The 57671-nt window shown below is 42.3% G+C and carries 52 protein-coding genes (1 of these 52 running past the window's edge); 24 read left to right on the top strand and 28 right to left on the bottom strand.

The features are described from left to right. From ACSX1H_RS14325 to glsA, 3 genes are all read right to left on the bottom strand, one after another. On the bottom strand, nucleotides 1–798 hold the 5' portion of the coding sequence (locus tag ACSX1H_RS14325; protein WP_439184909.1) for a dihydrolipoyl dehydrogenase family protein. The gene continues 693 nt to the left of window position 1, outside the view; 798 of the gene's 1491 nt are visible here — the first part of the coding sequence; its start codon is at nucleotides 796–798; its stop codon lies beyond the left edge, outside the window. A gap of 91 nt (nucleotides 799–889) precedes the next feature. After that, complete coding sequence (glsB, locus tag ACSX1H_RS14320; protein WP_439184908.1) at nucleotides 890–1837, bottom strand: glycine N(alpha)-acyltransferase GlsB; 948 nt, start codon at nucleotides 1835–1837, stop codon at nucleotides 890–892. A 25-nt stretch (nucleotides 1838–1862) separates the two neighbouring features. Further along, complete coding sequence (glsA, locus tag ACSX1H_RS14315; protein WP_439184907.1) at nucleotides 1863–2699, bottom strand: lyso-glycine lipid O-acyltransferase GlsA; 837 nt, start codon at nucleotides 2697–2699, stop codon at nucleotides 1863–1865. A gap of 536 nt (nucleotides 2700–3235) precedes the next feature. Here glsA and ACSX1H_RS14310 point away from each other — a divergent pair. The 14 genes from ACSX1H_RS14310 (at nucleotide 3236) to ACSX1H_RS14245 (ending at nucleotide 19010) form a co-directional block, all read left to right on the top strand. Next, nucleotides 3236–3706: a division/cell wall cluster transcriptional repressor MraZ gene (locus ACSX1H_RS14310; protein WP_439184906.1), complete on the top strand. Its 471-nt coding sequence runs from the start codon at nucleotides 3236–3238 to the stop codon at nucleotides 3704–3706. A 5-nt stretch (nucleotides 3707–3711) separates the two neighbouring features. After that, the gene (rsmH, locus tag ACSX1H_RS14305) at nucleotides 3712–4620 is read left to right on the top strand and encodes a 16S rRNA (cytosine(1402)-N(4))-methyltransferase RsmH (protein ID WP_439184905.1); all 909 of its coding nucleotides are present in this window, start codon (nucleotides 3712–3714) and stop codon (nucleotides 4618–4620) included. A gap of 8 nt (nucleotides 4621–4628) precedes the next feature. Next, entirely contained in the window at nucleotides 4629–4997 is a 369-nt protein-coding gene (locus ACSX1H_RS14300) for an FtsL-like putative cell division protein (RefSeq protein ID WP_439184904.1), read from the top strand. Next, nucleotides 4998–7109, top strand: coding sequence for a PASTA domain-containing penicillin-binding protein (locus ACSX1H_RS14295; RefSeq protein WP_439184903.1), 2112 nt, complete (start codon nucleotides 4998–5000; stop codon nucleotides 7107–7109). Next, entirely contained in the window at nucleotides 7110–8570 is a 1461-nt protein-coding gene (locus tag ACSX1H_RS14290) for a UDP-N-acetylmuramoyl-L-alanyl-D-glutamate--2,6-diaminopimelate ligase (protein ID WP_439184902.1), read from the top strand. A 10-nt stretch (nucleotides 8571–8580) separates the two neighbouring features. Next, on the top strand, nucleotides 8581–9813 hold the full coding sequence (gene mraY, locus ACSX1H_RS14285) for a phospho-N-acetylmuramoyl-pentapeptide-transferase (RefSeq protein WP_439184901.1): 1233 nt from the start codon (nucleotides 8581–8583) through the stop codon (nucleotides 9811–9813). Nucleotides 9814–9817: 4 nt separating this feature from the next. Then, nucleotides 9818–11155 carry a UDP-N-acetylmuramoyl-L-alanine--D-glutamate ligase gene (gene murD / locus ACSX1H_RS14280; RefSeq protein WP_439184900.1) on the top strand — a complete coding sequence of 446 codons (1338 nt, stop codon included), beginning with the start codon at nucleotides 9818–9820 and terminating at the stop codon, nucleotides 11153–11155. 9 nt (nucleotides 11156–11164) lie between these two features. Beyond that, nucleotides 11165–12352 carry an FtsW/RodA/SpoVE family cell cycle protein gene (locus ACSX1H_RS14275; RefSeq protein ID WP_439184899.1) on the top strand — a complete coding sequence of 396 codons (1188 nt, stop codon included), beginning with the start codon at nucleotides 11165–11167 and terminating at the stop codon, nucleotides 12350–12352. A gap of 3 nt (nucleotides 12353–12355) precedes the next feature. Continuing rightward, nucleotides 12356–13453, top strand: a complete 1098-nt coding sequence (gene murG, locus ACSX1H_RS14270) for an undecaprenyldiphospho-muramoylpentapeptide beta-N-acetylglucosaminyltransferase (RefSeq protein WP_439184898.1) — start codon at nucleotides 12356–12358, stop codon at nucleotides 13451–13453. Nucleotide 13454: 1 nt separating this feature from the next. Beyond that, nucleotides 13455–14843 (top strand): UDP-N-acetylmuramate--L-alanine ligase, encoded by a 1389-nt coding sequence (murC, locus tag ACSX1H_RS14265; RefSeq protein ID WP_439184897.1) that lies wholly within the window; start codon nucleotides 13455–13457, stop codon nucleotides 14841–14843. Nucleotides 14844–14937: 94 nt separating this feature from the next. Continuing rightward, on the top strand, nucleotides 14938–15666 hold the full coding sequence (locus tag ACSX1H_RS14260) for a cell division protein FtsQ/DivIB (RefSeq protein ID WP_439184896.1): 729 nt from the start codon (nucleotides 14938–14940) through the stop codon (nucleotides 15664–15666). 5 nt (nucleotides 15667–15671) lie between these two features. Then, nucleotides 15672–17009, top strand: coding sequence for a cell division protein FtsA (gene ftsA, locus ACSX1H_RS14255; RefSeq protein WP_439184895.1), 1338 nt, complete (start codon nucleotides 15672–15674; stop codon nucleotides 17007–17009). A 19-nt stretch (nucleotides 17010–17028) separates the two neighbouring features. After that, on the top strand, nucleotides 17029–18519 hold the full coding sequence (gene ftsZ, locus ACSX1H_RS14250; protein WP_439184894.1) for a cell division protein FtsZ: 1491 nt from the start codon (nucleotides 17029–17031) through the stop codon (nucleotides 18517–18519). A gap of 41 nt (nucleotides 18520–18560) precedes the next feature. Beyond that, nucleotides 18561–19010: a GatB/YqeY domain-containing protein gene (locus ACSX1H_RS14245; RefSeq protein WP_439184893.1), complete on the top strand. Its 450-nt coding sequence runs from the start codon at nucleotides 18561–18563 to the stop codon at nucleotides 19008–19010. A 75-nt stretch (nucleotides 19011–19085) separates the two neighbouring features. Here the strand turns inward: ACSX1H_RS14245 and ACSX1H_RS14240 are convergent, their stop codons facing one another. From ACSX1H_RS14240 to ACSX1H_RS14210, 7 genes are all read right to left on the bottom strand, one after another. Continuing rightward, nucleotides 19086–19949 carry a protoheme IX farnesyltransferase gene (locus ACSX1H_RS14240; RefSeq protein ID WP_439184891.1) on the bottom strand — a complete coding sequence of 288 codons (864 nt, stop codon included), beginning with the start codon at nucleotides 19947–19949 and terminating at the stop codon, nucleotides 19086–19088. Then, complete coding sequence (gene coxB / locus ACSX1H_RS14235; protein WP_439184890.1) at nucleotides 19946–20899, bottom strand: cytochrome c oxidase subunit II; 954 nt, start codon at nucleotides 20897–20899, stop codon at nucleotides 19946–19948. Before coxB ends, ACSX1H_RS14240 begins: the two co-directional genes overlap by 4 nt. Nucleotides 20900–20901: 2 nt before the next feature. After that, the gene (locus ACSX1H_RS14230; RefSeq protein WP_439184889.1) at nucleotides 20902–21189 is read right to left on the bottom strand and encodes a cytochrome C oxidase subunit IV family protein; all 288 of its coding nucleotides are present in this window, start codon (nucleotides 21187–21189) and stop codon (nucleotides 20902–20904) included. A gap of 10 nt (nucleotides 21190–21199) precedes the next feature. Continuing rightward, nucleotides 21200–21805, bottom strand: a complete 606-nt coding sequence (locus ACSX1H_RS14225) for a cytochrome c oxidase subunit 3 family protein (protein WP_439184887.1) — start codon at nucleotides 21803–21805, stop codon at nucleotides 21200–21202. Further along, complete coding sequence (locus tag ACSX1H_RS14220) at nucleotides 21802–23415, bottom strand: cytochrome c oxidase subunit I (protein ID WP_439184885.1); 1614 nt, start codon at nucleotides 23413–23415, stop codon at nucleotides 21802–21804. Before ACSX1H_RS14220 ends, ACSX1H_RS14225 begins: the two co-directional genes overlap by 4 nt. Before the next feature lie 11 nt (nucleotides 23416–23426). Further along, on the bottom strand, nucleotides 23427–24191 hold the full coding sequence (locus ACSX1H_RS14215) for an SCO family protein (protein ID WP_439184883.1): 765 nt from the start codon (nucleotides 24189–24191) through the stop codon (nucleotides 23427–23429). A 160-nt stretch (nucleotides 24192–24351) separates the two neighbouring features. Next, on the bottom strand, nucleotides 24352–24624 hold the full coding sequence (locus ACSX1H_RS14210; protein ID WP_439184881.1) for a DUF493 family protein: 273 nt from the start codon (nucleotides 24622–24624) through the stop codon (nucleotides 24352–24354). 109 nt (nucleotides 24625–24733) lie between these two features. Between ACSX1H_RS14210 and ACSX1H_RS14205 the strand changes: the two genes are divergently transcribed. Next, nucleotides 24734–25189, top strand: coding sequence for a nuclear transport factor 2 family protein (locus ACSX1H_RS14205; protein WP_439184880.1), 456 nt, complete (start codon nucleotides 24734–24736; stop codon nucleotides 25187–25189). Here ACSX1H_RS14205 and ACSX1H_RS14200 read toward each other — a convergent pair. The 6 genes from ACSX1H_RS14200 to ACSX1H_RS14175 all read right to left on the bottom strand — a co-directional run bounded on the left by ACSX1H_RS14200 (nucleotide 25186) and on the right by ACSX1H_RS14175 (nucleotide 31112). Next, a complete protein-coding gene (locus ACSX1H_RS14200) occupies nucleotides 25186–25575 on the bottom strand; it encodes a YchJ family protein (protein WP_439184878.1) in 390 nt (129 codons plus the stop codon). The two genes, ACSX1H_RS14205 and ACSX1H_RS14200, sit on opposite strands and share 4 nt — an antisense overlap. Next, nucleotides 25565–26194 (bottom strand): DEAD/DEAH box helicase, encoded by a 630-nt coding sequence (locus ACSX1H_RS14195; RefSeq protein WP_439184876.1) that lies wholly within the window; start codon nucleotides 26192–26194, stop codon nucleotides 25565–25567. The genes ACSX1H_RS14200 and ACSX1H_RS14195 overlap by 11 nt, the downstream gene beginning before the upstream one ends. Before the next feature lie 123 nt (nucleotides 26195–26317). Next, complete coding sequence (locus ACSX1H_RS14190; protein ID WP_439184875.1) at nucleotides 26318–26545, bottom strand: hypothetical protein; 228 nt, start codon at nucleotides 26543–26545, stop codon at nucleotides 26318–26320. 246 nt (nucleotides 26546–26791) lie between these two features. After that, nucleotides 26792–28417: a phosphoenolpyruvate carboxykinase (ATP) gene (gene pckA / locus ACSX1H_RS14185; protein WP_439184873.1), complete on the bottom strand. Its 1626-nt coding sequence runs from the start codon at nucleotides 28415–28417 to the stop codon at nucleotides 26792–26794. A gap of 439 nt (nucleotides 28418–28856) precedes the next feature. After that, complete coding sequence (locus tag ACSX1H_RS14180; RefSeq protein ID WP_439184871.1) at nucleotides 28857–29402, bottom strand: methylated-DNA--[protein]-cysteine S-methyltransferase; 546 nt, start codon at nucleotides 29400–29402, stop codon at nucleotides 28857–28859. Nucleotides 29403–29507: 105 nt separating this feature from the next. Next, nucleotides 29508–31112 carry a fumarate hydratase gene (locus ACSX1H_RS14175; RefSeq protein ID WP_439184869.1) on the bottom strand — a complete coding sequence of 535 codons (1605 nt, stop codon included), beginning with the start codon at nucleotides 31110–31112 and terminating at the stop codon, nucleotides 29508–29510. Between the two features lie 260 nt (nucleotides 31113–31372). Between ACSX1H_RS14175 and ACSX1H_RS14170 the strand changes: the two genes are divergently transcribed. The 4 genes from ACSX1H_RS14170 (at nucleotide 31373) to ACSX1H_RS14155 (ending at nucleotide 37546) form a co-directional block, all read left to right on the top strand. Continuing rightward, nucleotides 31373–32746: an alanine/glycine:cation symporter family protein gene (locus ACSX1H_RS14170; protein ID WP_439184867.1), complete on the top strand. Its 1374-nt coding sequence runs from the start codon at nucleotides 31373–31375 to the stop codon at nucleotides 32744–32746. A 61-nt stretch (nucleotides 32747–32807) separates the two neighbouring features. Further along, the gene (locus ACSX1H_RS14165; protein WP_439184865.1) at nucleotides 32808–33494 is read left to right on the top strand and encodes a head GIN domain-containing protein; all 687 of its coding nucleotides are present in this window, start codon (nucleotides 32808–32810) and stop codon (nucleotides 33492–33494) included. A 123-nt stretch (nucleotides 33495–33617) separates the two neighbouring features. Continuing rightward, nucleotides 33618–35462 carry a DUF3857 domain-containing protein gene (locus tag ACSX1H_RS14160; RefSeq protein WP_439184863.1) on the top strand — a complete coding sequence of 615 codons (1845 nt, stop codon included), beginning with the start codon at nucleotides 33618–33620 and terminating at the stop codon, nucleotides 35460–35462. 113 nt (nucleotides 35463–35575) lie between these two features. Continuing rightward, nucleotides 35576–37546 (top strand): DUF3858 domain-containing protein, encoded by a 1971-nt coding sequence (locus ACSX1H_RS14155; protein ID WP_439184861.1) that lies wholly within the window; start codon nucleotides 35576–35578, stop codon nucleotides 37544–37546. Nucleotides 37547–37566: 20 nt separating this feature from the next. Here ACSX1H_RS14155 and recG read toward each other — a convergent pair whose 3' ends face one another. Then, nucleotides 37567–39666 (bottom strand): ATP-dependent DNA helicase RecG, encoded by a 2100-nt coding sequence (gene recG, locus ACSX1H_RS14150; protein ID WP_439184859.1) that lies wholly within the window; start codon nucleotides 39664–39666, stop codon nucleotides 37567–37569. A 563-nt stretch (nucleotides 39667–40229) separates the two neighbouring features. Here recG and ACSX1H_RS14145 point away from each other — a divergent pair. Continuing rightward, complete coding sequence (locus ACSX1H_RS14145; RefSeq protein ID WP_439184857.1) at nucleotides 40230–40952, top strand: hypothetical protein; 723 nt, start codon at nucleotides 40230–40232, stop codon at nucleotides 40950–40952. 78 nt (nucleotides 40953–41030) lie between these two features. On the opposite strand, the gene ACSX1H_RS14140 is transcribed toward ACSX1H_RS14145, so the two are convergent. The 8 genes from ACSX1H_RS14140 to ACSX1H_RS14105 form a co-directional block, all read right to left on the bottom strand. Beyond that, on the bottom strand, nucleotides 41031–42323 hold the full coding sequence (locus ACSX1H_RS14140; RefSeq protein ID WP_439184855.1) for a BatD family protein: 1293 nt from the start codon (nucleotides 42321–42323) through the stop codon (nucleotides 41031–41033). Nucleotides 42324–42341: 18 nt separating this feature from the next. Then, nucleotides 42342–44081 carry a VWA domain-containing protein gene (locus tag ACSX1H_RS14135; protein WP_439184853.1) on the bottom strand — a complete coding sequence of 580 codons (1740 nt, stop codon included), beginning with the start codon at nucleotides 44079–44081 and terminating at the stop codon, nucleotides 42342–42344. After that, a complete protein-coding gene (locus ACSX1H_RS14130; RefSeq protein WP_439184851.1) occupies nucleotides 44074–45066 on the bottom strand; it encodes a VWA domain-containing protein in 993 nt (330 codons plus the stop codon). Before ACSX1H_RS14130 ends, ACSX1H_RS14135 begins: the two co-directional genes overlap by 8 nt. After that, the gene (locus ACSX1H_RS14125) at nucleotides 45056–45520 is read right to left on the bottom strand and encodes a DUF4381 domain-containing protein (RefSeq protein WP_439184849.1); all 465 of its coding nucleotides are present in this window, start codon (nucleotides 45518–45520) and stop codon (nucleotides 45056–45058) included. Before ACSX1H_RS14125 ends, ACSX1H_RS14130 begins: the two co-directional genes overlap by 11 nt. Before the next feature lies 1 nt (nucleotide 45521). Continuing rightward, nucleotides 45522–46433 (bottom strand): DUF58 domain-containing protein, encoded by a 912-nt coding sequence (locus ACSX1H_RS14120; protein ID WP_439184847.1) that lies wholly within the window; start codon nucleotides 46431–46433, stop codon nucleotides 45522–45524. Between the two features lie 21 nt (nucleotides 46434–46454). Beyond that, entirely contained in the window at nucleotides 46455–47411 is a 957-nt protein-coding gene (locus tag ACSX1H_RS14115; RefSeq protein ID WP_439184845.1) for an AAA family ATPase, read from the bottom strand. Nucleotides 47412–47438: 27 nt separating this feature from the next. After that, nucleotides 47439–48416 (bottom strand): HAD family hydrolase, encoded by a 978-nt coding sequence (locus tag ACSX1H_RS14110; RefSeq protein ID WP_439184843.1) that lies wholly within the window; start codon nucleotides 48414–48416, stop codon nucleotides 47439–47441. Between the two features lie 79 nt (nucleotides 48417–48495). Beyond that, nucleotides 48496–50034 (bottom strand): arylsulfatase, encoded by a 1539-nt coding sequence (locus tag ACSX1H_RS14105; protein WP_439184841.1) that lies wholly within the window; start codon nucleotides 50032–50034, stop codon nucleotides 48496–48498. A gap of 337 nt (nucleotides 50035–50371) precedes the next feature. On the opposite strand from ACSX1H_RS14105, the gene ACSX1H_RS14100 reads away from it, so the two are divergent. After that, complete coding sequence (locus tag ACSX1H_RS14100; RefSeq protein ID WP_439184840.1) at nucleotides 50372–51568, top strand: tetratricopeptide repeat protein; 1197 nt, start codon at nucleotides 50372–50374, stop codon at nucleotides 51566–51568. Between the two features lie 267 nt (nucleotides 51569–51835). Here ACSX1H_RS14100 and ACSX1H_RS14095 read toward each other — a convergent pair whose 3' ends face one another. Next, entirely contained in the window at nucleotides 51836–53080 is a 1245-nt protein-coding gene (locus ACSX1H_RS14095; RefSeq protein WP_439184838.1) for a hypothetical protein, read from the bottom strand. A 437-nt stretch (nucleotides 53081–53517) separates the two neighbouring features. Here ACSX1H_RS14095 and ACSX1H_RS14090 point away from each other — a divergent pair, with 437 nt between their 5' ends. The 3 genes from ACSX1H_RS14090 (at nucleotide 53518) to ACSX1H_RS14080 (ending at nucleotide 55585) form a co-directional block, all read left to right on the top strand. After that, on the top strand, nucleotides 53518–54306 hold the full coding sequence (locus ACSX1H_RS14090) for an O-methyltransferase (protein ID WP_439184837.1): 789 nt from the start codon (nucleotides 53518–53520) through the stop codon (nucleotides 54304–54306). Nucleotides 54307–54434: 128 nt separating this feature from the next. After that, nucleotides 54435–55139 (top strand): ABC transporter ATP-binding protein, encoded by a 705-nt coding sequence (locus ACSX1H_RS14085; RefSeq protein WP_439184836.1) that lies wholly within the window; start codon nucleotides 54435–54437, stop codon nucleotides 55137–55139. 224 nt (nucleotides 55140–55363) lie between these two features. Then, nucleotides 55364–55585 carry a DUF2795 domain-containing protein gene (locus tag ACSX1H_RS14080; RefSeq protein WP_143304314.1) on the top strand — a complete coding sequence of 74 codons (222 nt, stop codon included), beginning with the start codon at nucleotides 55364–55366 and terminating at the stop codon, nucleotides 55583–55585. Between the two features lie 42 nt (nucleotides 55586–55627). Here the strand turns inward: ACSX1H_RS14080 and ACSX1H_RS14075 are convergent, their stop codons facing one another. Beyond that, nucleotides 55628–57223 (bottom strand): OstA-like protein, encoded by a 1596-nt coding sequence (locus ACSX1H_RS14075; protein ID WP_439184834.1) that lies wholly within the window; start codon nucleotides 57221–57223, stop codon nucleotides 55628–55630. A 215-nt stretch (nucleotides 57224–57438) separates the two neighbouring features. Further along, nucleotides 57439–57671 (bottom strand): hypothetical protein (locus tag ACSX1H_RS14070; RefSeq protein ID WP_439184832.1); only part of this gene is annotated, 233 nt, incomplete at its 5' end.

The following is a 57671-nucleotide window of genomic DNA, read 5'->3' as shown; positions in this document are numbered from 1 at the left end:
TTTGCTGTGTCCAGCCTGATAGTCCAGTACCACTTCGAGGTGCTCGGGATGTTTACGGATGTGGCGCAGGGTGGCTGTGTGGTGGATGATAACGCCGTTGTTTTCAAGATTTTTCGACACAAAGCTGCTTACATCATCGTCTTCATAAGGTAATACTCTGTTGGAGCGGTCGAGGAGGTGTACTTCTGTTTGACCAAAATTAGAGAAGATGGTGGCAAATTCACATCCAATAATACCAGACCCAATTATCAGCATGCGTTCGGGAAATGCTTTTAAGTCCAGTATGCCGTCGGAGGTGATGATGCGCTCACCATCAATCTGAAGACCGTCGTACAGTCGTGGACGAGAACCTGTTGCGATAACAAAATTTTTGCCCTTTATGCGTTTGGTTTCTCTTTGTCCTTTAACTTCTATATGATCGTAATCCACAAAACTTGCCCAGCCATATTCAATGGTGAGTGAACCTTTTTTATTCTGAGCCGGCGAAAAAGTCTCAATTTGACTGAGCATTTGGTACTGCTTTTCTTTGGCTGCCTGGATGACTGTTTTTTTTACTTTTTCAAAATTAACGCTCAACGACCCTACCCGGTAACCTCTATCGATGCGGGCAGCAATGGCATAGTCCATTGATAACTCGTACATGGTTTTGGAGGTGAGGGCACCGTTCATTATGCCGGTTCCACCCAAATGTTTGCCTTCAACAATGCACACGTTTAAGCCATAATCTAATGCACGGATGGCTGAAGAGAAGCCTGCCGGGCCACTGCCAATTACTACGAGGTCGTATGAGTTTGTCATCGATTAAAAAAGTTATAACCATATAAAAAAAAAGAGTCGCAATTGTTTATTTGCAACTCTTCTTTTATTATCCAATTATTTTCATTGTGTCTTATTCGTGGGGTTCGTTGGGGGTAAATGTATCAACGTGGCGGTTAATTTTTTGTTTGTACAGCTCGTTGATTGTTAGTATAATACCCGTTTCTTCCACATCACCAAAGCGATCGTTAATGGCTGTGCCAAAGGTTTTCATCGATGGAGATAAGTTCATGTAGGCATTGATCAGTGGTGGAATGTTCTCACCAAATTCGCGCACTCGCTTGGTTAGAATTTTGTAGTCCTCCTGGTAGTTTTGTCCACAAAAAATTTCTTTCAGGTCCTGGGGTGTGAGATCAATCTCAACCGGTACGTGCGGAAACACGAGCTTATCAGGATCGTTAAAGTACTTTTGCATAAACCCAAGAATCAAATCGCGGGCGTAGCGGTTAAAATGTGTGTACATGGTCACTTTCCCAAAGAAATATTTCATTTCCGGATGACTCACAATTAAAGAGCCTAAACCGTCCCACAAGTTATCGAGGGCAAACAGGCTTTTGGTTCCGGCTTTTGATGATTGGTAGGCTGGTTGTACAAAGGAACGACCTAATTCAATCATGTAGGGTAAGTACTCTTTGATAAATTTATCGGAGAAGTGAAACATGCGTGATGTGGCCAGCTTAACATTTCCCAGTTGATCAACCGGAATGTCACAGCCCAGCAAATATCTGTAGCCACCTAAGATTTCCTTTTGTTGTGGATCCCATACGATTAACTGACGATAGGGGACTTCGGCTGTGTCGTAATCGTCAATATCAGTGGCATTGCCTGTACCACCGCCAGCCATTCGGAAAGTGATTTCCCGCAATCGTCCTACCTCACGCATCAAAGCTGGTGCCTGATGAGCCGTGAAGTCATATATTCTATTGTCGCCTTTGTTGGTGTTACGCACGAAGGTTTCCTGGTTCAGCTCAGCTTCCAGTTCTTCTCGCGGTACAGGAGGTATTATTTCTTTTACTCTCATTCGGTGAATTCTTAAGACTACAAAATTAATTTATTTTTGCTAAGGCATAGACTTCCTCTTTGATTTTTTGAGCCCATTCCCGGTTTGCTCTCCCTGTTGGAGCATCTGACACATTAATTGGCTTTCCAAAAGTAATCGTAACCGTTTTGTTGCGTTGCAGATAAAGCTCATCTACTAAGTAAAGCATTTCTATATTGGCCTTAATGCCCAGTTTCTTGCGCCAGTTGGCAAGGTTGTAAAACCGATTGGTGTTTCGTCCTGAAATATGCACAGGGATAATGGTTCGCTTATGGGTCTTGGCCTTTTTAATAAAGTTGGGCTTCCATTCCAAATCTTTGATGACTCCGTTTTTTCCTTTTCTGGAGACTAATCCGGCCGGAAACATCAGAATTTGGTGGTCGCTTGCATAGGCTTCGTCAATAGCTTGAGCAGCATCGCGACTGTGGCCTCCGTGTTTGTTGATTGGTAAAAAGATGTCGCGCAGATTGGTGAGGTTCATCAGTATGTCGTTCACCGGAAACTTAAGCTGCCTAAAGTACTTACCAACGGCAGCAACGAAAACCATGCCGTCCAGTCCGCCGAGCGGATGATTAGCTACAAATACAAAGCGTCCTTCTTTTGGAATGTTTTCTTCGCCTTTAATTTGATAGCGCGATTGAAAATTGGCAATAATGGCTTCGGCGTATTCAATGCCGTAAATATCTTTGTGATCGGCAATAAATTTATTGATTTCATCCTGATGGGTAATGCGTTTTAAATAGTTAATCAGAAACTTAGGTATAAAACGCTTTAATCCCGGGTTTTTGTCATGAAATACTTTATCTATATCTATGAATTTATCTTCTTTTTGTTTCTGTTCCATGCTTGCAATAACTAATCGGGTTCAATGTTAGGAATTATTTTATAAACATGGGATAATTAAAAGCTTATTTCTGCTGAGAGGGTGTGGGAGTGAGAGGTGAAAAGGATTGATGGCTAGTTTAATTAGGCCTGGCTGTGCGCTTAATTTCAAATGCGTGGCTTTAAAAAATGCTGCGATGTTCCGCTGACAGGCTTTTTGTGTCTTGATAGTGGTAACTCACGCTGTTATTGCGTATTTGGAGTGGTTTGTGTGTTAATTGCCTTGGCAGCATAATGCATCGGGTAATTCATGAAAGTTAATAGCTTTGTTGCCGCAATTATTTGATACGTATCTTACCAAATCCTTTGTATTTAAAATTGCCCTCGTAAGCTTATTTTTTGGCTTTGATTGTATTGTTTTCTTGCTTGCAGCGGCTTGCGTGGTTTTGTACAATTTCCCCAAAAAAAAAGTTATCAACAGGTGGTTTAAAGTGGTTTAAAGTGGTTGCATGTGGTGTTAAAGTTTTATACTTTTACAAGTGAAATACGTATTTGGTAATGATCACATTTATAGGCGATTTTGTATGTAAGCCCGATGCTAAAGGGCGTGTTGTATTGCCTTCGCTCTTCAAAAAAGTGATGAGTGAAGCCAATCAATCGTCGTTTGTGGTCAGAAAGGATCTCTTTGATAACTGTCTCGTTCTAATTCCCCAGGATGAATGGCAGAAAGAAGTGCAACTTTTGGAAAGTAAATTAAGCAGTTTTCGACAAAAAGATAAGCGGCTGAAGCGGGCTTTGTATCGCTCTACTGCCGAAGTAAGCCTCGATGGGAACGGGCGGTTTCTTGTGCCTAAGCGCCTGATGGAGATGATAGGGGTAGATAGTGAAGTAGTGTTGCTGGGCGTAGGAAGTAATATTGAGTTGTGGAGTAGGCAGCAACTGGAGGATGATGGGTTAAGTGGAGATGAATTAGGAGAGTTGGCAGAAGAGTTGCTAGGTGGTAACTTTGCGGCCGAAGAAGAAAAGTAATTGTTATGGAACAAGAATATCATATACCAGTTTTACTCAAGGAATCGGTAGACGGATTAAATATTCAACCGGATGGCGTTTATGTGGACTTAACATTCGGTGGTGGGGGGCATTCGCGCGAAATTTTATCGCGTTTAGGCCCTGATGGAATCTTGGTGGTGTTTGATCAGGATGAGGACGCTTATAATAACCGGCCAGATGATGAACGTTTGCGGTTTGTACGTCATAATTTTCAGTATCTATCTCATTTTCTGCGCTACCTGGGCATTGATAAGGTGGATGGTATCCTTGGCGATCTTGGGGTGTCATCACATCATTTTGATGCGGCAGAGAGAGGTTTCTCTTTTCGCTTTGAGGGAAAACTGGATATGCGGATGGGGCAGGGCTTGCAGATGACTGCAGCTGATTTGGTGAATACCTATGATTTGGATGATTTAAAACGTATTTTTTGGCAGTATGGGGAGATTAAATCCTCCTATAAGCTCGCCTCTGAAATTATAAAAGCACGTACTTCACATCCTTTTGAAACGACCACCGATTTAAAGCTGGTGGCCGAAAAAATAGGGCCCAAAAAAGAGCAGTCGAAGTTTTTAGCCCAGGTTTTTCAGGCCTTGCGCATCGAAGTAAATAAGGAAATGGATGTACTAAAGTCTGTGTTGATGCAATCGGCCCATGCCATAAAGCCGGGCGGTCGCTTATCGGTTATTTCCTATCATAGTCTGGAAGATAGATTGGTGAAGAATTTTATACGTTCGGGTGATTGTGATAAGAATCAACCGGATAAAGATATTTATGGGCATGCTGATGTGCCGTTTAAAGCGGTTAATAGAAAGTTGATAATACCAGGTGTCGATGAAATTGCCCTTAATAACCGGGCGCGAAGTGCTAAACTGAGAATTGCTGAGCGGGTATGAAATGGCGAATGAGTAAAATACCGGAGTTTATTCTTTCCAAAGAGGAGGTTGATGAGCTGAAGAATATTTCGGTAAGAGAGGTGATTAATGGGCGACTGTTTACGCGGTCGTTGGTGGCCAAGCAGCTGCCATTCGCCTTGTTTTTAGCTTTTTTTGCGTTTCTGTACATTGGCAACCATTATCGCATGGAAGAGCAAATGCGAGAAATTGCTGATTTGAATAAAGAATTAAAATCGCTTCGTTATGAGGCGATTACGACTTCTTCGGAACTGATGTTCATGAGTAAGCAAAGTGAAGTGCTGAAGAAGATTCGATCGAAAGATTTAGAACTGGAGGAGTTAACAGAGCCGCCCAGGCGTTTAAAAGTTAATCGATAAATGCAGATTAAGAAAAGTATCATATTACGATTTGGATTGCTCTATATAGGCATAGCTGCTTTGGCTGTGGTTATTTTGGGAAAGGCATTGTATCTGCGTATTGTTCAGGGGGATGAGTTTGAGGAGTTTGTTGAAGAGCATACCAATAAAGATATTGTAATAGACGCTAACCGGGGCGATATACTGGCCACTGACTTTCGCAAACTGGCCTGTTCAGTCCCTACCTATCGGATTCATATGGATATGCGGGCACACGGCTTAACCGATGAGGTGTTCAATGGGCAGGTCGATAGCCTGGCCTATCATTTGTCACATTTTTTTGGCGATCGTTCGCAGGCTGCCTTTAGGTCCGCGCTAAAAAAAGCCCGGGCTGAAGGAAAACGTTATTATATGATTCACCCACGTCGCATCTCGTTTACCGAATTGAAGCGTGTGAAGGAATTTCCTTTATTTAGACTGGGAGCAAATAAAGGCGGTTTTATTCCACGCAAATACGAGAATCGGAAACTGCCCTTTGGTGAGTTGGCGGCTCGTACGGTTGGTAGTTTGTATGCTGAGAAAGATCTTGGTGGGCGCTTTGGCTTAGAAATGGCCTATAACAACATACTAAAAGGTGTTGCTGGGGTGAGTACCCGCACGCGTGTGAGTGGCAACTGGGTGGTAGAGGAGCAAGTAAAGCCCATTGATGGTCATGATGTGGTGACGACGATTGATATTGGACTGCAGGATGTGGCTGAGACAGCGCTTCTTCAGCAGCTGCAAATGCACCAGGCCGACCATGGATGCGCGGTGTTGATGGAGGTCTCAACCGGAAAAATTAGGGCCATTGCCAACCTCGGACAAACGTCCACGGGCAGGTATATTGAAGATTATAACTATGCCATTGGTGAAGCTACGGAGCCGGGTTCTACCTTTAAGCTGGCTTCTATGATTGTAGCCCTGGAAGATGGGGTTGTGAGATTGACCGACAGCATAGAAACCGGTAAAGGCTACTGTTACTTTTATGATCGTAAGATGACCGACAGTCATTATGGAGGATATGGTACGCTTTCCGTTCGCGAGGTGTTCGAGAAATCATCCAATGTTGGTATTTCAAAAATAATATTTAATAATTACCGCGATAATCCGCGCCGCTTTGTTGATCGTTTGTATTCTATGAATCTGAAGGAACCTTTAGGCATTGAAATTAAGGGAGAGGGCATTCCGATGATTAAGTATCCGGGCGAGAAAACCTGGTCGGGAGTGACGCTCCCGTGGATGTCCATCGGATATGAGATTCAACAAACGCCTTTGCAGGTGCTGAGCTTTTACAATGCAGTGGCTAACAATGGACGGATGATGAAGCCAATGTTTGTAGAGTCTGTTCAGCATCATGGGGAGGTCATTATGGAGATGGAACCTCAGGTGCTTAATCCGTCGATTTGTTCTTTAGAAACCATTGAGAAGGTGCATGACCTGCTGGTTGGAGCGGTTGAACGCGGAACGGCGCGTAACATTAAAAATGAACGTTACAAGATAGCCGGTAAGACAGGAACGGCGCAAATAGCTAAAGGATCTTCAGGTTATAAGGGTGAAGGAGGAAAAAAGCATCAGGCTTCTTTTGTAGGGTATTTTCCGGCTGACCGCCCTTTGTATAGCTGTATAGTAGTGGTGAATGCGCCCTCTAACAATGTTTATTATGCCAACGTGGTGGCTGGTTCGGTTTTTAAAGAAATTGCAGATCGCGTTTATGCGCAAAGCTATCACCATTCAGATGTTGAAACGGAGCATGAAGTGCAGTTGGCTTATCATCAGCCCTACTCCAAAGGAGGAAAAAAAGAGGAACTGCTAACCGTGTTCAACGAAATTGGGGTGATGGTTGATGGACAAGAAATTAACTCAGACTGGATCTCAGCATCGGCCCGGGAGCATGAGATTGATCTTAAAGCAAAGCGGTTTCCCGAGGGCATAGTGCCTAATGTGAAAGGTTTAGGTGCCAAGGATGCTGTAATGCTGCTCGAGAATCTTGGGCTAAGGGTGGTTATGAGAGGAGTTGGTGCTGTGCGGGAGCAATCAATCGCCGCCGGACAAAGTTTTAAGAAAGGTGCAACAATTTATTTGAGGTTAGGATAGATGAAGCAGAAATTATCAGATATTATTAAGGAGATTAAGGTTGTTGAACGATTCAATGAAGCAGATTGTGATATCAGGCAGCTGGTTTTTGATTCCAGAAAAGCAGATGCCGATTCGCTGTTTGTCGCTATAAAAGGAACGGCAACGGATGGGCACCATTTTATACCGCAGGTTTTCGAAAGCGGGTGTCGGTGCATTGTGTGTGAAGAAATGCCGGAAGATTATCCCAATGATGCTGTTGTGATTAAGGTTGCAGATAGTTCATTGGCCTTGGGCTGTTTAGCTTCAGCTTTTTATGAACATCCATCTGAGCAGTTAAAATTGGTTGGAGTAACGGGAACCAATGGAAAAACCACAACGGCTACATTGCTGTATCACCTGGTTATGAGTATGGGGTATCAGGCTGGCTTATTTTCAACAGTGGCCAACTTCATTGGCTCCAAAAAGGTGGAGGCAACCCACACAACACCTGATGCGGTTACTCTTAATAAAATTATGGCTGACATGGTGGAAGCCGGCTGTGAATACTGTTTTATGGAAGTCAGTTCGCATGCGCTCGTGCAAGGTCGGGTAGCAGGTCTTACCTTTGCAGGAGGGTTGTTTACTAATATCTCGCACGACCACCTGGATTACCATCATACTTTTAAAGCTTATATAGAAGCCAAGAAGTTATTTTTTGATGGCTTGAATAAGCAGGCCTTTGCTATCACCAATGCTGATGATAAAAATGGTCAGGTGATGTTGCAAAATACCAAAGCACCAACCTATACCTATTCGCTCCGGGGAATGGGAACTTTTAAAGGCCGTATTATCGAAAGCATGTTTGAAGGAATGCAGCTTGAGATAGATGGTCAGGAGGTGTGGACGCAATTTGTGGGGCACTTTAATGCGCAAAACCTATTGTTGGTTTATGGAGCTGCCTGCCTGCTTGGCTTTGAAAGGTCGGAAGTATTGGTGGCTTTAAGTCAGTTAAAACCCGTTGATGGCCGCTTTGAAACGATACGGTCTAAATCGGGCAAAACAGCGATTGTGGATTATGCGCATACGCCCGATGCGTTAAAAAATGTGATTGAAACCATTAACCTGGTTCGTCAGCCCCAGCAACAGCTTATTACCGTTGTAGGAGCGGGGGGCGACCGCGATCCTTTAAAACGCCCCGAAATGGCTAAAGAGGCTGTAGGCGGCAGTTCAAAGGTGATTTTCACATCAGATAATCCGCGCAGTGAAGACCCGGAGTTGATTATTGAGCAGATGATGGAAGGCGTTAGTTTTAAAGAGCGCGTCAAGGTCTTGTCTATTGTCAATCGTCGTGAGGCGATAAGGACTGCCTGCATGGTGGCTGGAGAAGGTGATATTGTATTGGTGGCCGGTAAAGGACATGAGACTTATCAGGAGGTGAAAGGAGTGCGTAGCCATTTCGACGACAGAGAAATTATAAAAGAACTATTTAACGAAGAATAAAACCAAAAGCATGCTGTATTATCTTTTTGAATACCTGGAAAAAATGAATGTACCTGGAGCTGGCGTATTTCAGTATATTTCATTCCGTGCCGGGATGGCCATAATTGTGGCCTTATTAACGGGAACCATTTTCGGAAAAATGGCCATTAAATTGCTTCAGAGGCAGCAAATTGGTGAAGTTGTTCGTGATTTGGGACTGGAAGGACAGTACGCCAAAAAAGGAACCCCAACCATGGGTGGAATTATCATCATTGGTTCTATTCTCATTCCTGTATTATTGTTTAATAAGCTGGATAATATCTACATAATCCTTATGATCATAACCACCCTTTGGCTGGGAGCTATCGGGTTTATCGATGATTATATTAAAGTATTTAAAAAGGACAAAGAAGGTCTGGCGGGCCGCTTTAAAATTGCTGGTCAGATAGGTATTGGCCTGATTGTGGCCATTACACTTTTTTCCAGCAGCGATGTGGTGGTGCGCGAGAAAATACCTGGCGAAACCATTACCGTAGAGCTCGAAACAGGACAACAGGTGGAAAGGGCTGCAACACGTGAAGTGAAGTCTACTGTAACGAATGTTCCGTTTCTAAAAAACCATCAGTTTGATTATTCTTCAGTTCTTTGGTTCCTGGGTGATCAGGCTAAAAAGTGGGGCTGGCTGATATTTGCAGCAGCTGTTATCTTTATTATTACCGCCGTTTCAAATGGGGCTAATATTACCGATGGCCTCGATGGGCTGGCTACCGGAACGTCGGCGATCATTGGCATCACATTAGGTATTTTTGCCTACTTATCCAGTAATGTGATATATGCCGATTATCTGGATATACTCTATATTCCTCATTCGGAAGAACTGGTTGTGTTTATGGCTGCCTTTATAGGGGCTACTGTTGGATTTTTGTGGTACAACTCTTTCCCGGCGCAGGTTTTTATGGGCGATACAGGAAGTTTAACGTTGGGCGGTATCATTGCGGTATTTGCCATTTTGCTGCGCATTGAACTGTTAATTCCTATTCTGTGTGGTATCTTTTTGGTTGAAAATCTTTCGGTCATGATACAGGTATCCTGGTTTAAATACACGAAGAAAAAGTATGGTGTTGGTCGTCGGGTATTTAAAATGGCGCCTCTTCATCATCACTATCAAAAAATAGGCTATACCGAGTCAAAAATTGTGACTCGCTTCTGGATCATCGGAATTATTTTGGCAGTATTAACAATTGTAACTTTAAAAGTACGATAACAGTATGCAAAAACTGGTTGTATTAGGGGCTGGCGAAAGCGGTGTAGGTGCCGCACTATTAGCAAAGCAGCAAGGGTGGGATGTGTTTGTGTCTGATAGCGGCTCAATTGCATTACATTACCAGCGTGAGTTGGATGCAGCCGGCATCGATTGGGAAGAAGGCACCCATACGCTGGAGCTCATTTTTGCAGCCAGGGAAGTGGTGAAAAGCCCGGGGATACCCGACTCTATACCAATGATACAACAGTTACATACCCGGCAGATACCAGTTATCTCTGAAATAGAATTTGCATCACGTTATACAGAGTCCAAAACCATATGTATTACCGGAAGTAATGGAAAAACCACTACTACAATGTTGATTCATCACCTGCTTACACAAGCCGGGGTGAGTGTTGAAATGGCTGGTAATGTGGGCACAAGCTGGGCACGGCAGTTGGCCGAAGGGAAATGTCCCGAATGGTTTGTGCTTGAGTTAAGCAGCTTCCAGCTGGATGGCATGTTTCAGTTCCGGGCAGACATTGCGGTTCTGTTAAATATAACGCCCGATCATCTGGATCGTTACGATTATAAAATGCAGAATTACATCGATAGTAAGTTTCGGATAATTCAAAACCAAACAGAACAGGATGTGTTCGTCTATTGTCAGGACGATGAGGTGATTGTTAGTGAGTTGCAGAAACGCATTGTGCGTTCCGAACTGTTGCCTTTTACGCAAAAAGGTATCCTAAAACAAGGAGCTTACTCTACCATCGACGAATTAATTATTAACTATAACGATGAAACTATGAGCATCTTTTCTCAGGAATTATCGTTACATGGGCGCCATAATTTATACAATTCAATGGCAGCCGGAATTGTAGCCAAAGTATTACAAATCAGGAAGAAGTTAATTCGGGAAAGCCTTTCCAGCTTTAAGGGTGCAGCGCATCGCTTGGAGCGGGTGGCTGCAGTGAGGGGGATTGAGTTTATTAACGATTCGAAAGCAACCAATATTAATTCGGCCTGGTATGCGCTGGAGTGCATGACTAAACCGGTTATTTGGATAGCCGGTGGGGTGGATAAAGGAAACGATTATAATGAACTCATGCCGCTGGTTGAAGAAAAGGTAAAGGCTTTAATTTGTTTGGGAACAGATAATGATAAACTTCTGGCTGCCTTTAAAGAACGGGTTAAAATTATTAAAGAAACCCAATCGATGGAAGAGGCGGTTAAGCTGGCCTACAAACTCGGAAGAAAGAATGATGTGGTATTACTATCACCCGCGTGTGCCAGTTTTGATTTGTTTGATAACTATATACAAAGGGGCGATTTGTTTAAGGACAGTGTGCGCAACTTATAATACGTGAACATGAACGAGTTGTTGAAAAAATATATTAAAGGTGACCGGATAATCTGGTATGTCATCCTGCTCTTGTCGGTTTTTTCATGTTTGGTTGTCTATAGTGCTACTGGCAATCTGGCATTCAAACATCAGGATGGGAATTCGGTCTACTACCTGTTTCGCCATGCTAAATTCTTAATATTAGGTATTGGGATAATTGTAATGGTGCACCATATCGACTATAAGTGGTTTGCTCGCTTTGCCACTGTATTTTTATATTTCTCCATTGTATTGCTGGTCATTACGGCTATTTCAGGGGTTAGCTTAAATCAGGCAAGTCGCTGGCTTACAGTACCAGTGGTGGGGATATCCTTTCAGCCATCGGAGCTGGCAAAGCTTGCATTGATGATGTACATAGCTAAAGTGCTGGCACAATACCAGGCTAATGATCGAACGGCTGACGAAGCCTTCAAGCCTATCATGCTTCATGTGGCCATCGTATGCGGGCTTATTTTTAAAGATGACTTTTCAACAGCCGCTTTAATTGGACTAACCAGCTGGTTGGTGATGATGATTGGTCGGGTATCGTTCAGGTACTTATTCAGTACTGTTGCAGCAGTTGTGCTATTTGTAATGGTGGTTTTATGGCTGTCTGATTATGTTCCTTTTTTGCACCGGGCGAGCACCTGGAAAGGGCGAATCGAAAGATTCGTTGGCGATGAAGAGAAGGGAGGACAAGAGCTCGATTCAAGTGCCGATTATCAGTCGCAACGATCACAGATTGCCATTGCCACTGGTGGTGTATTTATGGGACGTGGACCAGGTAATAGTCAGCAACGATACTTTCTGCCTCACCCATACAGTGATTTTGTGTATGCAATTATCATCGAAGAATGGGGGATTCTCATCGGCGGGTTTTTAATCATGTTCGCCTATTTAATCTTGCTGTTTCGAGCAGGGGTTATTGTCAGGGCCAGCAGTCGCACATTTCCGGCTTTTCTGGTTATTGGATTGTCCACATTACTGGTGGTACAGGCCTTTATTAATATGGGTGTTGCTGTTGGTGTTTTGCCTGTAACAGGACAGCCCCTGCCCCTGGTTAGTATGGGAGGTACATCTACTTTGTTTACCTGCCTTGCCTTTGGAGCCATATTGAGTGTGAGTCGAAATAATTTGGAAGAAAAAGAGTTAGCTGTACAGCCCGAAAAAGAATAGATTATGAGCACATTAAAAGTGATAATTAGTGGCGGGGGAACCGGAGGGCATATTTTTCCTGCAATTGCTATTGCCAATTCAGTAAAAGAATTGCAGCCTGATGCCAAAATATTATTTGTAGGAGCATTGGGTAAGATGGAGATGGAAAAGGTGCCGGCGGCCGGGTATGCGATTGTTGGGTTACCAGTAGCTGGTTTTCACCGAAAGCTCACTTTACGTAACCTGGCCTTCCCATTTAAATTGCTTAACAGTCTGCTAAAGGCGCGTAAAGTTATTCGGCAGTTTAAGCCCGATGTGGCGGTAGGCGTAGGCGGTTATGCCAGTGGACCCGTTTTGCGGGTGGCTTCTCAAACTGGTGTTCCCAGCTTATTGCAGGAACAAAATTCCTTTCCAGGGGTGACCAATCGCTTATTGGCAAAAAAAGCAGCACGTATTTGTGTGGCCTATCAGGGCATGGAACGTTTTTTTACAAAGGAGAAAATTTTGATTACCGGCAATCCGGTTCGTAATGATCTCCTTAATTCCATTGACCGGGATACAGCTATTAACTTTTGGAATTTAGATCCGCAAAAAAAAGTGATACTTGTTATTGGGGGCAGTCTTGGGGCCCGATCAATCAATAACGGAATAATAGCAACCATTGACCATTTGCCTGCTGATGTGCAGATGATATGGCAAACGGGGCGCTTGTATTTTGACGAGATGAAGAACCGGTTGCCACAAGCAGTTGCCGAACGAGTGCTGGTAACTGATTTCATTGGACGGATGGACATGGCATTTGCAGCTGCTGATTTGGTGGTTTCGCGGGCCGGGGCAAGCTCAATTTCAGAATTGGCAATTTTGGGTAAGCCCACCATTTTTGTTCCTTCACCCAATGTATCGGAAGACCATCAAACGAAGAATGCAAAAGCGCTGGTCGATAAGGATGCTGCTGTGTTGTTGCCCGACGCTAGAGTAAATGAGTTGCTTGGAGAGGCTTCAGCTTTACTGGGTGAGTCAGCTAAGCTTCAGAATCTTTCTGAAAATATAAAGTTATTTGCCAAGCCAGATGCGGCAAGAACGATTGCGAATGAAGTTATAAAATTGGCACAAAAGAAGTAAGATGTTGCAATTGAAAGATATAAAGAGTGTTTATTTTGTAGGTGTTGGCGGCATCGGCATGAGTGCCTTGGCCCGTTTTTTCAAGTATGAAGGCTTGCACGTTGCCGGATACGACCGGGTAGCTACTGTTTTAACCAGGGAACTTGAGCACGAAGGTATTGATATTCATTATGAAGATGATATCACGCAGGTGGCCTTAAATTATCACGACAGGGAGTCGACACTGGTGGTTTATACACCGGCAATCCCCGAAACACATAAGGAGTTGACCTATTTCAGGGCTAAAAATTTCGATGTGAGAAAACGCGCGGCTGTGCTTGGGCTTATCTCCAAAGGGATGAATGGGGTATGTGTAGCTGGTACGCATGGTAAAACAACTATCTCATCGATGACTGCTCACCTGTATAAGCAATCGTCAGTAGGGTGTAGTGCCTTTTTAGGAGGGATTGTGAATAACTACAAGACTAATTTTCTGCATGATAAGCAGTCCAGATACGTCGTGCTTGAAGCCGATGAGTTTGACCGTTCATTTTTGCATCTGCACCCTCATCTTGCTCTCATATCGGCCATGGATGCCGATCATTTGGACATTTATGGGGATGCCGAACAAGTGAATGAGGCCTTTCTGGAATTTATTGAGAGGATAGAGTCGGGTGGCGTGCTGCTTTACAAGGCCGGATTACCAATTGAAGATGTTAATGACGAGATTGAACTGTTCTCCTATTCAATTGAGGAGGCTGCCGATTTTAGTGCGTTTAATATTAGGCTCGTCAATGGTCTGTATCATTTTGATATGAAGTCGCCATTTGGGACAATAAAAGGCTTTAAAATGGGTGTGCCGGGACTGGTGAATGTTGAAAATGCAGTCGGTGCTATTGGCTTGGCTTTGCTTGGTGGTGTAGAAGCCCATGAAATTAAAGCGGCCTTACCCACATTTGAAGGTATTCGTCGTCGCTTTCAGTACCGCATCAAGTCTGATAATTTGGTGTTTATTGATGATTATGCACACCATCCGGAAGAAATTAGAGCGACTCTAAAATCTGTAAAAGCGATGTATCCGGATAAAAAAATAACGACTATTTTTCAGCCGCATTTGTACACCCGAACGCGCGATTTCGCCACCGGGTTTGCTGAAGCTTTAGATGCCTGTGAACGGGTACTGTTAATGGATATTTATCCGGCACGTGAGGTGCCAATTGAAGGGGTAGATGCTGAGTTGATAAAAAAGTATATTAAGCAGGCAGAGGTGCAAGTGGTAAAGCGAGATGAGCTGTTTGAGACACTCATTAAGGGGAAATGTGAAGTGATTCTGACCCTTGGAGCTGGTGATATAGATAAGGAGGTGCCGCTTTTAGAAGAAAAATTAAGAGAGTTTATCAGCAATTATTAAACGTTTAGCAAATTGTTAATAAATATTAATCAATACTCGACTGATACTAGTCTGAAAAAGTTATATTTAAACAGGTCAAAAGCCTAGGTTACAAATGAAAGCTTGGAAAAATATATTGTTTGCAATAGTCATAGGAATTTACTTCCCTGTGACGCTCTCGTTTGTAGCTATCGATAAAAGTAGTGTGGTGTGTGGAGAAATCCTTCCCACTATTTGCGACAGTGTGGATAATAAGTTTATTTCGCCCGACGAAATCAAGGAAATTGTGCTGGAAAAGTATACCGGTGTGTTAGGGCGACCTATTAACGAAGTAAATTGCAATGAGATGGAGCTGTTTTTCAGCAAGCATCCGGCAATTGAAAGTTGCGAAGTATACCTCACCTATGGAGGAGCCCTGCACATTGATGTGACACAGCGCAAGCCTCTGGTGAGAGTTTTTGATGGGGATGACACTTATTATCTTGATTCAAATGGGAGACAGATGCCCTTGTTTAAAAGCCATACTGCCCACGTTTTGGTAGCAGGAGGGTTTATAAAGCGGTTGGAGTCCAAGGACGATCTGTTGTATTTGGCACGCACCATTAATGCGGATCCGTTTTGGAAAGCCCAAATTGAGCAGGTGTATGTGGAGCAGAATGGGGAAGTAACCATGGTGCCGCGAGTTGGAGATCATTTGATAGAGTTTGGTAGAGTGGATGATGTAGAAACGAAGTTTCGAAATCTAAAGGCACTCTACAAAAACGGGTGGGATTCGCGTGAATGGAATTTGTATAAAAAAGTAAGTTTAAAATATAAAGGACAAGTCGTTTGTACAAAAGGATAAGTGTTATGAACAACGAACCCAATATAATTGCCGCTATTGATATTGGAACCACAAAAATTGTGGCCATTGTAGGTCGTAAATTGGACAATGGTAAACTTCAGTTGCTCGGAATGGAACAAGTGCCATCAACCGGCGTGAAGAGAGGCGTTGTTCTGAATATAGACGAAACCGTAGCTTCAATAAAAAAGGCTATAGCAAGGGTTGAAGAAAAACTTGATATCCAACTGACGGATGTATACGTCGGTATTGCCGGTCAGCATATCAAAAGCCTGCGTAACCGCGGCTACCGCTTCATCGAGAGTGGTTTGGAAATCACACAGGAAGATGTGGATCACCTGTTTGATGATAATTATAAAATCCCGGTTGAGGCTGGTGAAAAAATTATGCACGTTATTCCGCAGGATTACATTGTGGATAATGAGATGGGGGTGAAAAATCCGGTGGGTATGTCAGGACGGCGACTCGAAGGGAATTTTCATATTGTCCTGGGGCGCATTGCCTCAGTTAAAAACATCGAAAAGTGCATGCGACGAGTGGCACTGCAATTGAACGACTTGATTCTGGAGCCCCTGGCTTCGTCCAAAAGTGTACTTACTGAAGAAGAAAAGGAAGCAGGTGTTGTATTGGTTGACATAGGTGGCGGAACAACTGATGTGGCTGTGTTCTATGATGGAATTATCCGGCATACTGCTGTTATTCCGTTCGGTGGCAATGTGATTACATCTGATATAAAAGAGGGATGTTCCGTACTTTACAAGCAGGCCGAAGCACTTAAAGTGCAGTTTGGATCTGCCATGGGGGATATCGCTCGTGAAGATATGGTGGTAACCATTCCGGGTATGTCAGGATGGGAGCCCAAAGAGATTTCTTTTAGAAGTCTGGCTTATATTATTCAGGCCAGAATGGAAGAAATTATCGATTACGTCATGTTTCAAATAGAAAATTCAGGCTGTTACGATAAGGTAGGTTCAGGAATCGTACTAACAGGAGGTGGTGCTTTACTGAAAAACCTGCCTCAGTTAATCAAATTCCGAACAGGCCTGGATGTGCGTATCGGATTACCCAACCAATGTCTGGAGGGCGAATTGCCGGCTGAGGCCAAGCAACCTAACTTCGCTACGAGTATAGGCTTGGTATTAAGTGCTATGGAGCGTCCTAAAAGAGCCCTGGTTGAACCCGAGCTTTTTGGCGATGTGGAACCTAACTGGGACGAGCAGCGCAAAGGGTCTGGTAAGCGCGAAAAGCCTAAAAAGGAAAAATCAAGCTACAAAACAGGCAACCTGTTTAGTGGCATTAAAAATGGATTAGTTAACATCTTCGATGAGAAGGATGTTGAAATGTAGAAGGTAAAACAGGACGGAAATGAGTGAAGAGTTGATGAGTTTTGAGATCCCACAATCCGAATCTTCCATTATTAAAGTGATTGGTGTCGGAGGTGGTGGAAGTAATGCCGTCAATTATATGTATGGCCTTGGTATTAAGGACGTAAACTTTGTAGTGTGTAATACCGATGCACAAGCTTTGGAAAGTAGTCCTGTACCTGTAAAAATACAACTTGGCGAGTCGTTAACCGAAGGGCGTGGGGCTGGTAACCGTCCCGATAGAGGACGAGAGTCGGCTATTGAAAACCTGGAGGATGTGGTGGAGGTGTTAAAGCAAAACACCAAGATGGTGTTTGTTACTGCCGGAATGGGCGGGGGCACCGGAACAGGGGCTGCACCCATTATCGCTAAAACGGCCAAAGAGATGGGGATTCTGACAGTTGGTATTGTCACTATCCCTTTTCGTTTTGAAGGAAAACTAAGAATTAGTCAGGCCCTGGATGGCATAGCTGAAATGGAAAAGAATGTTGATTCGTTGTTGATTATCAATAACGAGCGACTTCGGGAGATGTTTGGGGATTTAAAGCTGTCCAATGCTTTCTCAAAAGCCGATGATGTATTGGCTACCGCCGCCAAAGGGATAGCAGAAATAATTACTGTACATGGCTATATCAACGTCGATTTTGCTGATGTTGAGACGGTGATGAAAGATAGTGGGGTTGCGATTATGGGTTCGGCTTACGCAGAGGGCGAAACCAGGGCTATTGATGCAATTCAGGCCTCTTTGGAGTCGCCACTGTTAAACAATAACGAAATACGTGGAGCACGCAATATTTTATTGAACATTACTTCGGGAACGGAGGAAATTACCATGGATGAAGTGGGAGAAATCACTGACTATGTGCAGGAAGTGGTTGGTGATGACGCTTCAATCATTTGGGGAACGGGAAGTGATGAGTCACTGGGCAAGCAAGTGTGTGTTACAATTATTGCCACCGGGTTTGTGTCAGAGCAGCTCATTGAACACCGGGTAAAGAAAATGGAAGAAAAGGTAACCCGCTTCTCGCTGGATGAAGAAGGGCAAGTAACAACGGTTACAAACGATAGGAAAGGGATGGATTTCCGGATGGGAGATGAAGAAAAGGGGCGAATAGTTGATTTTGAAATGGAGGAGCGCAAGAAAGTGGAACGCATAAATTCCTTCTATCAACCCGTTGTCCCTCAAAGCCGAAAGTCTGAAGTTGACCACTATAATCCGGCGAACGATAACTTTATTGATGAAGGGTTTAGTACTGCAGGAGCTAGTTATTATAAGGCGCAGTTGAGTCAGGAGGAGATGGAGGATGAGCGGTATATCGAGCAGCTTGAGAACATACCTGCCTACAAGCGTCGGAAAATGGCTATTGAAAATCAGATGAATAAGCGCATCAGCCAGGAGCGAAAAGTCAGTCGCTTCTCATTGTCCGACGATCCGCGCAATGGGCCACAAATTAGTAAGGATAACCCTTATCTGCACGATAATGTGGATTGATATTCGAAATAGAACTAATAATTGATTTGAATAGATATATTATGAGTTTAGAGCAACAAATTAATAACGATATTAAAGAAGCCATGAAGGCGAAGGATCGTGTGCGCTTAGAGGCTTTAAGAGGTGTTAAAAAAGAGGTGATTGAGGCAAAAACCGCCAAAGGTGCTGCTGAAGAATTAGCGGATGCTGATGTTCTAAAAATAATTCAGAAGATGGTGAAGCAGCGTAAAGATGCGGCCGATTTGTACCAAACGCAAAACCGCGCTGATCTGGCTGAAAGTGAATTGGCAGAAGTAGAGGCTATTTCTGCTTATCTGCCTGCACAACTATCCCAGGAAGAGTTGGTACCACTTGTAAAGGCTATCATTGAAAATGTCGGTGCAACTTCTATGAAGGAGATGGGTAAAGTGATGGGCGTGGCATCAAAAGAGTTAGCTGGAAAAGCTGATGGTAAAGATATTTCTGCTGTAGTAAAGCAGTTACTAGGATAAGCACAACTCGAAAGAAACAGAAAGCCGGTACCTGTAGAATTGGGTGCCGGCTTTCTTGTTAGTATATGTGTTGCCTTATATCTGCTCAACAAGTAGCAGCAGCATAACCCAAAGGTAGAACGAGTTGAATAGAATAAACTGCTTTTTGAGTATTGATTGAGCAGCTGATTGGTGGACGCGGTAGGTGCTTACAAGGACCCAAATAATCATAAGCAGTACAGATACAGAAATAATAGTGCCAATGAGTTTCGAGGCGATGATGTGACAAGGCAACAGTAAAAGTGCTGACACCAGTGTAGCAATGGACCAGATCATATTTATTCTGAATAGTTGCTTGTTCGACAGGTAGTCGGTAATAACAGGGAATCCGGCCTTTTTGTACTGATTCTTGTACTTTATAACTAAGAGCCAGAAATGGGGCATTTGTCCGAGAAAAAAGAAGAACGCCAAAAAGTGAATGCGTTCATCAATGATGGAGCCTCCTGCTGCCACCCAACCGGCTACTGGTGGTATTGCGCCAACCAGGGCCCCCGGAAATACAGAAAAGGCTGTTTTTGCTTTTAGTGGTGTGTAAATGAGGTTGTACCACAAAAGCCCCATCCATCCCCAGAAAATGGCCTGACTATTAAAAAGGGATAAGAGCCAGGAACCCAAGGCGAGAAATAAAAGAATAATTACAACTGCTGTTTGGTATGAAAAGTGTCCTTTGGGAAGTGGGCGGCCACTGGTGCGCGACATTAAGCGATCGCGCGCAACTTCCTGCAATTGATTGATACCCGATGCCCCCGCAGACATAAAAAAGATGCCTAATGCAGCCAGCAAGCCTACGTTACTTACCACCCCTGAAAAAAGCGTGTATCCGGTGTAGGCGGTTACTGCCACAGGTAAAGAAATTGTGAACTTCCCGAGGGTGACGATATTTTTTAAGTGCTGAATCATTGGCCCGATAAGTATTTAAAATAGTCTAATAACTGCTGAAACTCCTCCTCGCTTACCTGATCTTTATAGGAAAGCATTAATCCTTTCTCGTAGCCTTTGACAACTTCAACATTGGGCTCATAAATGGAACGTCTGATGTAGTCTTCATCTGCCTTAACCTCATGCTCTTCGCCATCGATTAGCACCGTTCGTGTGCGGCCCATGATATTTTTGTAGGATGGACCAACCAGTTTTGTACCATCAGCTGTATGGCAGGCATTACAACCATATTTTCTGGTGATGCTACTACCAGTTTGTCGGGTGTCAACAATCGCATTATTATTAACGAGGGCCGTTGAATCAATACGTGTTAAAGCCTCAAATTCACTCGAAGGGATGACCTTAACCACCGACTTCATGTAGGAGTGGCGAAGTCCGCAGTATTCTGCACAAAAAATTTCATATTCCCCTTCGCGGCCTGATTCGAACCAAATATTCGTTTGTTTTCCCGGTACCATATCTTGTTTTACTCTAAATGCCGGGATGTACAAACTGTGAAGGACATCTAAGGCCACAAGGTCGAGGTTAACCGCCTGATCTTTGGGTACAAAAAGTGTATCGGTAATGAGGCCATTTTCGTACTGAAAGGTAAAACTCCACATGCGGGCAATTGTTTTAATGGGAATGGCATCTTCGGGTATATCTCTTTGAAATTTCCAGCCCGACCATCCGTAATAAAACATGGATACAACCAATATTGTAGGGATAATGGTCCAGATGATTTCCAGTTTATTGCTACCCTCAATGTGCGTGGCTTCCGCATTTTTGCTTTTTCGATACCTGATGATATAATAAATCATAAACGCGGTTATGCCAACAAGAAATAGCAAGGAGATGCTAAATATAAATACAAAGGCCGAGTCGACTTGCGACACAAAGCTGGAAGCATTATTTGTAGATTGTTCGTACATAGTTATCGGTAGTTATAGTCGAGAAATGTGATGAAAAGAACCAGGGCAACCAGCACAAAAACCGAAGTGGCAAGAAGTTTTAGCAGTGTGTTGTCGAACTTTAGGTGCATAAAAAATATCAAAACCAGAGTCGATTTTACCGATGCCAGTAGAATGGCAACAAAGACAGAAAGGTTCCCTAAATCTATTTTTGTTGCACCAACCGATACGATGGTCATAATTATTAGGCCGGCTAATACATACAGATAAAGTTTATAGGGAATGATGTGTTTGTCTGATGGCTTATCCATAGTTGTCTATTTAGGGAATGAGGTAGAATAGTGGGAAAAGAAATATCCAGATTAAATCAACCAGGTGCCAGTACAGTCCTGAGTTATCAAGGAGTACGGGGTTGTTGTCTGTTAAAGTGTTGTTGTTCACGCGGTAGCATACAATGGTTATTAGAATGAATCCAACAATGATGTGTAAAGCATGCAAGCCGGTCATAAAAAAATAGAGTCCAAAAAAGAGGGTGTCACCATGCCCCAACCGCAGCAGGTCGTCGCTGCCCGGGAAAATACCATGCCCAAATTTCCCTTTCCATTCAAAGTATTTATTCGTCATAAACATAAATGCCATAAATAGGGTGGCTAGCAGAAAGAGCAATGTCAGCTGCTTGTTTTTTAGCCGAATTGCTGTGCTCGCCATGGCCATAGTGGCACTGCTAATAAGCAGTATAATGGTATTAACTGTTCCTACTGTTATGCTTAACTCCTCGGCCGCTAAATGAAAGGCCACGGGGTTGAGGTAGCGGTAGACGCCATATACGATGAACAAACCTGCAAACAAGAGGAGTTCAGTGAAAATAAATAGCCACATGCCTAATTTAGAGGCTGCATCATCTCTGTGTAATTGTATGCTCGTCATGCTTCGGTATTTTTTCGATAATCATAAGGACCTCTGCTTACAACAGGTATTTCTTCAAAGTTCTCGAGCGTAGGCGGGGAATCAACAGTCCATTCAAGGGTGCGTCCGCCCCAGGGGTTTTTACTTGCTTTCTCGCCTTTATAAGCTGATCGTATCAGGTTGTACACAATAATAATTAGTCCGAGAATTAGCACCCAGGAGCCAATTGTAGAAACGATGTTGGGACCATGAAACCGCTCAACATAGTCATAGTAGCGCCTTGGCATGCCTGTTATGCCTAAGAAAAACATGGGTAGGTATAAGGTGCAGAACCCAATGAAGAAGATGATCCATCCGCTTGTGGCTAACTTGCTGTTATACATGCGTCCCCATATTTTTGGAAACCAATAGTGAATGGCTCCCATAAACGCAAAACCAACACCCCCAAACACTATAAAGTGAAAGTGTGCAACCACAAATGCTGTATCGTGCAGGTGCACATTGGTGGCTAACGCTCCGAGTGCCAAGCCCGATAAACCGCCAATCATGAATACAAATAAAAATGAGGCCGCCCAAAAAAATGGTGTTTCCAGCTGGATGGAGGCTTTATGCAAGGTTCCCACCCAATTAAAAACTTTTATGGCACTTGGTATGGCAACGATAAAGGTAAGAAGCGAAAAGGTGTACAAAGCAGTTCCACTCATGCCCGAGGTGAACATGTGGTGGCCCCAAACAAAGTAGCCCACAAAGGCGATGGCTAATGTGGAAATTACAATGGCTTTATAGCCAAATATGGACTTGTTGGCAAAGGTGGGAATGATTTCAGAAATAGCCCCCATAGCGGGCAGTATCATGATGTAAACAGCTGGGTGGGAATATATCCAAAACAGGTGCTGATAGAGAATAGGATCGCCTCCCAGGGCCGGATCGAAGAAGCCAATATGCAACACGCGTTCGCCCACAATCATCAGCAGCGTGATGCCCACAATTGGCGTGGCTAGTATTTGGATCCACCCGGTACCATAGAGGGTCCATGGAAACAAGGGCATTTTAAACCAGGTCATGCCGGGTGCCCGCATGCGATGGATGGTTACGATAAAATTGATGCCGGTTAGAATTGATGAAAACCCCAGGATGAATGCTCCCAAAACGGCTGGTAACATGTTGGTGTTCGTTTTAAAAGCGTAAGGTGCATAAAATGTCCAGCCGGTGTCTGGCGGGCCACCAGCCATAAATAGTGATGACAGGGCGATGATGGCACCAAATACGTAAATCCACCATGATAAGAGGTTTAACTTTGGAAAAGCAACATCTTTAGCTCCAATCATAATTGGGAGCATAAAGTTGCCAAATACGGCTGGCAAGCCGGGTATGACAACCAGAAAAATCATGATGACGCCATGCAGCGTAAAGACCGCGTTGTAGGTGGCGGGATCCATCACCGTTTTGCCGGGAGCTAATAATTCAAGTTTCATGGCTGCTCCCAGCAGCACACCAGTAAAAAAGAAAGTGATGATTGAATATAGATAAAGTAATCCGATTCGTTTGTGGTCCGTAGAGAAGATCCAGGCAAAAATACCTTTATAGCGGCCTTGTTCTTCTCTGAAACTTACTGTTTCGTGATTGGTCATATAAAAGGGGTTTAGGATTTGACACTTCTTTTGGGTTTGAGGGTTAGCACCAGTAAAACGAGTCCGGCAATGATAAGAATTAACAGGCCGGCCATTTTAGTTATATTCAGAACATAGGATTGGCCAACCGGATCGTAGCTGTAGCAAAATTGTAGAATGCGGTTAACTGTGGGGCCAGGAATCCCTTTTGATGCTTCTATTACAGCCAGTTTAAATTCAAAGGGCAGGAAATAGGTGCCGTTTAAGTAGCGGGTAATTTTACCTTCGGGACTGATCAGGATTAATCCGGCTGTATGGATGTAGTCGTTGCCAGTTTTTTTAAAGCTGAATCCGGTCGCCTGTGTTAACTTGCTGATATTTGCACTGTCGGCCGTGAAAAATAGCCAGCCATTCTCCATGCCCTCGTTTTCTACAACCATGGAGTAGTTGTTTCTTTTTTTCATAGCCAGCTCTGGAGATTCACTATAGTCAAAGCTTATGGTTACGACCTGATAATCCCGTCCCAGTTGCATGTCCGACAGGTTAATTACTTCCGCAAGGCCATCCATTAGTGGGGTACAAATGCCCGGACACCGGTAGTAAACAAAGTTGAGAACAGTGGGTTTGTGGTTGATGACGGACAGAAGATTGACGGTGTCACCCCTGATGTTGATTACCTTAACATCGTTAGGCAGCAACTCGTCAAGGTGTTCGTTAATCCCAATTTTTTGTGTGTTTTGTCCCAGGCTCAATGAGGCGATCATTAATCCTATAAGCACAAATGCATAAAATTTCATAATGGCGATATTCAGTGATAAAGTATAAAAATACCCCATTATCTGCTAAAAGGCAATGTGCAAAAAAAGAAACCTCATAAAAAATGCAAACGTCTGAAAAGTCTGCATTTGTGAGCCTGTTGGTCAAAGGTGAGGCGAGAAGGGTTAGGGGTGGATTGGCTTACAGACTCATCACGCCGTCTATTGAAGAAATTGTATTGGTGACATTGATGATGGCATCAGGGCTTTTCATACTGGCTTTACAGGTCACTGAAACGTATTTAAGGTTTTTGGTGTGTTTAAAGGTTACAGAACCATGTTTGGGGAGCTGATCAACTACTTTTTGTACTTTGCCCTCAGTATTTGGAACTATGAACTTAAACATATACAGCAGCGGCCATTTTTTGTTCTGTGCCAGCAGTTCTTTCAGTTTGTTATAATCTTGAAGTGACATATTATTATGATTTTGGCTGCAAAAATAAGCTAAAATAATCAGTGTGTAAAAACCAAATTAGATTAGTTGTATCTTTAAAAACCTAACAGTTGAACTAAATTTATTGTTTATGAGAAAAATGCAGAGTATTGTTTGTTTATTATGTGTGATGACGGGTTTGTATGCCCAGTCGGACAGTGCTGAAGTGGAGGCGATAAAGGCTGTTATTCAGTCGGCCTATGTTGAAGGGATTCAGAATGAGGGAGATATTGAAAAGATTGACGCAGGTGTTCATCCTGATTTTCAACTTTTAGGGATTGGTGAAGACGGCGCTTTGTGGCATTTGCCCATTTCAGAATGGAAAGAAAAAATTAAGGAACGCAAGCAAAATGGCCAGTTACCGCGTGCCACAGACAATCTGATTAGCATTAAATTCTTATCAGTTGATGTGACGGGAACGGCGGCAGTGGCTAAGTTTGAGTTCTATGTTGGTAAGGAGTTGAAATACATCGATTATCTTTCGTTGTATAAGTTTGATGATGGCTGGAAGCTGGTGAGTAAGATATTTTATAAGTTCGAAAATTAATAATGCTGACCAGATACATAATACCATGTCCCTTTTTCTTTGCGGAAGAGGGATTTTTCATGTATGGCCTGTAGTTTTCCATTTTCAATATAAAGTGCCTTAAACTCCACCATGCCCTCTAAATCGTTTGGTCCTCCTTTGTGCGTATCTAATATGCTTAGTCCCATCCACTGTACAGAATTTGCCCAGTCTAGAATTTCCTTTCTTTCCTTTACGGGGCGTGTGGTTGGGTGATGTGTGTTTAACAGGTAATCAATATTGGGTTGCGTAAAAGCCGTATAACGGGAGCGCATGAGTGCTTCGGCACTGCTAGCTGGTTGTCCTCTTTCGATGAGTGGTTGGCAGCACAGCTCATATGCTTTGTTGGAATTGCAACTACAGTTCATCAGGTAAGTCGGATTCAAGTAGTATGGGATTTTTCATAATGCGCTCTTCCACTGTTTCAAAACTCTTATGCCATTGGCTGGCAAAAAAGAGTATCTGCGGGTTCTTAAGGCCATCCGCAATTCTGTAGATGATGGCATGGTTGGTGTTCTTAATCACAGTTTCGGCATTATCTACAACCAGTAACTTTACTTTAGTCATTGGCACGCCATTTATATTTACCAGTTCCATCAATCGTTTCGGCGTACAAATTAACACATCAAGGCCATCGTAAATTTCATCCTTTTGGTATTGTATGATGCCCTGATCGAATGCCACGAATGTTCTCAGGTTAGTGCGCTTACCCAATATTTTAAACTGCTCTTCAAGTTCAAAAGCTTTATCTTTTGTTGAAGAAATAATAATGGCTCTTGGCGCTTCTTCAAATGCTTCCTTCAGCTGTTGTATAACCCCAAAAACTATGGCGGTGGATTTTCCTTCTTTTTCGGGGGCCAGACAGAACAGGTCGGCACCAGCTTTTATTTTAGGAAGACTCAGTGTTTGAATTGCTTTAGGATGTGTATCCATGCCTGCTTCAATGATTGCTGAAGCAAGTTTTGGGTATATTTTTTTTAGTTTCATCTGTTAACGCCGTTTGAGAATGCAAAGATGGAGAAAAGTAATAGAAACAAAAATGGCCTCTCGATTAAAAAAGGCCATTTTTTTATAACGATTGCAAGTTATTGTTCCCTGCAAATGGTTGTTTTAAGCATAATAGGCAATGAGGTTATTGCCTGCGTACATTTCAATGCAATTGTCACTCCCTTCTTTTACCATCAGGCTGAATTCAGGGTTTCTCTTCTCTACAAATGAGTTGAGGCGTTGTAAGAGTATAGAAGCCTTACTATTATTTCTTTTGGTAATGAAATTATCTAATGCAATTAAAAATGAAATTTGCTTATTCTTTGCGTTTGATGTTATACGAAGATTCATAGCACACATCTTTAAGTTTATTTTTGACCTGTATACTTCTTTTATTGATATAGGTTCCATTTTTAACAATTAATAACGTTCTGCCATGGTCAGAGTGCGGTCTCACCGACAGTTTTAATTGTTTGTAACCGAGTGGATGTCGTCAAAACAACAAAAAGTGTGCCAAATAATTTGAGTAAAATTTGAGAGGTATTTCGGTTAAATCATGGGGTGCTAATGCACTGATTAACACCCCTTTGGTAGATATTAGGTGGTTGTTGTAGTTGGGCCCGCTTTTTCAAGTTTCTGTCCCTGAGGTGTGTCAGTGTACTTCTTGAAGTTCTTGATAAATTTATTTGCCAAATCATTGGCTTTTTGTTCCCATTCTTTGGGATTGGTATAGGTATTTCGTGGATCCATGATGGTCGGATCTACCTTTTTAAGTTGCTTAGGGATTTCAAAATTGAAAATAGGAACTGTTGTTGTTTCTGCGTTTTCTATGGAGCCGTCTAAAATGGCATCAATAATGGCACGGGTATCTTTAATGGAAATGCGCTTACCTGTTCCATTCCAACCTGTATTCACCAGGTAGGCTTTGGCACCATGTTCTTCCATCTTTTTTACCAGCTCAGTACTGTATTTAGTAGGATGTAAAGACAGGAATGCTTCGCCAAAGCAAGCCGAGAAGGTGGGGCGTGGTTCAGTAACTCCGAGTTCGGTTCCGGCCAGCTTAGCTGTAAAGCCTGATAAAAAGTGGTACTGTGTTTGTTCGGGAGTTAACTTGGATACCGGCGGCATCACTCCAAAGGCATCGGCAGTAAGGAAGATGACTTTATTGGCATGGCCGGCCTTCGAAACGGGCTTAACAATGTTGTTGATGTGGTAAATTGGATAGGATACTCTGGTGTTTTCTGTTACTGAGTTGTCACAGAAATCAATTTTGCCATCCTCATTAACCGTCACATTTTCCAGAAGGGCATTTTTCTTGATAGCATTGTAGATATCGGGTTCGCTTTCTTTATCCAGATTAATTGTTTTGGCGTAGCAGCCGCCTTCGAAATTAAACACACCATCGTCATCCCATCCGTGTTCATCATCTCCAATAAGTTCTCTTTTTGGGTCGGTTGATAAGGTCGTTTTTCCTGTGCCGGACAGGCCAAAGAAAATAGCAACATCACCATTTTGGCCTTTGTTGGCCGAGCAATGCATAGATGCCATGCCGTTTAGAGGCAGATAATAATTCATCATGGCAAACATGCCCTTTTTCATCTCACCACCATACCAGGTGCCGCCAATGATTTGCATCCGCTCTGTCAAATTAAAAATAGTGAAAACCTCGGAGTTGAGTCCTTGTTGCTTCCAATTCTTATTGGTGGTTTTTGAGGCGTTAATCACTACGAAATCGGGTTCGCCATAGTTAGCCAATTCACTTTCGGTGGGTCTGATAAACATGTTTTTTACAAAATGTGCCTGCCAGGCCACTTCGGTAATAAAGCGCACTTTAAGTCGACTGTTGGTGTTGGCTCCGCAAAAGGCATCAATTACGTAAAGTTTTTTATCGGATAAATGGGCGCAGGCATCCTTTTTGATTGTCGCCCATGTTTCCGGAGAAACAGGTTTGTTGTCATTCTTTGAAAATTCGGATGTCCACCAGATGGTGTCTTTGGTGATATCGTCTTTAACTATGTATTTATCCTTTGGCGAACGGCCAGTGAATTTACCGGTCATAACATTGATGGCGCCAGTTTCTGTTAATTGACCTTTTTCGTAGCCTTTCAATGTTGGATCAAGTTCGTCAATGTACAATTCTTCGTAGGATGGGTTGTGTAATACGGCTTGAGTATTTACAATTCCATACTTACTTAGTTCTACCTTGGATTTTACTGCTTCCATTTTGTGTGTTGTTAGTTGGGGTTTCTTACAGTTTAAAAGTAATAGTGGATTTTATCTACTGTAATTGTGATATTAATATGCCAATATCTTTAAAAAATTAACTTAATGATTCAAAATGTTACAAACCTTTACAAATGAAAATACTGAAATACTTCTTTATTATCAAGTAATTAAGAGGTATATCAGCAATTGGTATTATTTGGAGTACTAAGATTTGTAATTTGTTAGAAAATAAACAAATTATTGAATTACTTTGTTTTTGTAAGGTTGATAAAGTGTTGAAATTCAGCCTTAAAAATTTAAATAAAGAAATTATTAGCTATTTTAACTACCAAACTGTAATTAATTGGGTGAATTGGGGGGGTGTAAGGCCTTATTAGATTTATGGTCCATTGCTTTAGCCGGTTGTGAAAGCCTTATTAAAAGGCGGTTTTCATGTTCAGTGGTTTTTGCTGAATAAACTTAGTTGTTGTATTGGCGGGGCTGGTTTTTCAATTTTCAGCAGTTGTTTTTTGACATTAAGGCCACCGGCATAGCCAGTTAATTGACCATTGCTGCCAATAATTCGATGACAGGGAATAATGATGGAAATCGCGTTGGCCCCATTGGCAGAGGCAACGGCCCTCACTAAGTTTTTATTTCCTAATTGTTCAGCCAATTGAAGATAGCTGATAGTGGTGCCAAAAGGGATATCATGAAGTGCTTGCCAGACTTTTTTCTGAAAGTTGGTGCCAACTGGCAGTATGGGAAGGGAAAAATTGGTGAGTTTTCCTGCCGCGTATGCCTGCAGTTGTTCTATCGTTGCTTCAATAATCGGGGATGATTCTTCACGGTATTGTGCATTTAAAGTTTGGCAGATGCGTCTATCTACTGATTCACGCATTTTCCTGTATCGCCAATCGCACAGGCATAGTTTGTTCTGGTATGCGCCTACAATGAGTTCGCCGAACGGACTTTGATAATACTGTATGGAGATGAACGGCATGCTAGAAGAATGATTTTTTTCGTGTGCAATATACAAAACAAAAGCTGCGATGGGTTTAAGAAATACCCACCGCAGCTTTTTTTAGTCTTGTTGTATTATTGACTGTTACAGTTTAGCAAAGAAATCATTTCCTTTATCATCAACAATGATAAAGGCAGGGAAATTTTCAACTCTAATCTTGCGAACAGCTTCCATGCCTAACTCCTCAAAGTCAACTACTTCTACTGATTTAATGCTGTTTTTAGCCAGAATGGCTGCCGGTCCACCAATGGAACCCAAGTAAAAACCACCGTTATTCTTACAGGCATCGGTGACGGCCTGTGAGCGGTTACCTTTAGCTACCATAATCATCGAACCGCCATTTTTCTGGAAGAAGTCCACGTATGGGTCCATCCGCCCGGCGGTAGTAGGTCCAAAGCTACCCGATGCCATCCCTTTAGGCGTTTTGGCCGGGCCGGCGTAGTAAACCGGATGGTTTTTAAGATACTCTGGCATTGGCTTTCCTTCATCCAACATTTGCTTGATGCGGGCATGTGCAATGTCGCGAGCTACAATCAATGTTCCCGAAAGGTTAAGGCGTGTTTTTATCGGGTACTTGGTTAGTTCCTTTAACACGTCTTCCATGGGCTGATCCAAGTCAATATCCACAGCCGGAGCCATGTGTGGTGCTTCTTTAGGAACAAAGCGTGATGGATTTTTTTCCAGCTCTTCTACAAAAATACCTTCCTCTGTAATTTTAGCTTTGATGTTGCGGTCGGCACTACAGCTAACTCCCAATCCAACCGGGCACGAAGCGGCGTGGCGTGGCAGGCGGATAACACGAACATCATGCACAAAATATTTTCCGCCAAACTGAGCACCAATTGTACTTTCCTGGCAAATTTTCTGCACTTTTTCTTCCCATTCCAAATCGCGATAAGCCTGACCGCCCTCATTTCCTTCAGTTGGCAGGTGATCGAAGTAGCCTGCAGAGGCTTTTTTTACAGTTGCCAGCGTGGCTTCGGCTGAAGTACCACCAATTACTAAAGCAAGGTGATAAGGTGGGCAAGCCGAGGTTCCCAGATCTTTAATCTTATCCTGTACGAATTTTGTCAGGTTTTCTTCTGTTAGCAGGGCTTTGGTTTGCTGGTACAAAAAGGTTTTATTACCCGAACCGCCACCTTTGGTCATAAACAAGAAATCGTATTGATTACCTTGCTCAGCGTATATATCTATTTGTGCAGGCAGGTTAGTGCCTGTGTTTTTTTCTTCAAACATTGAGAAAGGAACTACCTGTGAGTAGCGCAGATTCCTGTCACGATAGGTTTCAAACACCCCTTTCGACAAATGTTCAGCATCGTTGGCACCTGTAAATACATTTTCTCCTTTCTTGCCAATCACAATGGCTGTGCCGGTATCCTGACAGGTGGGCAGTTCGCCTTCTGCTGTCACTACCTGGTTCATAAGCATGGTGTGTGCTACAAAACGGTCATTGTCAGATGCTTCCTCGTCTTGCAAAATATTAGCCAGCTTCTGCAGGTGCGTTGGACGTAAGTAAAAGGAAACATCAGAAAATGCCTCTTTAGAAAGTAGTTCCAGCCCTTTGGGGTCTACTTTTAGAATTTTTCGGCCATCTACCTCAATCGTCGAAACATAATCTTTGGTTACCAAACGATAAGGAGTTTCATCCTTAAGGATTGGAAAGGGTTTTTGATATTTAAAATCAGCCATAATAGAAATTGGTTATTAGGCAGAAGTCATTAGCCATCGTCTAAATAGTGGTTTCGATGATGACTATTGGCTTAAGCAGTTTTATATTATAATTTATCGATTTATCAACGTTCTTAACAGATGCGCCATCGCTTTAGTGCAAATCTAAAATATAATTCAAAATCAATTAAAGAAAGAGTGCAATAATTACCGTTAAAAAATTATAAAGTCAAATGGCTATCAGCTTTGAATGTCATATGATAATTTTTTATCTTTCCTTAATGAAAAGAATAGAAAATCTAATCATCGAATTTAGTGACTTTATTTGGGGTACGCCATTACTTATTCTTCTTTTAGGTGGTGGATTTTTCTTTATGATTTATAGCCGACTTTTACCTTTCCGATATATTTCTCATGCCATCGATATTTTAAGAGGTAAATATGATAATCCCGAGGAGGAAGGGCAAATCAACCATTTTCAGGCTTTATCAACTGCTTTGGCAGCTACAGTTGGTATGGGAAATATTAGTGGCGTGGCTGTAGCAATTACAGCAGGTGGTCCGGGTGCCATTTTTTGGATGTGGGTGAGTGCCGTGCTGGGAGTCTCCACAAAATTTTTTACCGGAACGTTGGCTGTTATGTTCCGTGGTAAAGATGATAGGGGCGAAGTACAGGGCGGCCCCATGTATATAATCACAGAGGGACTGGGTAAAGCCTGGAAACCTATGGCAGTGTTTTTTGCTGTGGCCGCCATGTTTGCAGTATTCCCTGTATTTCAGAGTAATCAGTTAACCCAGGTGTTCCGCGATATTGTCTTAAAACCCAATGGCGTAACAACTGGTTTTACCAGTGATTTAGTAACAGGCCTTCTTGTGGCTGCCTGCATGTCGGTTGTTATTTTTGGTGGAATTAAGCGCATTGGTAAGGTCACTGCCAGTATTGTTCCATTTATGGTGCTGCTTTATGTTGGGTTGGTGCTGTATATTATTTTTTCGCATCCCGATGCACTTTGGGATGCCATTGTCCTTATTTTTAAAGATGCATTTGACGCCCAAGCCGTGCTGGGAGGTGCTGTGGGCATTATTATTATAACGGGAATCAAGCGGGCAGCCTTTTCTAATGAAGCAGGTATAGGGACAGCTCCATTAGCACATGGGGCGGCAAAAACCAATGAGCCCGTGCGCGAAGGCTTGGTGGCCATGCTTGGGCCGATTGTTGATACACTTATTGTATGTACAATGACGGCCTTAGCAATTTTGGTCACAGGTGTTTGGCAAACGAGTGATGCAGATGGCATTACTTTAACAGCTTTGGCCTTTGATAAAGCTATTCCGGGGTACGGACCTTACTTGCTAATTATTTGTGTATTGTTTTTTGCTTTGTCCACTTTGTTTACTTTTCCCTACTATGGAAATAAGTGCTCTTCGTATTTGTTTGGTACGAAATCGCACAATATTTATAATGTGTTAAGTGTGATAAGTGCAGTTGTAGCTGCTGTTGTATCCATTGATGTAGTGATTGCGTTTATCGATTCAGCCTATGCCTTAATGGCTTTTCCAAATATGATTGCGGCCATTATTCTGGCACCTCATGTCAAACGAGCCACCATCAGCTACTTTAACCGGCTTAAGTCAAAACCTGGAAAAATGGCTTAACCTGTAACTATTCCAGGAGCTAAAGCGTCCTATTATTTTAAAAACGCTTAATCGTAATTATATGAGAAAAATAATGCTGCTTTTACTGGTTGTTTTAACCACAGTTACTCAATCGCAAGAAAAAGAAACGCGTACCCTTGATGATTTTACCCGTATTTCGGTTTCATCAGGGATTGATTTGTACTTAACTCAGGCTGGCGATCAGGCCTTGGAGGTGGTGTGTCGAAAGGATATTCTACACAAATTGATTACTGAAGTGCAGGGAAACACCCTGAAGATTTATATTAAAGGACGAGGTGGCTGGAATTGGGGCGAAAATTCAGTGCCTAAGGTTTACGTGTCCTTTAAGGAACTCGAAGAGTTAACAGCCAGTGGCGGTTCCGATGTTTATGGTCAGAATGTGCTGGAGCAGCCTTTTGTGCATGTTAGCAGTAGTGGGGGTTCTGATGTTTATCTGGAAGTGAATACCCAGGAGCTAAAGTTGACGACTTCGGGTGGTGCTGATATGAAACTTAAAGGGACAGCCGATAAATTGATTGCAATTTCAAGCGGCGGTTCTGATATTAATGCCCGCGAATTGAAGGCGCAATTTGTTAAAGTTACTTCTTCGGGCGGTTCAGATGCAGTTGTTTGGGTAGAAAAAGAGATAGTAGCTAATGCTAGCGGAGGGAGTGATATTACGTTTTATGGAGCTCCTGAGCGAAAGCAGTTGAATGAATCGGGCGCAGGAGATATTCAGCAACGATAAAAGATATCTATTGATTATAAGCCGCATCAGCCCCGATGTGGCTTATTTATTACTTAGAAGGTATTTAAATTATGGGCGAATGCTACACTGTTTAACTAAAAGTGTTACTTTGGAAAGAAAAGAATGCGCCTACCCCTCATTGTTCTTTCACTATTGCTTTGCAGTGCTGGTACTGTTGGGCAATCGGCCAAATGTGAGATTAAAAATTACCACAAAGTTATTCAGCTGTCGGGCAACACCCTGGTTGAACAAACCGAAGTGGAACTGCAAATTAATTCGGCTAAAGGATTAGCTGAAGCCGAAATTAAAATTCTCTACTCCAAAGGGAATGTTGTCAAAGACTTGCAGGCTGTAGTTTATGATAGTAATGGTCAGCAAATCCGTAAGCTCAAAAATAGGGATATTGTTCGCTCTAATGCTTTTTCATACGAGGCATTCCATAGCGATGATATGCTCTTATCTTTTAAACTGCTGCACAATAGTTATCCTTACATAATAAAATACAGCTATCGCAAGCAGGCTGATGATTACCTTTTTTTAGCTTACTGGTTACCTCGCCTTAAAAAGGATATTCCTGTTCGACGTGCTTCGCTCACCCTTAATGTGCCGGATGGGCTGCCGCTTAATGTTTTTCAACAAAGCATACAATCGCCTGATGTAAAGGTGATAGGCCCTGAACGTGTGTACCATTGGGAGGCTGAAAATATTGAGGTGGTCGAACGTGAAAAATTTGGTCCTCAATGGCAGGAGTTGCAAGCGCAAGTTGTTGTGATGCCTGCAGATTTTCATTATGGGGTTGATGGTAACGGACGCAGCTGGCAACAATTTGGCAAGTGGTTAACACAATTGAAAGAAAACAGCCAAAGCCTGACATTAGAAGAGCAAAATCGCATCCGGCAAATCACCGAAGATTGTGAGAGTGATCGGGAGAAGATTGATAAACTTTATAAATACTTACAAACGAATACGCGCTACATCAATGTAGCCTTAGATATAGGAGGCTTAAAACCAGAGCCAGCCAGCTATGTGTGTGCCAATAAATATGGCGATTGCAAGGCGCTTACTAACTACATGCAAGCCATGCTCAGCGAGCTCGGAATACATTCTGTTTATACAGTTGTGCATGCAGGTCATCATCCCAAACATATCAAAAAGGCCTACCCGTCTCAGCAGTTTAATCACGTTATTCTCTGTGTGCCGCAGGCTAATGATACAATTTGGTTAGAGTGTACCGATAATTCAGCACCTTTTAATTACCTGGGAACGTTTACGCAAAACAGAACAGTGTTATTGGTGGATGGCGAACAGAGTCGATTGGCTCAAACACCGGCTCTGCAGGTGGCTGATGTAGCAAACAGCTATCGAACCCAAATTTCCCAAGATGCAGCAGGCGTTTGGCAGGCTTCCACCTTCGCGAGGTTAAGAGGGCGGGCATTTGATTCCCTAAAAAGTTTAAATGATGGTTTGCCGCAGCGGGATAAACTGGATTATATTGAAAAACTCAGCCTTATTGAATATGCCGATATCCAGGATTTTGAATTAAACAGGGCTTCTGTCGATTCTTCGGTGATAGATTTATCGTTGCAGGCCAACCTGGTGAATGCGATTGAGCCAATTGGTAATCGAGCTCTTCTTAAACCAGTTCGCCCCTTCTATTTCAACCTCGAAACACCGGAAAAACGTACCCAGGAGCTTCGATTTAACTATCCGTTTAATGTGCATGACACGGTTATTTATAAAATGCCCAAGGCCATTAAGAAGCTGAGTGGCATTAAAGGTCAAAGACTTACTTCCAGATTCGGCAGTTACCAGCGGGAGGTACATATCGAGGGAAATACCTTGGTAATATCCCGACACCTGGTTATTAAAGCCGGAGTTTATGAGTTGGATGAATACGAATTACTTTACTCTTTTATAAAGACTTTTGGAAATGCCGAATTGGAAAAGGGCATCATTGAATACCTCTAAGTTAATCGCCTTCGGCATATAAAAAGGTGACAAGATATTTTATGGATAGTAAATAGTTTAAGTACTCAAATCATTGGCATTTAAATGGCCAGTAAAATGTAAATTTAAATCGCATGAATAAGCTTTTAACCATTATTTTATTACTAAATGTATTTGTGCTTCATTTGCTTGAGGGGCAGGATATCAAGTTTGGCAGTTTGCGGCCATCTGATTTTGAAATGAGTGAGTGTGCCTTTGAAAAAGAGGCGCCTGCCGTTGTTTTATTCGATTTAGGTAATTCCTGGTTTGTGCAGGATGACAGGGGCTTTGTGTTGTGTTTTGAAAGGCATGTACGGATTAAGATTTTTGATGAGTCAGCCTTTAACAAAGGCGAGTTTGAGATAGCTCTTTTTCAGGAGGGAGAACAGCGAGAAGTTGTCAAGGATATTCAGGGTTACACCTTTAATGTGGAAGGAGGGCGTTTGGAGCAGATAGCTTTGGATTTGAAGAATGTCTATCAGGAAGATATCAATGAGTATTGGTATATGAAAAAATTTGCCATGCCACAGGTGAAGGAAGGTTCCATTGTGGACGTGAAGTACAGTGTGTACTCTCATTATTACGATTATTTTAAAGATTGGGAGTTTCAGACAGATATTCCGGTTTTATACAGCGAGTACCGGGTGAATATGATTCCATTCTTTTCATACCGTTACCGTTTGCAAGGGGCCACAAAGTTCGATCATTATAAAAAATACGAGAAGAAAGGGCTCGACAGGGTATTTGTCGGTATTCCGTTTAATGATATGGTGTATGAGTTTGGCATGCGCAACATTCCGTCTTTCAATGATGAGAGCTTTATTTCGTCGAGAAATGATTACCTGAAAAAGATTGATTTTCAACTTTCGGAGATTAACTACCCATCGGGCTATTCCCGCAAGTACATGAATACCTGGCCATCGCTGGCCGAAGAGTTGCTCGATAATGATAGTTTTGGCAGATACCTGAAAAGGGCTCAGAAATGGGGTGAAAAAACTTTCGCTCATTTGCAACAGAAACCTCAAGAGGAGCAACTGGAGGAGGTGCTTAATTATATGAAGCAAAACTATAGTTGGAATAACTATAGCGGTAAATTTGCCCAGTATTCGCTCAAAGAGTTTAACTCAGAACTAAATGGCAATATTGGCAATATTAATTTAAGCACCATTGGAGCTTTGCGCTCACTTGGCCTTTCTGTTTCACCTGTTATTATCAGTACGCGCGATAATGGCAAAGTAAGTGACTCGTTTCCTTACTCGAAGTTGTTTAATTATGTGCTTATTTTGGTGGAGGTAAATGGAACGAAACGCCTGGTTGATGCAACTCAGGATTTGTGTCCCAATAATTTGATTCCTTCAAACTGTATTAATGGCAAGGGATTTATTGTGGAAGAAGATAGTGAGAATTGGGTAACGATTACCAATGCAGCCCTTTCAATGGAGGAAATCAATCTGGCTATGTCAGTCAATGTTAAAGACAATCAGGTTGAGGGAGTGTGTAAGGCCAGAAGCACGGGCTATGCAGCTTTATCGGATCGCCAGGATTATTATGCCAGCAAAGAAAAGTTTGAGGAGAAGATTACCAAAAGAGGAGTGAAGGTTACCTCCATGGAAGCTGATGATTTGTTTGATAGCCCATTGTCTTTTAAATATGCATTTAATTTTTCTCAGTCCATCGATCGCATTGATGAGCAGTTGATAATTGCGCCATTTGCCAATCTCTCTGAGCATAGTAACCCTTTCATTCAAGAGGAAAGAACGCATCCGGTTGATTTGGTTTACCTAAGAGGAAACCGGTTGGTGGCCACCATAGAGGTGCCAGAAGGGTATAATGTTCAGGAACTTCCAGGCAATAAAAAACTGGAAACTGAAAATGTAAGCTTTAATTACATGGTGCATCAAAAAGGTGCATTAGTGCAGGTGGTGGCCTTATACAATTTCAAGAAGCAAACCTATCCGGCCAATACATATAAAGAGTTGAAACAATTTATGCAAACAGTAACATCAAAAATTAACGCTAAAATTGTATTGGTTAAAAAGGATGACAATCTGGTGTCGAAATTGTAGCAGAATTGTCAATAGGCGGCTTAACTAATCATGCTCCAGTTCATTTTTTCGCTGGCTAGCTTTTTGAGTTGTTTGTTCAGTATGTAGTTTTCCTGTTTCTCCAGCAAGGGGTCGATGCTTAAGATGGCTTCGGCCACCTGACGGGCAAATTGCAGAATTTGTCCATCGCGTCCCAGGTTGGCAATTTTTAATGAGAAAGGTAGTCCAGATTGTTGAGTACCTTCCAAATCGCCCGGGCCACGCAGCTTCAGGTCGGCCTCAGCAATTTCAAAGCCATCGGTTGAGCGGGTCATGATATCCATTCGCTTGCGGGTTTCGTCCGATAGTTTATAGCTGGTCATTAGAATGCAGAAGCTTTGCTCGGCGCCACGACCAACACGCCCGCGCAGCTGATGCAACTGCGATAAGCCAAAGCGCTCGGCACTTTCAATCACCATAACCGAGGCATTGGGCACATTCACCCCTACTTCAATCACAGTGGTGGATACCAGTATTTGTGAGCGGTTGGCGGCAAATTCCTGCATGGCCTCGTCTTTTTCTGCGGGACGCATCTTACCATGCACCATGCTCACTTTGTAATCAGGGAAAACACGTTGCATGTATTCATAGCCTTCAGCCAGATTTTTAAAATCCATCTTTTCCGACTCCTCAATCAGAGGATAGACTACGTAAACCTGTCTGCCTTTATCCAGTTCTCCTTTAATGAATTTATTGAGGTTGTTACGTCGGTTATGAAAATAGTGCGCTGTTTCAATGGGTTTTCGTCCCGGGGGCAGCTCATCAATTACCGATACTTCCAAATCGCCATAGATAGTCATCGCCAGGGTTCTCGGGATAGGTGTGGCCGTCATTACCAGCACATGCGGGGGCTGTGTGTTTTTGCGCCATAGCCGGGCACGTTGCGCCACTCCAAAACGGTGTTGCTCATCAACCACCACTAAACCGAGGTTGTTAAACACGACCTTATCTTCCAGCAGGGCATGTGTACCAATTAAAATCTGCAGTTCACCCGATTGAAGGTCTCTATCAATCTGCTCACGTTCTTTTTTCTTGGATGAGCCGGTGAGTAAGGCTACTTTAATATCTAAACCCTCCACCATTTGGCTTATGGTTTCAAAGTGCTGGGTAGCCAGTATCTCTGTAGGGGCCATCAGGCAGGTCTGGAAATTATTATCCAGCGCAATGAGCATTACCATCAAGGCTACGAGTGTTTTTCCCGAGCCAACATCTCCTTGGAGCAAGCGGTTCATTTGTTTGCCCGAGCCCATGTCGCGTCTTATTTCTTTAATAACGCGCTTTTGGGCGTTGGTAAGTTCGAATGGGATTTTTTGTGAGTAAAACTCATTGAGGTATTGTCCAACCGTGCCAAATAAATGTCCTTTAATGGCCTTGCTTCTTTGGTTACGCTGCCGCAGAATATTTAGCTGAATGTAAAAAAGCTCTTCAAATTTCAACCTGAATTGTGCTTTTTCCAGGAGCTGTGAGTTAGGCGGAAAATGGATTGTTTTGAGAGATTCGTGCAGGTTCAGTAGTTTGTATTTCTCAAGAATGCTGGCCGGCAAGGTCTCCGATATTTTTCCCTGGAAAGATAGAAAGATATTTTGTTGAAGCTTATTGATGGCTTTCGAATTCAGAAAACCTTTCTTCATCTTTTCAGTGGTGTTGTAAAAGGCCTGCAGGGCTGATGAAATTTTCACCTGTGCATCATTCACCTTCTCCAGTTCAGGATGAACGATGTTTACTCTGCCATTAAACGACGAAGGTTTTCCGAAAACAATGTACTCGGCTTCTGAATTAATCGAGTCTTTCACATATTTATGTCCTTTGAACCAGATGAGCTCCAATATCCCTGTTCCGTCGGTAAAAGTTGCGGTCATTCGACTTTGCCGCCCCGTTCCAACTGTGCTGAGCGAGGTGAAGCGCCCCTTCACCTGTATGTAGGGCAACTTGGTATTTACCTCGCGAATGGCGTAAAACTTACTGCGGTCAACATACTTATAAGGGAAATAGTAGAGCAAATCCTCGTAGGATGCAACCTTAAGCTCCTGCTTTAACAGCTCAGCTTTTTTGGGGCCAACGCCCGGCAGGTAGTTAATATTTTGCATCGATAAATCAGACATAGATGCAAAAATAATAATTTACTTTATACAACGGATTGATCGGACTAAACTGTATTGATTGCACTCGAGCAGCGGCTTCTGCTAATTATTTAAGATACTTTTCTTCTGCATTGTCAAAGGCGCACGTATTGTCGATATCGATAATAATTTTGTTGATACCTTTTCATGTTATCTGTTTCAAGTCGAATGGGATTAAGGGTTTATACCTAGTTTGAGCGGGTAGTGGTATCGTTTTGCACAGATAATGAGGTTCTAATCTATTGTTTTGTTCTGCTGGAAGCTGAAAGTTTCATCGCGATATAATTGTTATGACGTAAAAAAGGTTGACTTTTAAATCATATACTGTTAACTTCGCCTAGAATTAATTGGCTGAAGCCCACTAACTATAAACCAAACCATTGTGAACTACGACCCTGACCATCAGTTTTGTATCCGCGCTTTACTACCTGTTATAGAGCATCGTATGCTGCAGTAACTCCTTTGTAACGTAATTATTTATCTCTTGTGCTACGGTAGTCTTTGATATCTACCTGGCAAATAACCATACACTAAATGTTGTTAATATGAAAAACTTAATCCTTTTATTAGCTATCTCCATTCTGATTATTTCTTGTTCTGAAGATGAGAAATCGGAACTGACAGTACATACAAAATTACTGCGTTTAAACTATCAGGAAACCAAAACGATTGAGGCTGTTTCTGATTATCCGATTACCTGCTCCTGTCCTGATCCTTACCATGCAACCTCACAAATGTTAAATGTAACTGCCAATAAAGTGGGGGTGACTGTTGTTGATGTGGAAAGTAATGACAGAAAAGAATCTGTGCGCATAGAGATTGTGCCCGTTTATAATTTATATGATATGCCTGAAGTAGACTGGTCAAAAGGTTTAACAGAGATAATCAATGAGCAAGGGCAGCCACAAACGAAAGATCTACACACCATAAGCTATTCGTTATCGGAAGGGGTAGCATATAAAAAGGCCTATGTGTTTGAAGAGGATAATGCACAATTGGCAGCCTCAGTTATTTTGATTGGTAAAGAGCATTACAGGGATGTTAAAGCTGCCTTATTGGAGCGGTACGAGTATCAGGGTATGTTATATTTTAGCGACAGCGATGCTAATGAGGAACTGTACTTTGATGCCTTACAGGAGGAAGATGCTACCATGTTTGTTGTTTTGAATGAATGGACGAATGGCGACCTCATTGTGTATTATGTGCCTCGTACCCGTGATTTACCGCCTAAAATAAACGAGATAAATCAAAAGCTCGAGAACTTTTAATTACTATTACGCATCGATAAAGGTTGCTTTCTATGAGTAGAAGCAACCTTTATTTTTTCATTTTTAGTTGTATTCATTCTAAGGGTTCAGAGGAGGGATAGTCTTACTGACTTTATCCGCAGTCTCTTTGTACTTTTCGCATAAGGCCTTTAATTCCCTTTTACTAAGCTTCTTTTCCTTATTAAGAAAGACTGATTTTAAGAGGGTTTGGGCCCATTCATTTGAAGGATCAGTGGTATAGTGCCTTTTCTTTCGAAACAGAAACCAGTATAAGGTATTCAGCTGCTCTTTGCTGCTTTTGCTGTGGGCCTTAATGAGCTGGTGGTAAAGATAGGTGTCGCTGTTGAGGTAGATTTTACGCTGCCGTTGAATGTAGCTGACAAACTTCTTCCAGCTTTTTGTTAGCAGCCATACAACAAGGATGACGGCAAGTAAGAGTAACGTTAGCTTTTTAGGACTCATGCCAAATATTAAAAGCGGCGTATCTGCCTCAGTTGTGGCAACCGGTACGGCGGCGGTTTGCAGTGAGTCGCGCATAGTGGTGAGCATATTCAGGTCGGGATTGGGCTGTACAATGACACTTAGAGGCTTTGTTGAGCGCGTGTATTGCTTTTGCAGATAGGGATTCCACCAGCTTATGCTGACTGGTTCTATGTTGAATGAACCTTCCTTTTCCAGTAAGTAACGATACTTTTCTATACGTTGTCCGTTGGCATCTGTTTTGGTTCGGGTGTCGTTTATTTGTGGCTGACGGGGGTATATACTAGCCCAGGTAGGTTGAGTAATTGTAGTAGCGGGAATAAAGGCTGGCAAGGTTCCCAGGGCACGTGTTGTAATTGTTCGTTCTATAACATCGCCTACTTTTAGCTCATTCAGGTCGCTGTTCCATGTATCTGAAATGTAGGCATCTTTAGCTACCAGCCACTCGCTGCCTTTAAAATTACTCGGAGCTGCCAGTACCTGAATACTTAATGCTTTGGTTTTTAGCTGTCGCCTTACTCCTTTATACTGCCCTTCAGCAGGGGTGCTTACTTCTATGCTTAACTCAGGTATGGCTAACTGTCCGGCTTCAAGAGGAAAGATAAGGTAGAAAAATTCCAGGGTGGCATATTTAGCGTTGTTCACATATTGGATCCCACTGATGGTTCTTTTAAAAGGGATAACAAATGCGTTGGGAATGGCCACATTACCCAAATCGGGCGAGTCGGTAAACCAAGTGCTGGTATAAACGGTTATTGTTGCTTTCACCGGTTGTTGTTTGTAAACCTTTTTAGTGTTTACTTTCAACGTTGCAAAGTTTTGGCTCTGTAAATTGGGCAGAGTCAGATGCAACACTACTAGCAAGATGATATATCGGGCGTATGATGTCATAAAATCAATAGGTATTGTCTAAATATCACTTAACTCTTTTTCGTTTGGGTAGTGTTTGTCTTTCTGAAACTTAAATCGTCGGCGTAAAAATTCGCTTGGGTCTGCTGATATTTTTTTGAACATGATGTTTTTAGCATCCTTCTGCTCCCCTTCCTGATTCATGGCGTCATCGGGTTTCTCCATCTCTTCCGCTTTGGATATTTCGGTGGCCACTTCATCGCTTACCCGTTTGCCATCATCGGGTAACTCGTCCACTTCTGTATCCGACGTTAGTTCTTCATCCTTTGTTTTAGCACTGCGCTCCTGCAAGGGTTCATCCGTTTTTTCTTTCTTATCCAGATGAATTGTTTCGTTCATTTGTTCTCCAATGGAGTCGCGTTCCAGTATCAGACGTTGGGTACGTTCTAAATTTTGTTTGGCGGCCTGCATCTCCGGCGCTAATTTAAGGAGCTGTTCGAAACAGTTCTGAGCCTCCTCCAGGCGCCCCAGTTGAATTAATGTTACACCTTTATTATAGCGTCCATTGGCGGTAGAATCCAATGAAAATAGCTCAAGGGCTGCATCGTAATTTCCCGCCTTATAGTAGGCCAAGCCTTTATGGGGAATTGATGTAAATGTGTTGGCTGCTTCTTCATAAAGACTGTCTTTCAACATTTGCTGCGCGCGGTAATCATCCGTGTACCATAAGCTCGCATTTTTGTCGATGGGCGAACAGGCATGAATAAGGATGCCTGTCCACAGCCAGAAGATGGACCAGCCTTTTCTGAACCAGGCCAACACAATTAATAAAGCTGGTAGAATTAACCACCATCCTTTATTATCCCACTGTTCATCGTCATGCTTGTCACCAAGGGTGAAGAGTTTTCGCTTTCTTACCTCTGTGGCAATGTTTTCAATATCAGATTGATCGAGAGTTGGTGGAATGATACTGACCTTGCTTGTTTGCTTTAGGTTTTGAATAACGGACATATCGATGGTGGCGATTCTATCCCTGCCCTCCTTATCCTTAAGTATTTTATTGGGGTTGTTAAACGCCGGCATGGTTCCGCCGCTGATCGATGCTAAGGGCATAATCGTTACCTGGTGAATGCTGTTATTGCAAAAGCTTTTGACTAAAGCTGCATCATTCAGGCTCAAATTATCCGTTATTAGTAGCAGGGTGCCAGGTGCATCGTAAGGCTGCAATAGAGAATCAGCCAGCGATATGGCCAATTGCATGTTAGTGCCTCTAACCGGCATCATGGATGGATGTAAATTTTCAATATGGTGTGTGATTATACTATAGTCGCTGCAAAATGGTACAGCAATATGAGGGGTACCTGAATAGACAAAGAGACCAATGTCTGTTTCAGGATTGGCATTCAGCAAATCTGTTATTTTCATTTTAGCGCGCTCCAGTCGGTTGGGGGCTATATCAGTTGCCAGCATGCTGTGCGATAAATCTACTCCAATAAGCAATACTGCAGCTGCTTTGCCTTGTGGTATGTCCTTCATTTTCCAGGTTGGGCCTGCCAGCGATAGGATAATAAAGCTACAGGCTAGCCAATAGGCTATTAGTGGCCACCAGAATGCTGTTTGTGAGCCCTTCATAAACAGCACAGGACGGAGGTGAGGAGCAATAAAACGTTCCCATTTCTTACTTTCGCGGTTACTCCAAAAAATCAATAACAGAATACATAGTACAGGCAGCAAGGCCCAAAGCCATTGTGGATGGATAAAATGAAATTGTTGTAAAATCAATTTGATCGGCTCAGTCATTTCTGTTGGCTATGTAAGATGCAAATTTTATAAGACCCATTATCAATTGCTGACATACAGCCAGAACCAGTGCTAAAGCCAATGGGTAATGGTAGAGTGCAACAACAGGCTTGTAGGCCTGCTCTTCCCATTCAATGGGTTCAAGTTCATTAAAAGCGGTGTAGGCCTGCTTTAATTGTTCAGGATCGCTGGCTGCAAAATACTGTCCATTGGTAGCTGCTGCAATGAGCTTCAGGGTGCGTTCATCTAAATCTGAGTTGGAAGCAGTGGCTTCGCCAATGCCAATCGTGTATATAGTGATGGAATCTTTGGCGGCTACATTAGCTGCATCCATGGGTGTGATATCACTGCCACTATCCACACCGTCTGTTAATACTAACAGTACTTTATTGGCAAGGGTATCTGCTTCAAATAAGCTGGTGGCATAGCCTATGGCATTGCCTATGCCCGTCATTTGGCCTGCCATTCCCACATCAGTTTCATCCAGTTGCCATCGAATAAAGTTGAGGTCACTTGTTAATGGACTTTGCAGGTAGGCATTGGAACCAAAGAAAATGATGCCAAGTCGGTCGCCCTCCCGTTGTTCGATAAAGTCGGCCATTATTTGCTTCACAGCTTCCCAACGCGATAGCGGTTGTTCGTTTATAACCCAGTCGCGCGTATCCATACTAAAAGATATGTCGGCTGCTATAAAAATGCTACGAGCATTTTTAATCTGTAGTTCTGGTTCGCCACTTAGTTGAGGATGAGCTGCCGCTGTAACTAGCAAAAGCCATATGAGCCAGAGGGTTATTTCATTGATAAGAGGGCGTTTGGACACCCAGGCTGAATGCCTGGGCTGCTGGTTCAGTAGAGATGCTTTAGCACGAAAGCGCGGATGCAAGAGCGCAGTACGTCTTTTTCTGAAAGCCGGAAGGAGCCACCTCACCAACAAGGGTAATGGCAGTAATAAGAATGGCCATAGGTATTTGAACTCAAACAACATGCTTTTTTATCCAGGTTTTACTTTGGTTAATATAACGTTCAACGGTTTGTGCATCCAGGCTGTTGGCCTTAAAAAGGCCCAGTTGAATGCATTTTATATCTTGCACCGAATAACAAGGTTTTTTTATCCGACTGTTAAGATAGGACGCCCATTTGTCACCTTCGAGGCTCGCCACTTCCTGTCGGCTGTACTTTGTCAGGCATATTTGTTTTAATAATGTATGAACCTGAACCGCCTTTTTTTGAAGTGATGTTGAATGATTGTTGGAAATTGCAGCCAACAGCGCCAGTGCTTCGCGGCGATATTTATCTTTTCGATACCTGATGGTCATCCAAATTAGTGTCATTATTAACGCGGCAAGCACTAAAAGGAGCAGTACTTTCCAGCCAATGGCATCAAAACTAAAAGCGATAGCTTCAGGTTCAATGATGGTCGTAATCGCTTCTTCATGCATATTATTTGCTTTTAAAGATGTCTCTCATCTGTTCTTCAAGTGGCTGAGCTGTATTCAGGTAAAGTACTGGTGTTTTGTAACGACGTTGTATCTGCTTCAGTTTTTCCTTAAGCGCCTGTTCTTCCGCTTTTTCTCTTTGAATAGTTTCTGGCTTCAATTTTCGCCAAAAAAGTTGCTTATCCCCATCTGTAATAAGCATGTCAGAGATGTTCGTTAGCACATCTAATTGGTCCTCAATGTGTACCAGTATGACATCATTGTGAACCGACAGCTGCTTGATGATCCGGAAGCTGGCAGGGCTACATTGGCTAAAATCGCTGATGAGCGTGATGATGTAATCGTGCGTGACATAATTGGCAATTCTCTTAAGGGTTTTCTCAAGCTGCTCAGAATTGTCAGTTACCTGTTGACGCTCCAAAAGTTCGTTATTTTGATTACTGACAGCTTTTAAGAGCTGCAGAACAGCCTGTCGGCTTCTACGTGGTGCGAACCAGTCGATTTGATGATCGTTAAAGACTATGCCTCCGCAGCGATCCCCTTTTTTTATGGTTCGGAAGGCTGCCAGGGCAGCGGTGTGCGCTGCAATAACTGATTTTAGATAAAGCTGTGAACCCATCAGCATATAAGAAGACTGATCCACAACAATAAGCGCAGGACGTTCTTTTTCTTCATTAAATACTTTCGTATGAGTTCGCCTTGTTCGGGCTGTTACTTTCCAGTCGATGTTTCTGATGTCATCACCCGCCACATAATTTCGCACTTCTTCGAAATCGAGTCCACGACCGCGCATCATGCTGGCATGTTTCCCAACCAGCAAGGAACTTACTCTTTGTTTGGGTATGATGTCTGTTCCCAAAACCAGGTGTTCCCACTTGAGTAGGTCACGCAGTGTTATGGCCGTGTAGTTTTCCATCAGGTCAGAAATTCGTTTTTACTAAATCGCTACGACATCCAATAGCTCATCAATGACTTGCTCGGCAGTTATCCCATCGGCATTGGCTTCGTAGCTTAATATTAATCGATGGCGCAGAACGTCATGAATAACAGCTCGTGTGTCATCGGATGTGACATAGTCGCGCTGCTTGAGCCAGGCCATTACGCGGCTACACTTTTCCAGGGCTATTGTGCCCCGCGGACTGGCTCCGTAGGCTATCCACTCGCTTAGTTTGTCGCTGTATTTATCCGGAAATCGCGTGGCATTCACCAAATCAACCATGTATTGTTCAGCTGTTTCCGACACCTCAATGCTTTTTATTTCTTCCCTGGCCTCAAAAATTACTGAAGGATTAATTGGTGTATTTGCCACTACTCCCGACTTACTTTCTTGTCTGACCAGCCTGAGTATTTCCTTTTCTGCGGCCGCATCAGGATAGTTAATTAGTATTTTCATTAAAAAGCGATCCATCTGAGCTTCTGGTAAAGGGTAGGTGCCTTCTTGTTCTACCGGGTTTTGGGTAGCTAATACCATAAAGAGTTTATCCATCGGATAGGTCTTTCCGGCAACAGATATCTGGCGCTCTTCCATAGCCTCCAATAGGGCTGCCTGCACCTTGGCCGGGGCACGGTTAATTTCATCTGCCAATATTAAGTTACTGAAAATGGGTCCTTGTTGGAAATGAAATTTTTCAACACTATCAGGCTGATATATTTCGGTGCCTGTAATATCCGAGGGGAGCAGGTCGGGTGTAAATTGAATACGACTCAGGCCTGTATTCAGCTCTTTTGCGAGGCTTTTAACGGCTCTTGTTTTAGCCAGACCAGGTAGTCCTTCAAGTAATAAATTACCATCGGCTAATAAACCAACCAGGATGCGTTCAGTAAGTTGAGCTTGTCCGATAATTGATTGGTCTATTCGCTCTTTTAATTCTTTAATCTGGTCGTAAATACTCATAATAGATAAGGTATTGTAAACAGGTAATTAGTTGGGAAATATTTGGTTAAAATCATTTTTCATACTGATTACATGCCACCCTTTGATATCTGCATCTTCCACTGCTTTTTCAGTGCCATGCATGTAGCTGTATTCTCTTTTGGCATCATCGTGATGTAGCAGTATGGCCATGGAAGGGGTATCGCCTGATAGGGTATACTCCATCATTTCATAATCGCCATCGCTATTACCGGCAGCAAAAATTGGTTTTTTACCAATGTGCAGTTCAATGTTACAGGGTTTTACATGTTTATCGTTGGCCGATTGAATACTACCTGTTCTGATTAACCTAACGCCCTGTTCATCTGAAATGTAATTGAGTTTTACGCTGCTGCCTATCACATTCTCAACCGGTATGTTATATATTTCTTTGGAGATGGTTCTGACGAAAGTGATTTCTCCTCCAGTAACGATGTATACTTCAAAATTGTGCTGTTGCAGATAATGAACCAATTCAACCATTGGTTGATATATCATTTCTTTAAAAGGGCGATTGTGTTGCGGGTGATGGTTTTTACTTAGAAAGCGATAGACTGATTGTTTGTACTCCGTCTCATCCTGGTTATTGTGGGCTGCGAAGAGTTGATTAATCAGGTCGAAAGTGGAGTATTTTTGCAATATGGCAAGGTTACCCTCAGCTAATCCTTTGTAGAGCTCGTTATCTAAAAGCGCCGGGTTGCTTTGCGCGCTTTCCTTTATGTAGTTGATTTCGTATTCAATTGGGATATAGAGTGGCTTTTCGTTCCACAATGTTCCATCGTTGTCGAATACAGCGATGCGGTTTTCAATGGGAACAAATGCTTCTGATGATGGCTCTGTTACCCTTTTTACAAATGAAAGAATTAGTTCTTTGGAGTGTGTATTATTCCACGAAGGGAGAGGATTTGTGTGTTGAGGATTTTGTTTTTTAGAAGGGGTACAGGCAAGAAGAAAGATACAGCTGATGGACAAGAGGAATACTCGCATGTGGGTTAGTGTTTAGGGGTTAATTCATGGCGTGCAGCTCGCTGCACGCCATGAGAATATGAAATGGTAGGTTTTTAGCCTAATTGTTTGTTGGTGTTTTCATCATTTCCATTACTTGGCTCAAACTGAAACTGGCAGCCTTCTGCCGCGGCGGATATTCCTTAAAAGTTGAAAGGAATTTTCCTACATAGGCTTGAGCAGGGACAAGCATAAATGCATGATCGAGTAACCAATCGTAATAAGTATTGGAGGTAAGCGGAGCTTGTTCATACGGGTCGCGTCTTAAGTTAAAGATAAGGGGGATCCGCAGCTCTACAAAAGGCTCTGACCAAACAGCAAGTGTACCATATTTGCGCTGTTCCATAAAAACCATTTTCCAGTCTTTATACCTTAAAGCTGTCAGGTCGCCATCATCCGAGAAATAAAAAATCTCTTCTCGAGGCCCTGTTTCAGTTTTGCCGGTCAGATAGGGTAAAAAGTTATAACCATCCAGGTGCACATTATAGGTTCTATCAGCCACTTTTTTACCTTCGAGTAGTTCGTTTTTAATATTCTCATTCCCAGCAACGGCCAATAAGGTTGGTAACCAGTCCATGTGGTGCATAACCTCATTGGATACTGAACCTGCCTCAATGTTTTTGGGCCAGCGTACCATTGCAGGAACACGCCATCCGCCTTCCCAGTTGGTGTTTTTCTCGCCACGAAACGGACTTACAGCTGCATCGGGCCATGAATTTTTGTGAGGGCCGTTATCAGTACTATAGAAAACTAAGGTTTCGTCGGCAATACCAAGTTCATCTAAAACAGCAAGTAGCTCGCCAACATGCATGTCGTGTTCAATCATACCAATGGCGTACTCATTCAGGCCCTGGTATTTCGGATCGTTCATCAGCTCATCTTTCACGTGTGTACGAAAATGCATACGCGTTCCATTCCACCAGACAAACCAAGGTGTTCCTGCTTTATCCATTCGTTTAATGAAGTCAACGGCAGCAGCCACTGTTTCGTCATCTATGGTTTCCATTCTTTTCCTGGTAAGCGGGCCGGTATCTTTTACGGGGCCATCAGCCGACGAACTAATAACTCCTCTTGGACCAAATTTTTCCCTGAATTCCGGATTTCTTGGGTAATCGGGAAGCTCCGGCTCTTCTTCGGCATTAAGATGGTAGAGGTTTCCCAAAAACTCATCAAAGCCATGCTGGGTAGGCAAGTGCTCGTCTTTGTCGCCCAAATGGTTTTTGCCAAACTGACCTGTGGCGTAGCCAAGTGGTTTGAGTAAGCCGGCAATGGTTGGGTCTTCCTTCTGCATACCCAATTCGGCACCAGGTAAGCCCACCTTGCTTAATCCGGTTCTGAACACACTTTGTCCCATAATGAAGCTTGAGCGACCAGCAGTACAACTTTGTTCGCCATAATAATCAGTGAAGATCATGCCTTCATCGGCAATGCGATCAATGTTAGGAGTTCGGTACCCAACCAGTCCGTTTGTATAGGCACTAATGTTTGACTGTCCGATGTCATCTCCCCAAATTACCAAAATGTTGGGTTGTTTAGTTTTTTGTGCATTTAAGATCATTCCCATTGCTAGGATTGCACTAATAAATAGTAGTTTTCTCATATAAAATAGATTAATTATTAAAAAAATGCAGATGGAATTGTGCTTGAACCATTCATAGAATTTGTGGTTAAGTGAGAACCTCAGTATTTGCGAGAATAAAAGTTCTTTAAAATTTAGTTAAATGGCAATAGTGTATTGATAATCAGTGGTGGTATTTGGGTGGAAAACAGAGTGGTGATGGCTATTTTGGAAAATTATCAGGTAAATTTTTAAGGTGCGGATAAAAAAGTAATAACCTTCTGTTAGTAATTCGAGTAAAGGGATACAGTGCAATGTGTTGAAAAGCATGCATCACTTCATTAAAAATAGTATTGTTTGAAATTTTTAAATGACTCACTTGTTAAAAATTAATTGTCTCGTTATTGTAGCTGTTAGCCAACTGGTATGGTGCTCAAGCATTAATTCTCAGGATAGAATTGATTCACTAATTTCGAAGGGGCAGTATTTAACGGCCTTCGAGCTGTTGGGCGATTGCGCAGATACATCATCAGTTGACTGCCTGTTAAAAAAGGTGGATTTGGCCTTGAATTATCATCTTAACAGTTACTTTCACCGGTCGTTTTCTTTTACAAACCTTAGGCCTGGCGAAGAGTTGAAGCAGCTTAGAGGAGAGAAGGCTTTAGGTGTTACACCTGTGGTTTTTCAAATAGATAGTGTGCTACATCACTTGTCTTCTCAATACCCGGATGATTACAGGATCGTAAAAGCTTTGGGGGATTTTTACAATCGCATCTATTATGATTTTGGTGATCGGTGGGGAGAACCGTCAGAGGCTCTTCTTGAAAAAAGTAATGCCTATTATGAAAAAGCCATCGAACATGGGGTTTTTGATTACTATAGCTTATATGCCCTTGGATACTATCAGTCTTTGAATCAGAATTATTTTGCTGCTCAAAAATGGTTTATCAAATCACTGGCAATTAAAGCCAATGAGCCTCTGACCAACTATAGTCTGGCAGTAACCTATTTGCTGGATGGGTTGCCTCAAAAGGGCATAAAATATGCGGTGCGTGCCTTTCATTTGTATCAGGATTCCATTGAAAAATCTGATGCAGCAAGAGTGAGCGGTATCCTGTTTTTAAAAGAGCAAAATGTTGAATATGCCATGAACTATTTTCAGGAAGCCGATAAATTATGTCCCGGATATAGGCCTAATTTGTTGTATATCTTAAACGCCTCCTTAAAATTGGAAGATGATAGTTTAATTGTTGCCAATGGCTATAAAGTGTTAGAAAGCGACTTGTATGCTCCTGAACTAGCCGATGAATTAAATGGCTTATTTCTCAGAGAAGGACAGGGACGCTTATTGCTGCAAATTTATGAGCAGGCACTTCGGGATTATAAGACCGATATGGAGGCTTGCGGTAACGTTTGTTTTCATTATGGAAAGCTTCTATATAAACAAGGCAACAAAAGAAAGGCTAAACGAATGATTAAGCGGTCGCGTCAGTTTTTCTCCAAAGTATTTGAAGACTCACACCAGGTTTTCGAGGCTATCACCCAAACATTAGAGCACCTAAATACCAATAGATAAACCCCTAATTTGGACCATTTTTAGGGCAAATAATCGGTAATTCAGAAAAAATTAAGGTTTTTACACAAAAAAATACACTGTTGTTATTGAACTCTCAAATAAATTAATAGTTTTACAGCGGTTTAAATGAACCAAAGCCAATGGAACCATTGGGTTACCTGCAACGGGAGGTAATTTTTTCGCAGTTGTAAAGCGATAATATCTGAGAGATGCAATCTAGAATAGTTTACGATTCTTAAATTTTCCAAATGGGTCTCTCAGATTTTTTTATTCATCAAATCCTGGCCGGATAAAACTTCTTGCCTCCGGTATTAGTCCTTCGAGTTCATCTTTTATCTTCGATAAATGCCTTAACAGGTTTAATACGCTGTCTTCTTTTTTAGGGATGGATTTTAGAATGAGCTCCCAGGCCTGCATGCATTCGTCAATGGCCAACAAGGCCACTTTTGCCGATCCACGGGCATCATACACCTCACATTCGGATGGTTGTTTGCTGCTAGCAGAAGAAACTGCACGACTTACTTTAGCGGGAATAAAAAGCTGAAACCAGGTAATTGACTCGAAGCTTTCTTGAATAGCTGGTGTTGGCTCTGATACCAACCGGCTTTCTAACTCCATTTGGTTCGACTCCAGCCAGCGGGTGACTTTTTCAGCATATGACTCGGCGAGTAACTCCAGCGAATGTTTAGGCGTTTGTATTTTATCTTCATCAGCCAATGCTTCCATTGCCTGTTGAGCATTAATGCCTTTTTTAGATAGTTCCTCCTGAATGATTTCTGTAGTAGCCTGAAAAATAACTGCCAATTGTTTTTGACTGCTGCCATCGTCATCCGTAAAATCAAAATCGAGCTCTTTATTCAGAGCGTAAGAACTGCACTGCTGAGTAAATTCACATCTATTGCAGCGTCCATCACAGTAGTTATGAATGCCCACTATAAAGTTATCATTTTGCGGTTGCTGCATCAGCGCTTTAAAGCGCTCAATCTCACCTCGCAGTTCAGCATCCTCCGTATGGTCTATGTCAGGTGTGAGGTTTGAAAAGTCTACCTGGCCTTTGCAGCAATGGTGACTGTCATCATCATTGCATTTAAAGCTGTGACAAACCTGGCATTGACCCGGAAATGGGCAATGATTCTCATCAAACTGACAGGTTTCTATTTGTACCACACCTTGCTGGCAATATACATGTTTCGAATCCCACAGATCAATAATAAACTGATATTTGGTTGAGGGCTTAACATTCTCGGGAAACATAAACTCCCAATTGTAGGCTTTAAGAAGCTTTTCTGTTGCCTCGAGCAGTTTTGATATCTGCTCAGATGATAGTTGGTTGGCAAGAGGGAAATTGTACTTTTCAATGCCTACAATTTTCGATATCTTTTCTGGTCTGCCTTGCAAAAATTCCTGGGCAAAAAGATGTTCATCCTCGTCTTCCTCAAATCCTGTTTTACCAGGTGCCTTATCAATGGCCTCCTCTATAGTTTCAATTAGTTGGTTAATGTATGTTTCCATTCACAGCTTCCTCCAGACGGTTAATTCTACCAACTAAACAACTGCTTTCGAAAAGTGTTTAACGGAGCCTGCAATGAATTTCGCTTTGTTGAGCTTGAATTATTTTTAATGCCTCCATTGAGAAAGCTAATGAAAACAATTGCTAGCAGGCTGTCAGATATATAGAAGTGAATTGCTGTGGAAGGGAATTGCGATCGCTGACAGAGTTTATCGAGGTGTTTTTTTAGATGAATCGCTTTGAAATAAAAGTCACCCTTGCTTTTTACCTTAACAACCTCCGTCTTTGGGGATGGATTTTGACTTATAGAACGACTATTTCTTCTTTTTAACTTTGCCTTTTGGCATTAAATATATAGTTTGGCAGGCCAGATGCATGTGCGCTTGTGCCGCCATTGTATACCACATGCGACTGAATAAATCAGACTAAGCAGATACGAATGAACTTTTTTCAAATAAAGAGCTATCTTACTTATTGTTTAAAATCGCGATATAGGAAAGGCTATGGTTTGCATAGCCCATTTGTTTTTAATCTTGTACGTGAGGTTGTTTATTGTAAACATGGCTTTTATGCTTTTAAAGAGATAGATGTTTGTCGAAATAAATTAAAGCAGTCAACGGTGTGCTTTGAGGCGGTCGATTACGGTTCAGGGAGTCAGTGCTTTTCAGGAAAGAAAAGGCGAGTATGTGCTTTGGTGAAACATTCATCGATAGCACCAAAATACGGAGAGCTGCTCTTTCGACTGGTGCATTATCTGAATCCAGCCTCAATTGTTGAACTAGGGACGTCCGTTGGCATCAGTACTTCCTACTTAGCTTTGGCCGATAGAAGGCGTGAGGTTCATACCATTGAAGGGTGCCCGGAAACAGCTCGAGTTGCTCAGGAAACCTTTAGCCGATTAAAGTGCCAAAATGTTAAGCAGTATGTTGGGCAGTTTAAAGATGTGCTGCCCGATATGTTGGAGCGCGCTCATTCATTAGATTTTGTTTTCTTCGATGGTCATCATGATAAACAGGCGACCATCGACTATTTTAACATTTGCCTCCGTAAGGTAAATAACGATTCTGTATTTGTTTTTGACGATATTCATTGGTCGCAAGGCATGGAAGAAGCCTGGAAGATAATCTGTGACCATCCGCAGATTACTGTTTCCATCGATTTGTTTCAGCTGGGGATTGTTTTTTTTAAAAAAGAGTGTCAAAAACAACACTTTATTGTTCGCTATTAGCAAAAGGTGGTCTTGTCCGGCTCATTGGCTTGAAAGTCGAAATTGAGTCGGTTTTCATAGAGGAAAATTACTGACAGCTAGTTTTCACTGCTTAAAAACTTATATTTGTTAGACTAAATTTTAACTCTATGAATGATCAGGTCATCCAAATCACTGAAATAAAAAAGTTTTACAGGGTAGGGGCAGAAGTTGTAAAAGCCCTTCAAGGAGTATCGCTATCTATCTCTAAAGGCGAATATGTGGCGATTATGGGGCCTTCCGGCTCCGGAAAATCAACCCTGATGAATTTAATTGGTGCGTTGGATACGCCAACAGACGGCCGCTATGTGTTGAATGGGACCGACGTTAGCCGACTAAGTGATGATGCTTTGGCAGAAATCCGTAATAAGGAGATTGGTTTTGTTTTCCAAACCTTTAATTTACTTCCGCGTTATACAGCTCTTGAAAATGCCATATTACCGCTTATTTATGCCGGTGTGTCCAAACAACAGCGGCTCGAACGTGGAGAGGTGGTGATGGAGAGTGTGGGACTTAGTGATCGGATGTACCACCGGCCAAATGAAATGTCAGGAGGGCAGAGGCAGCGTGTTGCCGTTGCTCGTGCACTGATTAATAAACCCTCAATTATCCTGGCCGATGAGCCAACGGGTAATCTCGATTCCAAAACATCAGTTGACATAATGCGCTTGTTTGATGATATCCACAAACAAGGGAATACCATCATTCTTGTAACTCACGAGGAGGAGATTGCAAGGCATGCACATCGAATAGTGCGGCTGCGTGACGGCTTAATTGAGTCGGATATAGTGAATGAGCAGGTGCTTGCCTTGTAATGTTTGTAGTGGAAATCAATGTTTTAGATTTGAATTGCATACAGTCAGGACCTAATTTTTATTAGCGTGTATTTTAATTGTGTTTTTAGGTCTTTTCGTCAAATGTTTTACTACTTGGTGAAATTACATTCCATACGGAGTTGGAGGATTGGATTTTTTTTTTATATTCGCAGATAAGTAAACTAGAAAATAACACAATTATATTAATGTTAAATTGAGTTGCTATGTATTGGACACTCGAATTAGCCTCGAAACTAGAAGATGCACCTTGGCCGGCATCCAAAGACGAATTGATTGATTTTGCAATTCGTTCAGGTGCCCCATTAGAGGTGATTGAAAATCTTCAGGAAATAGAGGATGAAGGAGAAGTTTTTGAAAGTATTGAGGATATCTGGCCAGATTATCCTAGTAAGGAAGATTTCTTCTTTAATGAAGATGAATATTAAGAGAGCAAAAAAGGGGCGATAGCCCCTTTTATTTTTTGTAACTTACTCATTTGTGTCCCCAAACTGGTAGTCGTCATATACCTTGGTGTACTCATCCATTTTTGGCATCGGCACCTGTTTGAAAATATCCAGTTTGCTTTTAGGTCTGATATTCTCCAGCCATATAAATCCCTTAAGCCTGACATCTTCAGCGGGTAGCAAATAAGGGGGATTTAAGTTTCCATTTGGATCTGTTCTTAGTTTGATCCCCGTAATTTGTTTTTTACTAAGGAATATGGACAGGCTGCTGCTTTCTGCCCGATTCACTCCGATTACAACATCTTTATCCTTTGGGTAGTAAATTGTTTGTCCATTGCCATCTACGTCTATCCTGTATAGTTCATTGTTACGTATGTACCCAACCATATTTCGCCCTTTAATCTGGTTATAATGCAAACTATCCTGCTCAGGTGCTATTATAAAGGCCGAATTGATGAGCTCCGCCTTGTAAAGCGCATTATTTTTACTGAATAGTTTAATGGTTTGAGCAGTCATCTGATTTTTCTGTGCCCATATCACCGGATCATTGTAAAAGGTATTGGTCGAATCTCTAAAATCATAAACCATCGAGTCGCATCGTCCTTGTAGGTCCTTTCTGTAAAACTTGACATTGTAATAGGCTTTCACCAATCGGCTGTCCTCTTCAATAAGTGGTATAGCTTTTAAGGTATCTGCATGCAGAAACAAAGTGTCCTGTTGATACACCTGTAAAAGTTGCGCTTTTTTTGTTGCCAAAGCGTATTGGGTAAGTTCGTTATAGTATCCATAGTCCCCAGTAATAATCAGATTATTGGTTGTGTCATGCAGTTCAAATTGACTAAAGGCTTCACCCAATCCCTGTTCACGATCGTAGTAAATTGTATCACCCTTGAGTAGGTTTTCTTTGCCTTGAACATAGCTTTGTTTTTGTCCTTTAAATAGATGGGCTTTGTCGTTTTTTGTGTCGTACAGCCCGTTTTCGCTATATATCAAATTGTTGTCACTGTGGATGAATGTGGGGCCAAGAATACTGGCAACCTCGGTAATTGTGTGATATTTTAAGGTGTCTGAAAGAATGGTGTATCGGGGATTGTTAACAGTTACAGAGTCCTTAAAGTGTACCTCGTTTAAGTCTGGATAATAGAAGCCCAAAACACTGGTGAGTGTGTTTTGTCCACTGAGTACTTCTCCGCCATTGAAGTAGTAGCCAAAGTTGCCTAAGCGGTCGTAATCAAGAAACTCGGTTAATACTGTAATATCTTGTTTTTCAATTTTTACATTCTCACGTACACGGGCAACTCCCTCTCTACTGTTATAAGTTAATTTGTTGCCATATAAATGAATGGAGTCATTTTGGATAATATGTATGCGGCTAAAGGCCTCTATAAAAGTTGAGTCATTATAGTCGTGAAAGTAAGCACTATCGCACAACATAGTGGTATTTCCATGTTTTAGCTTTACATTTCCAATTAACAGGCGAACGTTTGGTCCCAGGCTTGCTCTTTGTTCGCCAACATTGGCATGTTCTATTTCTACTTTAGCCTTGTTTTGAGCAGGAAGTACTTGGTTAAAGCCAATTACTGATAGTATAATTAAACCGAGTGTAATTCTTAAGTGCATTGTATATGTATCAATGGTATTAAATAGCTCACAAAGTTGCTAAAAATTCCTATTTAATTTAAAAAATAAGGCAAATTACGATGCTAACTCAATTTGCCATGTTGTGCAGGTTAAAACTATGACCACTATCTGTCGTTAATTACGTATAGAATAGCAAGAATTATTATTGCGATTTCTAAATGGTGAAGCATGGCGCTCATATTTTCTGCAAGTTTTTAGTAGGACTTTGATGGTAGAATGGAGTTAAGTAATTTTATTTTTATGCTAAGTGTATTGATGTACAGCAGTGTAAGTTGTAATGCTGCTTTTTTGTGAATTTTTTCTTTGTTAGAATTTGCATATTCGCAAAATACTTCCTTATTTTGCACCCGCTTTTGAGGACAATGGTACTCGTGAAAGGGCAGGATTGATAAGGGTTTCAGGCATTTATCGATACGTAATGAAAGGT

It is taken from the genome of Carboxylicivirga taeanensis, assembly GCF_051851475.1.
GTDB classification, from domain to species: Bacteria; Bacteroidota; Bacteroidia; order Bacteroidales; family Marinilabiliaceae; genus Carboxylicivirga; species Carboxylicivirga taeanensis.
This window is presented reverse-complemented; position numbering and strand designations above follow the sequence as displayed.

Coding starts and splice junctions, on each gene's coding strand:
- ACSX1H_RS14155 (WP_439184861.1), top strand. CDS start 35,576: ATGAATAAGCTTTTAACCATTATTTTATTACTAAATGTATTTGTGCTT.
- murC (WP_439184897.1), top strand. CDS start 13,455: ATGTTGCAATTGAAAGATATAAAGAGTGTTTATTTTGTAGGTGTTGGC.
- ACSX1H_RS14175 (WP_439184869.1), bottom strand. CDS start 31,112: ATGGCTGATTTTAAATATCAAAAACCCTTTCCAATCCTTAAGGATGAA.
- ACSX1H_RS14170 (WP_439184867.1), top strand. CDS start 31,373: ATGAAAAGAATAGAAAATCTAATCATCGAATTTAGTGACTTTATTTGG.
- ACSX1H_RS14160 (WP_439184863.1), top strand. CDS start 33,618: ATGCGCCTACCCCTCATTGTTCTTTCACTATTGCTTTGCAGTGCTGGT.
- ACSX1H_RS14145 (WP_439184857.1), top strand. CDS start 40,230: ATGAAAAACTTAATCCTTTTATTAGCTATCTCCATTCTGATTATTTCT.
- murG (WP_439184898.1), top strand. CDS start 12,356: ATGAGCACATTAAAAGTGATAATTAGTGGCGGGGGAACCGGAGGGCAT.
- ACSX1H_RS14135 (WP_439184853.1), bottom strand. CDS start 44,081: ATGACTGAGCCGATCAAATTGATTTTACAACAATTTCATTTTATCCAT.
- ACSX1H_RS14105 (WP_439184841.1), bottom strand. CDS start 50,034: ATGAGAAAACTACTATTTATTAGTGCAATCCTAGCAATGGGAATGATC.
- ftsA (WP_439184895.1), top strand. CDS start 15,672: ATGAACAACGAACCCAATATAATTGCCGCTATTGATATTGGAACCACA.
- ACSX1H_RS14215 (WP_439184883.1), bottom strand. CDS start 24,191: ATGAAATTTTATGCATTTGTGCTTATAGGATTAATGATCGCCTCATTG.
- ACSX1H_RS14095 (WP_439184838.1), bottom strand. CDS start 53,080: ATGGAAACATACATTAACCAACTAATTGAAACTATAGAGGAGGCCATT.
- ACSX1H_RS14085 (WP_439184836.1), top strand. CDS start 54,435: ATGAATGATCAGGTCATCCAAATCACTGAAATAAAAAAGTTTTACAGG.
- ACSX1H_RS14190 (WP_439184875.1), bottom strand. CDS start 26,545: ATGAATCTTCGTATAACATCAAACGCAAAGAATAAGCAAATTTCATTT.
- ACSX1H_RS14165 (WP_439184865.1), top strand. CDS start 32,808: ATGAGAAAAATAATGCTGCTTTTACTGGTTGTTTTAACCACAGTTACT.
- recG (WP_439184859.1), bottom strand. CDS start 39,666: ATGTCTGATTTATCGATGCAAAATATTAACTACCTGCCGGGCGTTGGC.
- ACSX1H_RS14080 (WP_143304314.1), top strand. CDS start 55,364: ATGTATTGGACACTCGAATTAGCCTCGAAACTAGAAGATGCACCTTGG.
- ACSX1H_RS14300 (WP_439184904.1), top strand. CDS start 4,629: ATGAGTAAAATACCGGAGTTTATTCTTTCCAAAGAGGAGGTTGATGAG.
- rsmH (WP_439184905.1), top strand. CDS start 3,712: ATGGAACAAGAATATCATATACCAGTTTTACTCAAGGAATCGGTAGAC.
- ACSX1H_RS14220 (WP_439184885.1), bottom strand. CDS start 23,415: ATGACCAATCACGAAACAGTAAGTTTCAGAGAAGAACAAGGCCGCTAT.
- murD (WP_439184900.1), top strand. CDS start 9,818: ATGCAAAAACTGGTTGTATTAGGGGCTGGCGAAAGCGGTGTAGGTGCC.
- ACSX1H_RS14295 (WP_439184903.1), top strand. CDS start 4,998: ATGCAGATTAAGAAAAGTATCATATTACGATTTGGATTGCTCTATATA.
- ACSX1H_RS14130 (WP_439184851.1), bottom strand. CDS start 45,066: ATGTTGTTTGAGTTCAAATACCTATGGCCATTCTTATTACTGCCATTA.
- ftsZ (WP_439184894.1), top strand. CDS start 17,029: ATGAGTGAAGAGTTGATGAGTTTTGAGATCCCACAATCCGAATCTTCC.
- coxB (WP_439184890.1), bottom strand. CDS start 20,899: ATGTACGAACAATCTACAAATAATGCTTCCAGCTTTGTGTCGCAAGTC.
- ACSX1H_RS14290 (WP_439184902.1), top strand. CDS start 7,110: ATGAAGCAGAAATTATCAGATATTATTAAGGAGATTAAGGTTGTTGAA.
- ACSX1H_RS14210 (WP_439184881.1), bottom strand. CDS start 24,624: ATGTCACTTCAAGATTATAACAAACTGAAAGAACTGCTGGCACAGAAC.
- ACSX1H_RS14110 (WP_439184843.1), bottom strand. CDS start 48,416: ATGCGAGTATTCCTCTTGTCCATCAGCTGTATCTTTCTTCTTGCCTGT.
- ACSX1H_RS14140 (WP_439184855.1), bottom strand. CDS start 42,323: ATGACATCATACGCCCGATATATCATCTTGCTAGTAGTGTTGCATCTG.
- mraY (WP_439184901.1), top strand. CDS start 8,581: ATGCTGTATTATCTTTTTGAATACCTGGAAAAAATGAATGTACCTGGA.
- ACSX1H_RS14115 (WP_439184845.1), bottom strand. CDS start 47,411: ATGAGTATTTACGACCAGATTAAAGAATTAAAAGAGCGAATAGACCAA.
- ACSX1H_RS14225 (WP_439184887.1), bottom strand. CDS start 21,805: ATGACGAGCATACAATTACACAGAGATGATGCAGCCTCTAAATTAGGC.
- ACSX1H_RS14245 (WP_439184893.1), top strand. CDS start 18,561: ATGAGTTTAGAGCAACAAATTAATAACGATATTAAAGAAGCCATGAAG.
- ACSX1H_RS14230 (WP_439184889.1), bottom strand. CDS start 21,189: ATGGATAAGCCATCAGACAAACACATCATTCCCTATAAACTTTATCTG.
- ACSX1H_RS14275 (WP_439184899.1), top strand. CDS start 11,165: ATGAACGAGTTGTTGAAAAAATATATTAAAGGTGACCGGATAATCTGG.
- glsA (WP_439184907.1), bottom strand. CDS start 2,699: ATGGAACAGAAACAAAAAGAAGATAAATTCATAGATATAGATAAAGTA.
- ACSX1H_RS14180 (WP_439184871.1), bottom strand. CDS start 29,402: ATGCCGTTCATCTCCATACAGTATTATCAAAGTCCGTTCGGCGAACTC.
- ACSX1H_RS14120 (WP_439184847.1), bottom strand. CDS start 46,433: ATGGAAAACTACACGGCCATAACACTGCGTGACCTACTCAAGTGGGAA.
- ACSX1H_RS14125 (WP_439184849.1), bottom strand. CDS start 45,520: ATGCATGAAGAAGCGATTACGACCATCATTGAACCTGAAGCTATCGCT.
- ACSX1H_RS14195 (WP_439184876.1), bottom strand. CDS start 26,194: ATGAAACTAAAAAAAATATACCCAAAACTTGCTTCAGCAATCATTGAA.
- ACSX1H_RS14200 (WP_439184878.1), bottom strand. CDS start 25,575: ATGAACTGTAGTTGCAATTCCAACAAAGCATATGAGCTGTGCTGCCAA.
- ACSX1H_RS14260 (WP_439184896.1), top strand. CDS start 14,938: ATGAAAGCTTGGAAAAATATATTGTTTGCAATAGTCATAGGAATTTAC.
- ACSX1H_RS14090 (WP_439184837.1), top strand. CDS start 53,518: ATGAACTTTTTTCAAATAAAGAGCTATCTTACTTATTGTTTAAAATCG.
- ACSX1H_RS14310 (WP_439184906.1), top strand. CDS start 3,236: ATGATCACATTTATAGGCGATTTTGTATGTAAGCCCGATGCTAAAGGG.
- glsB (WP_439184908.1), bottom strand. CDS start 1,837: ATGAGAGTAAAAGAAATAATACCTCCTGTACCGCGAGAAGAACTGGAA.
- ACSX1H_RS14240 (WP_439184891.1), bottom strand. CDS start 19,949: ATGATTCAGCACTTAAAAAATATCGTCACCCTCGGGAAGTTCACAATT.
- ACSX1H_RS14205 (WP_439184880.1), top strand. CDS start 24,734: ATGAGAAAAATGCAGAGTATTGTTTGTTTATTATGTGTGATGACGGGT.
- ACSX1H_RS14075 (WP_439184834.1), bottom strand. CDS start 57,223: ATGCACTTAAGAATTACACTCGGTTTAATTATACTATCAGTAATTGGC.
- pckA (WP_439184873.1), bottom strand. CDS start 28,417: ATGGAAGCAGTAAAATCCAAGGTAGAACTAAGTAAGTATGGAATTGTA.